Genomic DNA, 57,671 nt, shown 5'->3' with positions numbered 1-57,671 from the left:
TATTGGTTTTTTTGTCAATAGTTTAGTACTACGCATTAATTTATCTGGAAACCCGACTTTCCGAGAACTATTAGGCAGAGTCAGAGAGGTAACACTAGAAGCTTATAGTCAGCAAGATTTACCCTTTGACAAGCTAGTTGAAGAACTACATCCAGAGCGGAATTTGAGCTATCATCCTTTATTTCAAGTAGTATTTAGTTTCCAGAATGCGCCAATGTCAGCATTAGAATTGCCTGGATTAGCGCCTAGCTTTATGAATATTGATTTAAAAAAAACGCGCTTTGATTTAGAATTGCACTTATGGAAGTGTTCTGATGATTTCAGGAGCTTATGGGGTGCAAACTGGGAGTATTCTGAAGGGCTTCGTGGCGTAATAGTTTATAACACAGATGTGTTTGAGAAAGCTACCATTAATCGGATGCTGGATCATTTTAAAACTCTGTTGTCGAGCATTATTGCAAATCCAGAACAACGCATTGCAAATTTACCGATTTTAAGTGAAGCGGAGCTACATCAGCTATTAGTCGAATGGAATAACACTAATGCAAATTATCCTGATGATAAGTGTATCCATCAATTGTTTGAAGAGCAGGTACAACATCATTCTGATTCTATAGCATTAGTATTTGGTGACGAGCAACTGACTTATCAAGAGTTGAATATACGCAGTAATAAAGTAGCACAATACTTACAAAGATTCGGGGTAAGTTCAGAAAAATTAGTAGGTATTTGCATTTCACAGTCTATAGAAATGATAGTTGGCTTATTAGGCATTCTGAAAGCAGGAGGAGCATATCTTCCTTTAGATCCAAGCTATCCTCAAGAACGCCTAAAGTTTATGCTGGAAGATGCACAAGTTTCAGTATTGCTAACACAAGAAAGGCTGCTCAAGTCTTTTGAATGCTTTTTGAATCCAATTGTTTGCATAGATAAAGACTGGGTAATTATTACTCAAGAAAATAAAAATAATCTTGAAACTAGCGTTACATCTAACAATTTAGCTTATGTTATTTATACTTCTGGTTCTACAGGAAAACCCAAGGGAGTGGCTATAACTCACAAAGCTGTAAATCGACTAGTGTGCAATACAAATTATATAAAAGTATCACCATCAGATAAAATAGCACAAGCCTCAAACACTTCTTTTGATGCAGCAACATTTGAGATTTGGGGAGCGCTACTTAACGGCGCTCAACTTATAAGTGTTCCCAAAGATGTAATTATTTCGGCTCACGAATTGGCATTAGAGTTACAGCAAAAAGAAATTAATATCTTGTTTTTGACAACAGCTTTATTTCAACAGATCGCCAGAGATGTTCCGCAAGCTTTTGCTTCATTAAAATATTTACTATTTGGTGGTGAGATTGTTGACTCAAGATGGGTTAAAAAGATTCTACAACATGGTGCGCCACAGCATTTAGTTCATGTCTATGGGCCTACAGAAAATACAACATTTTCATCTTATTATTATATCCAAGAATTATCAGAATCAACTTCATTTATTCCCATTGGTTGCCCGATAAATAATACACAAATTTATATATTAGATACCCATTTCCAACCTTTACCTATTGGTGTTATTGGCGAATTATATATTGGTGGTGAGGGTCTGGCAAGAGAATATCTCAATCACTCTAAATTAACTGCTGAACAATTTATTACAAATCATTTTAGTAATAATTCAGGAACACGTCTTTATAAAACGGGTGATTTAGCCCGCTATTTACCAGATGGCAATATTGAATTTTTAGGACGGATTGACAATCAAGTAAAGATTCGTGGCTTCCGCATTGAATTATCAGAGATTGAAGCGGTGTTGAGTGAACATCCAGCAGTGAGAGAAACAGTGGTTATTGCTGATGAGGATATACCTGATAATAAGTATTTGGTGGCTTATATTGTTCTTAATGTAGTAAAAGTATCAGATTTAGCATCTGTACTACGTAAATACTTGAAAGAAAAGTTACCAGAATACATGATGCCAACAGCTTATGTGATGCTGGAATCAATACCATTAACTCCTAATGGCAAAATAGACCGTCGTGCTTTACCTAGACCCAATATAGTAGCTTTCGATAGATATGATTATGTAGCGCCGCGATCGCAAGTTGAAAAGTTACTTGGAGAAATTTGGGCTAAAGTCTTGGGAAAAGAGCAGATAGGCGTTCATGACAATTTTTTTGAATTGGGCGGTCATTCTCTACTGGCGACTCAGTTAATTTCCCGAATCCGAGATACCTTTCAAATAGATGTAACTGTACGCAATTTGTTTGAAGCACCAACTATTGAACAACTTGCTAAGTGCATTGATACAATGTTTTGGGCAGCAAAAGGTGCTGATAAAACTCAAGCTACGGGACAAAAGCGAGAAGACGTTGAATTTTAACTTATCATTTATGTCATTCGGTATATGTGCGATCGCCGCAGAGCGATTAACTTAAACATTAGGAAAAGGCGTGAACTGGCTGGCTGGGTTTAAGTTAAAGGGAATCAATAAAAGCCCTTTGACTTACTTTTTCATGGTATTTATCTACAGCCTCACTACCTGCGTTTTTTAGTCTTGGCAGTTTTTAACAAGCTCACTAAGCTGTTATGCTGCCGTCTTCAGGCAAAAATCTCTAGTAGAAATCAACCTGTATTAGGAAGTGGGCTATGCATATTGGATTTCTCAACCCTCAAGGCAATTTTGATTCAGGCAATAGTCACATCACGAAACACCCAGATTTTGGGGGTCAGCTGATCTACGTTAAGCAAACCGCCATAGCTATAGCTCAAATGGGTCATAAAGTTGATATTCTCACTCGTCAAATTATTGACCCGGAGTGGCCAGAGTTTGCCGAAGTGATTGACACTTATGCAGGGATCGATAACGTCCGCATTATCCGCTTACCAGCAGGGCCAAAAGAATTTCTCTCTAAAGAGTTGTTATGGCCTCATCTGGTTACTGATTGGGTACCCAACATCTTGAAATTTTATCAACAGGAAGGTAGCTTACCCGATGCAATGACTGCTCACTACGGCGATGGAGGATTGTGTGGCGTTCTCATTGAAAATGAGACAGGCATACCTTTTACCTTTACTGCTCATTCTCTCGGCGCTCAAAAGATGGACAAACTGGAAGTTACCCCAGAAAATCTCACAGAAATAGACGAGCAATTCTATTTCAGATATCGCATCTTAGCCGAACGCCTGAGCATGAATCGTTCGGCTATTAATATCACCAGTACACGACAAGAACGCTTTGAACAGTATTCTCATCGAGTCTATAGTGGTGCAGTGGATGTAGACAATGACAACCGTTTTGCAGTGATTCCACCGGGAGCAGATTTCTCGATTTTTGGTGCAAAGGCGCGTTACGAAAACGAGGAGGCTACCGAAGAGTTCATTCAAGAGCGATTGGCACGAGACATTGCAGAAGCCCGTCGAGATTTGCCTGTCATCCTAGCATCCAGTCGATTAGAGCTTAAAAAAAATATATTAGGGCTAGTGCAAGCCTTCGCAATGAGTCCAACACTTCAGGAACGAGCTAACTTGGTGATACTTACAGGGGGGCTGGACGATCCTTTACGAGAGGAAACTAGTGATGGCACGGCTGAAGAGGTATTAGCTCCGATTCGAGAAGTAATCAAAGAAAACGACTTGTGGGGCAAGGTGAGTGCCTTTGGCTTGTCAGATCAGTCTCAAGAGTCACTGGCAGCAGCTTATCGGTTTATGGTAAAACGCCGCTCGGTGTTCGCGCTGACTGCACTCTATGAACCCTTTGGGCTTGCTCCCTTAGAAGCAGCAGTTGCAGGTTTACCAGTGGTAGCAACCAAGAATGGTGGCCCCAGTGAGAGCTTGCAACAGGGAAATAAGGAATATGGCGTACTCGTTGACCCTGAAGATACTGCTGATATTGCACGGGGCTTGGAGCGGTTGCTATGTGATGCTAACGAATGGGAGTATTTTGCCCAAGCTGGTCAGCAACGAGTACTGAAGAAGTACACTTGGGAATCTACTGCTGAAAACTACCTGACTTTGCTTGAGCAGATTGTGTCTTCATCAGAAACCCGCCCTCGCGCTGAACTCCTTCCCATCCATTCCTACTTCCTTAATCCAGAATCCCAAGCGGATGTTTTTTTGGAAGAATTGGGCGATCTCTACTTCGGATCTAATCAAAAGGTACTAAGTACAGCATTTCCTTAATTCGTAGCGAATTAAATTTGGCAATACCCTGCAATGACAATAGACTTCTTGCATAAGTCGGGAAAAGGGCAAGGGGGAAGGGGAAAAAGTTCTGTATTGTCCCCTTCCCCTTTAACCTTTACCCTTTTCCCCCTCTTGTAAAAAGCACAAATGCCAAGAGGTCTAATGAATGCGTTGGCTTGCATTGTTAATGCGTTGGCTTGCATTGTTAATGCATCGGCTTGCATTGTTAATGCATCGGCTTGTATTGTTAATGCGTCGGCTTGCATTGTTAATGCGTCGACTTGCATTGTTAATGCGTCGACTTGTATTGTTAACGCGTCGGCTTGCATTGTTAATGCATCGACTTGTATTGTTAATGCATCGGCTTGTATTGTTAATGCGTCGGCTTGTATTGGAAACGCTACGCTTTTACGCAAAACTCTACTAAGTACATCTAGCCTTTAAATAAGCTTCAGTAGCGATCGCAGCTATAAGCAGCCAGTACAAAATGCGCTGACTGCTTCGGCAAACTGCTGGTTTTGTTCCATTAATGCCATGTGTCCACCTGGTTTTAGGGTAACTTTTTCAGAGTAAGGTAATTCTGCTTTCATGCGATCGCTCGCTACAGGTTTAGTTGCTATATCTGAAAACCCACACATTACCAATACAGGCACATTAATAGTTGCAAGTGTTTCTGTTTCGTCAAACTTCAACATTCCCAGTGTGCCACGAGCCAGCACACCAGGTGAACCCAATGCTGATAATAAACCTGCAAAACTTAGTTGACCGCGTGTTTCAGTACCGGTAAATCCAGATAGTTCGACGGTGATATACAGTGAACCATTAAAATACGAGAGCCAAGTCATCAACCAAAAAATCGGCCACAACACGATAGTCAGGTACAACACAGGTTCGAGTAGCGGTTTCTGCAATTTACGTACCAAATTGCTAAAAATGCAAGTTTTTACCGGATTTGTGTAAGTAGTATCTACAAGAATTAACCCAGCCACCCGACTCCCTAATTGCTCTGGAAACAGGCGACAAAATGTCAGGTTAATCATCCCACCCATGCTGTGTCCCAACAAAATAACAGGTTTATCCCCTGCTATGGCAATTACAGCTTCCAAGTCACGGGCATATTTTTCTATAGAGTGATCGTTGTTTTTCGGTTTGGGGGATTTTCCTAAACCTGGTAGATCCCAAACAATCACTCGGAAGCGATCGCCTAATTGTCGTTTGGCATAATACCATATAGTACTGTTTGGCCCCCAACCATGTGACAAAATAATTGGTTGACCATCTTCAGGCCCAAAAAACTCTACTTGCAACACGCTCCCATCTGGACGTGGCAAGCGCTGCACGGTTTTGCTACGCATAAACTTGGGTTCCTCGTTTCCAGGACGACGTAGCAATGGCAAACTGATAAAACGGCCGCCAAAAGTCCACAAAACCATTACTAATCCAGCCACCAAGTATGAAGTTCCTAAAAGTTCTCGTTCGTACCACTCATAGAGAATGTAAATCCCCCCGCCAAGTACACCAATTGACAGCAGTTGAACCAGCCATATAAACAGAAAATTATGAGGCATGAATATCATGAGCCTAAACCTTGTGATACGTTGTTAACTGCTTTTAGCTTCATACCATAGTTAGAATCATCCAACTTTCACTCCCAAGAATGATTTATACAATGTTGTAAGTGTGATAAAAATGCTGGGTTAGTTGATAAACAGCTTAAAGTGGTAAAAATAATTATTTACAAATAATGTTGATTCTGCCTTCAACTTTTTATTAAATAACAACTGTTCCTAAGGGGTTTAATTTTGAATACAGTTGAGCTATTATCTTATCTTCGCAGTTTAGATATTCAAATTTTTATTGACAGTGAAAAATTTGGTTGTAACGCGCCTGAAGGAACTCTTACAGTAGAACTGCGTGCAGCAATTCAAGAGCGTAAAGCAGAAATTATTGAATTTTTAAAAGCAAGTAATCGTACCAATAACCACAGTTTTAGACCTCTTGTATCAATTTCACGTTCTCAAAATCTTCCTCTCTCCTTTGCTCAACAAAGGCTGTGGTTTCTTGACCAATTAATCCCTAATAATCCTTTCTATAACATTCCAGTAGCACTACATCTAACAGGTTCGCTAAATAAAGCCGCGCTAGAGCAAACTTTTAACGAAATTGTGCAACGACACGAAGCTTTACGTACCAATTTTGTCATCCAGTCAGGGCAACCAGTTCAGCTAATTAATCCGACGCTAACTATTACTTTACCAATAATAGATTTACGGCAATTGCCACAAGCCGAACGAGAAATACAAACACGACAATTCACTAATCAAACAGCTCAACGTTCTTTCAATTTATCAACTGATTCGTTGCTGCAAGTAAAACTGCTGTGGTTGGATGACACACAATACATCCTGCTGCTGAATATGCACCATATTGTTTCTGATGGTTGGTCTATTGGAGTGTTAATTCAAGAGATAGCAGCACTTTATACAGCTTTTGCTAACAATCAACCTTCTCCTCTGCCGAAACTTACAATTCAATATGCAGACTTTGCATACTGGCAACGCCAATGGTTGCAGGGGGAAGTATTAGAAAATCAACTCGATTACTGGCAAAAGCAATTAGACGGTATTTCTATATTAAATCTACCAACCGACAGACCAAGACTAGGTGTTCAAACTTACCAAGGTGCAAGGCAACCTCTGCAATTATCAAAAAGTTTGAGCGCAGCACTTTTAGCTCTCGGACAGCAAGAAGGGGTAACTTTGTTTATAACCCTACTAGCAGCATTTAAAGTTTTACTTTATCGGTATACACAACAAGAAGATATTGCTATTGGTTCACCCATTGCCAATCGCAACCGGAGTGAAATTGAAGAATTAATTGGTTTTTTTGTCAATAGCTTAGTACTGCGTACCGAGCTATCAGGAAACCTAACTTTTCGAGAATTATTGAGTAAAGTTAAAGAGGTAGCTTTAGAGGCTTATGCTCATCAAGATTTACCTTTTGAAAAACTCGTAGAAGAACTACATCCAGAGCGTAATTTGAATCAAAATCCGCTCTTTCAAGTGGTGTTTGCTCTGCAAAATGCGCCGATATCAGCATTAGATTTAACTGGTTTAACTTTAAGTCCGCTACCATTTGATACGGAAACAACACGCTTTGATTTGGAGTTCCACCTGTGGGAACCAAATACTCAAAATGGTTTATGGGTAGATAGTTCAGAAGGAATTAGTGGGTTTGTAATTTACAGCACTGATTTATTTGATGATGCTACTATCACCAGGATGTTAGAACACTTCCAAATATTACTTGAGGGTATAGTTGCCAATCCAGAACAACAAATTGCACAATTATTGCTTTTAAGTGAAAATGAGCTAAATACTTTATTAGTTCAATGGAATGATACTCAGTTAGAGTATCCACAAGATAAGTGTGTACATCAGTTAATTGAGAGCGTTGCAGAACATAATCCTGATGCAACTGCACTAGTATTTGGTGATGAAAAACTCACCTATAAAGAGTTAAATATACGTAGTAACCAACTTGCACATTATCTAATAAAATTAGGAGTTAAAAGCGAAGTTTTAGTAGGGCTTTGTGTAGAACGCTCTTTTGATATGGTAATTGGGATGTTGGGCATCCTGAAAGCAGGTGGAGCTTATGTGCCTCTAGATCCAAGCTATCCATCTGAACGTTTAAATTTTATGATTGAAGATGCTCAAGTCTCAGTTTTATTAACTAACGAGCAATGGCTTGAAAGTTTGCAAAATAGTAATTCAAATATAATCTGTTTAGATAAAAATTATGAAATTATTGCTCAAGAAATTGAAGATAATCTTCCTAGTGAAGTTGCAGCAGACAATCTTGCTTATGTAATTTATACCTCTGGCTCAACAGGAAAGCCTAAAGGCGTACAAATTGAACATAGAGGATTATTAAATCTGGTTTTTTGGCATCAAAAAGCTTTTGCAGTTTCACCTCTTGACCGAGTAACGCAGATAGCCGGGGTTGCCTTTGACGCTTGCAGTTGGGAAATTTGGCCTTATCTTAGTGCTGGAGCAAGCATCTATATTGTAGATGATGAAATTAGGCGATCGCCAGAATATCTGCGAGATTGGTTAATATCACAACAAATAACAATTTCTTTCTTACCAACGCCGATAGCAGAGAAGTTTTTATTATTAGATTTTCCTGAAGATGCAGCTTTACGAATATTGCTTACAGGTGGAGACAAACTCAATCAATATCCTTTAGTTTCCCACTGTTTCCAAGTACTTAATAATTATGGCCCTACTGAAAACACGGTTGTTACAACTTCTGGTCAGATTTCTGTTAAGAATAAAGATAGTTTAGTACCTGTAATTGGTAGTGCGATCGCTAATACCCAAGTTTATATATTAGATAAACATTTACAACCAGTACCCATAGGCGCTTCAGGAGAGTTATATATAAGTGGTGATGGATTGGCACGAGGTTATTTAAACCGTCCTGATTTAACTGCTGAATCCTTCATTTATCATAGTTTTACTAATAAGTTAAAAGCCCGAATTTATAAAACAGGTGATTTAGTCCGCTATCGAGTAGATGGCAAAATTGAGTTTTTAGGCCGCCTTGACGAGCAGGTAAAAATCCGTGGCTACCGCATCGAGTTGGGCGAAATTGAAACAGTGCTGAGTCAGCATCCAGGAGTACAGCAAACTGTAGTATTAATTTGTGAGAATGAAGAAGAAAAGCGTTTAGTAGCTTATGTCGTAGCGACTGAATATAACAGTGAACAGGAGAATATGCAATTAATGCAATTGCAGAACGAGCAGGTTTTGCAATGGCAGATGCTTTATAACGAAACTTATAATCAACCTGCGGCTGATTCAGATGCAACATCCAATTTTGTCGGTTGGAACAGTAGTTACACAAATCAGCCTATTCCAGTAGAGCAAATGCGTGAGTGGGTGAATAATCAAGTAGCGCAAATTTTGGCTTTGCAACCTAAGCGAGTATTAGAAATTGGTTGCGGAACAGGTTTAATTTTGTTCAGAGTTGCACCTCACTGCACTCAATACTGTGGAACCGACTTTTCGCTAGTTTCACTTAACTACATTCAGCAGCAGTTAGAAAAGCAAAAAATACCGCAAGTCGCACTTTATCAGCAAATGGCTACTGACTTTAAAAAAGTAGAAACAGCAGCTTTTGATGTAGTAATTCTGAACTCAGTTGTACAATACTTTCCGACTATTGATTATTTGATTAGTGTTTTAGAAGGTGCTGTGAGGGCAACTGCTCCGGGTGGCTTTATTTTCATAGGGGATGTGCGTAGTTTGCCACTTTTACAAGCTTTTCATGCATCAGTTCAACTCTATCAAGCTGAACCTTCCCTTACCCGTTCCGAGTTGCAGCAACGGGTTAAAATGCAAATTTTTCAAGAAACAGAGTTGGTGATTGACCCAGCTTTTTTTAGGGCAATAAAGGAATATTTTCCCCAGATTAGCGATGTCAAAATTCAACTTTTACGCGGACGCGATCGCAATGAGCTAATTCAATTTAGATACAATGTGATTATTCATATTGCTCATAAAACTATTAATAATACTGGAAATTATTCGGTAATAAACTGGTATGAAGATAATTTAACAGTGTCATCAGTGCGTCAGTTATTAATTGACAATCAACCAGAAGCATTATGTATTAATAATGTACCTAATGCGCGTGTTATGGCAGCAGTTAAAACAGCCGAATGGCTATCAGATGTAGAAGGTTTTAAAACTGTAGGTCAAATTCGTAAAGCTTTGCAAGAAATCGAAAATATCGGAATAGAACCAGAAGATTTTTATACACTGGATGTACCTTACAAAGTTGATATTACCTGGTCAAATTCAAGTATTGAAGGATGCTATGATGTGATTTTTGTACGGCAAGATGAAATAGTTAATAGAGCTATTTTTCCACATAGTACGGCTCACTCTCGTCCTTGGCAATCTTACGCAAATAATCCCTTACAAGCCAAAGCTGCGCGTAAATTAGTGCCACAGTTGCAGACTTATATAGCAGAAAAACTGCCTGAGTACATGATGCCATCAGCTTTTATAGTATTAGAGTCTTTACCTTTAACAACTAATGGTAAAGTCAATCGCCGCGCTTTAAGAGCATTTTATGATGCAATGAAACCCCAATTGTCTGAAAATTATCTCGCACCTCGAACTGCTGTGGAAGAAGCGTTGACAAAAATTTTTGCCGAGGTTTTGGGACTTAAGCAGATAGGAATTTATGACAATTTCTTTGAATTAGGTGGTCATTCATTACTGGCAACTCAGCTCGTCTCTAGAGTGCGCGATATTTTGCATGTGGAGTTACCTTTGCGTAGCGTATTTGAGGCACCGACAATTGCACAAGTATCTCAGGTAATAGAAAGCTTTAAAGAAAGCAATGCTCAAAGTCAAGCACCAGTTTTACTACCATTATCGCGTGAAAGTCGGCGGATTAAGTTATCTTCCTTAGGGACTTATAGCAAAAAAAATATCTCATCGTAGTGGCGCACAGCGCCTCTACAAATGTAAAAATAATTTGGGATAATTTATTTTTTGTCAGTCCGATAAAAGAAGATTACACATCAGGAATGCTCCTCTAATATTACTGTAGACTCAGCAGTACGCCCAAATTCTTCTGGTGCATATTGCAAATGAACTTCTGCACCAGGCCAAGAAAATGTCCCAGGAGTAACAGAACGGACTAAGTAATGCAGACTATAAACTCCTGGTTCTAAGTGGTCGGCGTAGGCGATAATGCGATCGCGGTAGATATTTCTAAAACCAAGTTCCCAGCTATCGGCTTTTGCTTGTAATGCGGCTGTGGTAGTTTGAAAACTTGCATCCACCGCCTCAAAACCTGATGGTAGGGGATCTTTAATCACTATATGATCCACGGGGCGATCGGCAATGATTTCTAAACCAATATCAAACACCTGTCCCGAGGCTAAAGTCAAGGGTTTATCGAACGCGTAAAGACCTGTTTTTTGTAAAACTTTCTCTTTATTTACTTGACTAATTTCTCGTGTTATGCGTAAACCATTAAATCTTCCTGGTTGATTTCCCTGCAAGCGATAATTATAAGCAACCAGATAGTGCAAAGTGCCATTACCTACTTTTTGTAACGTTAAATCATTACGACCACGAGGTAATTGATTCATCGGCACATTTCGTTGTAAATTAGGATTTTTATAACCTTCAAAGCGATTTTCTCCTAACCTATTACCAGCTAATTGCACTGTTGCAACAAAATTAGGCGGCGTGGGTTGGAGTTGGCTATATTCTACTAAAGCTGTTAAGGCTTGAGCATTATTATAGTTAGTTTGCCACGTGCCATTGCGTCGCAATGCGAGAAGACTTTGGAATAACTTATCTACAACTTCGGGTTTACTTTGTTTGGCAATAAACAAGCGTAAAGCTTCAGCCTGCGTCGCAGTAGATGAACTCATCCAACCCCAATTACCTGGGAAACTGACAACTGCAGTGCGACCAGTTTCATAAATATTCTGTTGCAGCTTGTTTACTAATTGTTGAGATTCATCTTGCCATTCAGGGAATTGGGATAAGTATCGCGCCAATTTAATTTGAGTTACTAAATCAAAGTTATTGCGCTGTTCATAAATATCTGCAAGGAAAGTATTGCGTTTATCACCAAGTTCTGCTAAAGCGATTAAAGCATTAAGTTGCAGTTGCCTTTTACATAGTACTTGTTTACAAAAATCATATTCTCCAGGATTCGCGAGAACTTTTTGCAGATAAGTTTTGAGGCGAGACAGCATTGCAGAATCGACTAAATTAGGAAATACCTGACTGGCTTTAACCAAAGATTCACCTGCATAAGAAGAAATCCAAGGGTCAGATTTTTCTTGTTTGGGGAAAGCAGTAAAACCACCATCGGCTATTTGGAGTTTTTGCAATTGTTCAATGGCTTGTTTTGCCTGTTGGCTAGGATTAAATTCTGAAAATGCCTGACCATATTTTTGGGTAATAGTTTGCAGATTGGCAGCAATTATTAACTGGCTTGCAGCAGGTTCTGTAAACGGCAAATCATTATCTTCTAAAACCTGCTTTGCTGGTGCTTGAATCTCTGGAATTAAGGTACTCGCCAACTGAATATCTAAACCTCCTGCATCAGGGAAGGTATTTTTATCAACATTCAAGGGAATTTTTACCTGTTTTTCAGTAACACCAGTTTCAACGACTTGTTCTGTAATTTCAATTGGCTTAATTTCCAAAGGAACTTCAAAAGCATCTGCGGCTGTACCATTTAGTTGGGTGGTAAAGCGAACTTTACCAACTCCCACACTATCCGCCACCATTGGAAAGCGATAAGCATGAGTTGCAGATTCAGCTTTGGTTTGCAAAGAATTCGCTGTGGGGTTTTTGTCAGCAAACTTCACATTACCGCTAAGTTCGCCATTAATTGAGAGATTTCCGGTATTCCCAGTGTTGTTAGTTACAGATAAACCAGCGAGGATGCGATCGCCTGGACGGGCAAATTGTGGCAAGATGGCATTAGTTAGCAGTGGCTTGGTAGCAATAAACGTCGCGTCTCCATTCCCGAAACGGAGATTTCCATCGGTAGCGACAGCCATCACCCGCCATGTAGTTAAATCATCTGGAAGTTTAAAGGTTATCTGTGCATTACCATTTGCATCGGTGAGAACAGAACCATTGTAGTAAGCTAAGGCTTGAAAGTCTGTGCGGGCGCGAGTATTAGCTGCACCAGTTGAGAAACCACCGCCATAACCCCAACCTTTGGGTTTAGCTACATCTTGTGCTTGTAGTATTACATCCGCGCGATTATCGTTAAAGCGGGTAGGTATTACCTGTTCTGCATAAACTGTATCTACCAAATCTGGCGGACGATAACCAGAAAGTTGTAACACCGCTTCATTTACCACCATGACTGTAAACTGTCCTTTGGTGGGATTGCCTTGATTATCCTTCAGTTCCAGTTGTACCGTTTCCTCTGCACCAGGTTCTAATGATGCTTGTACTGGCTTAACTTGCAGTTTTAAATACTTATCTTCTAAGTTAACTTTAAAAGGTGTAAAACCAATCTTCACCAAGTTATCTAAACTTCCCGCTTCCACTTGGTTTATCGGTTTACCTTGCCTGACTAAGACAGCTTCGATGGCTGCATTGGGCAGCATTTCTGGCGTGACTTGAAACTGAATTTTTGGTGTGCCTCCTTGAACTTTGGTAATTTGCTGATAAATGGGTTTGTCTTTAATCACAGCAAAGTACAATTCTGCATCCGGATAGGGAGATTGAATTAGTACAGTAGCAGTTTCACCAGGTTTAAACTCTTTTTTATCTAATTTAACTTCTAAGACATCTTTTTCTTTAGAACCCCAAAATACAGGATTTTCTCCAGTTGCCCAAATTTGTAAATCTGTAGCACTTGATTCGCCTTTGGCATCACTAAAATTAACTCTAATCCGGTATGAACCAGATTCCGGTGCTGTCAAATTTACCGACTGCGGATTGCTAGCAGATGTAATTTCTGTTTGTCCTACTGTTTTATATTCAACTTGATTTTTTGGAGTTCGGCTACCTTCCACTAATTGCGTAACACTGCTGTATTTAATTTGTTGTAATTCCAGCCGTACCCGTTGACCTGTTATCGGTTTTCCTGTAGGGTCAGTAACAATTACTTCAATAGGGAAAGCCTTCCCAGCATCAGCGATGAAATTACTTTTTAACCCGATAAGGCGATTACTTGGTAAGGCTGTAAAAGTTTTGGAATTCGCTACAGACAGATTAGAAACATCTGCAACTTGTACATCCACCTGGTAAGTCATCGGATATGGTAAATCATTAGCCACATTCACAGTTTGACTACTTTTACCATTAGCATCTAGCTGGGTACTAGTTTGCAATACATCACTAGATATAGTGGGGGTTTCTTCCGGCCATAACCATTGCCTACCAAAACTAAATTCCTCCCAACCTTTAGGAATAAAATCAGCCTGCTGGCGAGTGATAAAATATTTTGCTTCTCCACCTTCTACAGGCGCACCAAATAAATAATTACTTGTAGCATTAATATTAACTTTCTCGTCAATGAGAGCAAATTCTTTATCTAAGTTGAGTTCGACTTTAAAATTGGGTGGCTTAAACTCAGCTACCCGAAATTCTCCAGAAATTTCTTGCCCGTTCTTAGCCTTAGCCTGGATTGTATAATAGCCTAAACGCTGAGTAGTCTTGATTGGCAGTTCCAGAGAAAATGTACCAAATTCATTTGTCGTTTGCGTACCTAAATTAGTTTTTTGCCCATCAGGATTAACCAAAGTTAATTGGTAAACAGCATTTTTATCTTGCTGGATTCCACTATTTTGTAAATAGTCCGCGAAACCAGTTAACCAAGCTTTTTCACCCGGTTGATATAACTGTCTATCCGAGAAAATTACCCCGCGTGATTCTGGTTTGCCATCTTGCCAACCCGCATCGATACCATATCCATAAACGCCGCTATATTCCTCAACTCTGGAAAATGCCCAATCTTGATTTTCACGGGCAATTACTAATAATTGTGGTGATTTACTAGAACTTTCATTTCCCGAATAACATTGCTGTAATCCTTCACGAGTAATTACCAAAGTTCCATTTTCATCAGTTTTACCTGTTGCACAAGGTACAGGTTCAGGGCGAGATTTAGCCTGTAATTTTGATTGATAAATTTCCACAGCAGCCGCTTGAACTGGCGAACCATCTGTAAGATGATTGACGCGAATTAAACCTGACTCAGGAAACCACTGAGTAAATACGCCCAAATTCGTCAACTCAACCATGCCATAAGTTGTAGGTTCACGCCATAGTTCCTTACCATTTTCCTGATATTTATTAGTGCGGGCTTGCACTCCATAAGCTAACATTCCCGTAGCTGCACTGATTTTTTCCCGCAGAGGAACAGCAACGTCAACTGATTGATTTTTCTTACCCGATACCTTAAAGCTTTGCCAATCAGAAGGTTGTGGTAATAAATCACTACTATTATTAAAATAAACTAAATCTGTTGGGTTAACTACTCGATAAGCTGCTTTGTACTTAGATTCTGGTAGATTTCCCGTACTAATATTTAGCTGCAAATCTTTACCTGTGGGGAAAATATTCAAATCTGATGGTACCCAAATATCCCCAGCTAAATCTCCAGTATCATATTTAAATGTGACGGGTTTACCTAAAGTCTGTCCAAACTTATCTTTGAGATTAGCGCCGATAGTAATTGTATAAGTCTTGGCGGGTTCTAGCGCATAAGGATTGATGCCGACAATTTTATCTTCATCATTTACTTGCAAAATTCTGGAAATTTCTTTGGGTGCTGGATTAATGGTAATATTTTCTTTAGCTGATTCTGCTAATAAAACGTTATTAAATTCTAGCTGCGGACTGCCTTTAATAAATCTTCCATAGGTTCCGCCTGAATCCGGCTGTCCGTAATAGTTAATTTTTTGAAATGCCAAAGGCGAATAAGTTGCTAACTTACTGGCAAATTCTTTCTCTGTAGCTAGATTGCCATAAGCAGGACGTATTCCTGGAGAAAATACCAGGCGATAACTAGTTGCTTTTTCGAGATTTTGCTGCGGAATGAGATTATAAATCCAGTTGCGGGCTGAAGGATCAAATTTTTCTAAAGAGTCTTCTTCATTTTTTACTGGTTTTTCTTCTTTGTTTAATTCGACTTTGAAGCCTACACCCTTATTTTTTCCTTCAGGAATTAACTGCAAATGTTCTTGTACAGAAGCTAAATCTAATTCGACATTGGAAGTAAACTGTAATTTCTGTTGTAAATCAATTGGTTCTATATCAGCTTTCTCAATGGGATTAACACCGGGTAAATTAGTCAGATTTATAGATTCGGTATTAAAAGTCCAAGGTAAATCTTTGTCTAAGCGATGGTTTTTTAAATCGGTTAAACCTGTTTTGAGGGTAACTTGAAATCTTGTCGCTATTGGCAATGCTTTCTCGGCTTGAAAACCCACCATACGCGGTGTTAAAAAGCGAAATTGACCGGGTAAAGGCGGCCAAAGGGCAAATTTTTGTAACAACTTTTCCTGTTCTGGACTGTCAAGACTTTCAACTGGGATTAAAGCCTCTTTAAAGCGGATGCAGATTTGGTTAAGAGATTTCGCATCCCCAATGGGACTAATTTGTTCAATCCAGTCTGGTAATTTTGGTGGTGTGAGTGGGGATACGACCGGGAGTTGTTCTTTACTTGAGTTGATACCAAAAAAATTACATCCTGTCATCGCTAGCATAAATGTAAAGAGAAGAAGAAATTGTATTGTTCTCTTGCGATTTGAGGAATGTGCAATTTTTTTTAATGAACCGCTAACAATGCTAAAGACACGATTGATAATTTTATAGTTGAAACTGAGTAAAGCTCTGATAATCATATTTTAATAATTCAAAATTAAAAATTTACAAATTATAGCTAACAAAAGTTCGCACTACCTCATTGATTGAGCAATGCCAAGGCTAAATAAATCGCTAATATGACTAGTTATTTATACCCAAAGTATGGATTTAAATATGTTTATCTACATTGATAACTAACTCCGTGTGATTGTTCCCCAAAATAACTACAATTCTTAACTATAAAGAAGTATTGAAATTTTGCAAACATGAATTTATATCTGCTAAGTTAGTAACAATGAATTCATAGATATAAATAAGTCGGTGGAAAAATTAAGGTAAGTTTTCTTAGACAGGGGATTCCCTGATGAAACTAATTTCACGATCGCTACTCAAACTTAAGCGCACTAGTCAAGTTATCCTAGCTGTGCTGCTAATCTGTCTGGTTGTACGTCTACTACCTTATTTTGCGCCAATTCGTGCCGCAGACATTGCCCAAAATCAGTTGGCAATGCAATTTAGCGATCGCAATGGTTTACCATTAGGAACACTACTCACCCGTGATCAAGAGCATACATCAGTAGTACCACTAAATCAGGTTTCACCTCAGTTTATCCATGCTATTTTAGCCGCCGAAGATGGCAGCTTTTACCATCACGGGGCGTTGGATATGAAAGCTATTATCCGCGCCAGCAAAGAAGCCATCCACGCCAAAAGAATTGTTTCCGGCGCTTCCACAATTACCATGCAATTGGCACGGATGTTAGATCCAGTACCCCGCAGCTTCTCTGGTAAACTGAGTGAGATTTGGCTATCTTGGCGGTTAGCAGCAGGGATGAATAAAGATGAAATTCTCTCTGCATATATTAATCGGTTGCCAATGGGAGGGAATATATATGGTGTGGAAGCAGCCGCGCAGACTTATTTTTCCATCCCAGCTAGTGAATTGAATCTTGCCCAAGCTAGTTTGTTGGCTGCTATTCCTAATAATCCCACATACTTTAACCCTTATGAACATTGGGAACGGCTGAAGCAGCGACAAAAATACGTCCTTAATCGGATGGTACAGGAAAAGTATATTAATGAGGCGATCGCCACCCGAACACACACCGAAAAAGTTGTGTTTCAATCTCGCCAGCGAGGAATTATCGCCGCACCACACTTTTTATTTTGGTTAGCCAATCAGTTTGATAAAACGCAAACAGAACAAAATTCCCCCATCCGCACGACTATAAATCGCCCTTTGCAGCAGTTTGTCGAAGCACAGCTACAACAGGTAATTTCTTCCCTCGCCGCTAATAATGTCCATGATGCAGCCGCGTTGGTGATTGATAACCACACTGGTGAAGTATTGGCTTATGTCGGTTCGCCTGATTACTTTAATGAAGCAAAACTGGGACGCAATGATGGAGTGCAAGCGCTACGTCAACCAGGATCTACCCTTAAGCCTTTTGTCTATGAACTAGCTTTAGAAAAAGGTTTAATTCGTCCAAATACCATTTTGGCAGATGTACCCGCCCGTTACGCAATTCCCGGTGCAAAACTTTATAGCCCTACAGATTACACTGAAAGGTTTCTTGGCCCAGTGCGGGTACGAATCGCTTTAGCAAATTCCCTAAATGTCCCCGCAGTGCGAGTCTTAGAAAAAGTAGGTGTGGAAACTTTCTTAGAACGACTGCATCAATTGGGATTTGAAAACCTCAATCAAACTCCAGAACATTATGGTTTGGGTTTGACTCTAGGTAGTGGCGAAGTTAGCCTCTGGGAATTAGCTCATGCCTACCTGACCATAGCACGACTTGGAGATGCTACCCCAATAGTCAGCACATTTTCTAATTCCCCAATCCCTAAGGACTCCCCACTCCCCAATCGCACAATATGGCAATTAATCACCAACATACTCAGTGACAACCATGCTCGTGCAACAGCATTTGGTGTAGACTCTGTATTACATTTACCCTTTCCCTCTGCTGTTAAAACTGGCACTTCTTCCAATTTTCGTGATACTTGGACTGTTGGCTTCACCACAGATTACACTGTTGCGACTTGGGTAGGCAATTTTAACGGTGAACCGATGCGACAGGTTTCAGGTGTGACTGGGGCTGCACCTTTATGGAATCGAATTATGTTACACCTGCACGAACATCAAGAACCAGCAGATTTTCCATCTCCAGAAGGTTTAGTGCAATTACCTATTTGTGCCATTTCGGGGTTACGACCAACACCAGATTGTACCTCAGTGGTGCGGGAATATTTCTATCCAGAAGATAAAAGTAATTACGAAGGTGAAAATCAATTTAATTTGCCACCAGAATATGATGAATGGTTGGCAAAACAGCAGCAATCAAATTTTACTTCTAGCAATTTGAGAATTTTATCTCCGCATCAGGGCGATTTATTTTTACTCTATCCAGGTGAAGAAACGAAGCAGAAATTAGAATTCAAGTTAGCAGGAAATAAATCTGCGCCAGTGGAGTGGTGGCTAAATGGTGAAAAGTTAGATACCAACTCAGCTAATTCTTTATTTTGGAATTTGCGTCCTGGAAAATGGACTTTGGAAGCCAGAAGTGGAGAAATGAATGATAAGGTAAGCTTTCAGGTGGAGTTAGCTAATATTAAACCCATACGTCGAGGATTTTCTATTAGTAATTTTTAGAAAGATAGGGTAAACGCCCAAATTTGTTGGCATCATTTGGACATGCTATACGAATCCAGTTTGATTACTGAAATACTTGCGTAAGTAAGCAAAAGGCAATAGGATTTCAGAAGATTAAGGTATACCGATTTTTTTTCAAAAATCAAATATGAGTCCTATATTTTGAAAACATTGAATATAGCTCAAAAAAGCTTCTTTGTTGTTGCCTACCGACGCAAATAATTATGGCTACGCTCCCGTGAGGGATACAGAAATTAAATCGGATTGCGATAAATCACAGACTTTCGTAGGTGAGTTCCGCATTTGCCCAGTTGGTTTCTGCCAGAAATTCCCTAAATGTGGTCAGAAGTCCAGGAAACTCCTCTTCTCGTAAACGCCAGACATCGGCTTGATAACCTTGTTTGCGATACCACTGAATCAAATCGAATAGTTCTTTTTGCAGCAATAGTAAGAAAATCCAGGCGGGTGTCTCTTTGTAGACAACTTTCATCCCCTGCGCTTGGGAAAATGCCTCTGTCATCTGAAGAGGAGTCAGCATATCGCCAGCTAGCTCAATTTCTTGACCAATATATTTGGTGGGATGTTTAATGACGTAGGCAGCAACGCGGCCCATGTCCTTGGTTGTAATTAGATGAAGGGGCTTGTTTGGCTGAATGGAAAATGGGAAACTACCTTTGAGGATGGAAGGTCGCGTGTACTTTTTCCAAAACTCTTCCATAAACAAGCAGGCTCGCAACATAGTAGTCGGTAAGCCAGCTTCTTTGAGAATTTTCTCTACTTGGTACTTTTGCTCTATGCGGGGGATTCCTGAATTTCTTTCCGCCCCACCTGCGGAATTGTAGACAAAATGCTTAATGTCAGCTTGCTTGCTAACTTGTGCAACTCGCCTTGCTCTTTCCACTTCTAGCGGATCAATTTTAGTGGAGTCCGCAGAAGTGGCGTGGCAGTAAACAGCCGAAATCCCTGCAAAGGCTGCTATGAGTGAGGTTTCATCGTCGAGGTTGGCTTTTACCAGTTCAACTCCGGCATCGTTGAGCTTCGCAAGAGTTGGACGACTAAGGTCAATTTCTCTAGTGATGACTCGCAGGTTGGTAACTCCCTGTTCGAGAAATCCCTTGACGACATTTCCACCTGTGCCGCCAGTAACTCCGATGAGTAAGACTTTATCGGTGTTTGACTCTGTGCGATCGCGGAAATTTGACATTCTCTCTTCTACCTGGAGTTCTTTTATTTAAATTAAGTTTATACAAAGACAATAGAAGTAAACAAGAAGTCAGAAGTCAGAAGTCAGAATCACGGTGCAAGATGTAAGTTAACCTAAGAAAAACTCTGAGAGAAGCTAGCTGCTTGTGTTTTGTTTTGTTTTGACATTATGCTTTGTTTGTATTCGTTATCTCAAAAGGGTACATACAAACAGTGCTTGAGCAGCAACCTAATGTAGACAGTACAACCTTATCTCAAGAGTTATGGGGTTTGACAAAGGAACTTCGTCAGAAAATCGAGGCTCGTTTTGAATTACATCCAGATCCTTCTGTGGAAAATTTACAGCAATACAGCAGTCTTGATGGCAATATCAAGGGTTCGCTCACCGCTTTTTCCGGGAAAGAAATTGACTGGCTAGTGCATTCGTGGCTAGGAAACCCTGAAAAATCAAACTTTAGCACTATGCGTCTCACAACTTGGTTGAAGTCGCATATTCAAGTTCCTCATTTGGCCTTTGAGTTTGGCACACTTCCAAATGGAAATATTTTATTTTATATAGATTACATTGCCCGAACTGAGCTTTTAACCGATTTGGCATATCTCGATCGCTACTATGAGCCAGTTAATCAAACATTCTTAAAGTTACAAGAAGATTCCCGCCTCAAGGTATTTACTAGCAAAAGTCTGTATCTTCGCTTATTTCAATCGCCTGTTAAATCTTGCTACACAGGTGCACCTACTTTTGATACCCTCGAACTAACTCGCACACTTGCACACGAAACACTCGATCGCTGGCTAACTTGGGTAGATGCGGCCCAAGCTGTACCAGAAGATGCACGCACCGCTTTAGCCGCTCGTGATTTGGCGCTGCGCCGTAACGCTGCTGAACGCGATCCAGGTAATAAATTTGTCGCACAGATACTTGGATCTGAGTTGGCAGATAAAATTATGCGATCGCTCTGGGGTGGCGATCGCATTCTATAAATTAGTCATTAGTCATTAGTCATTTGTCCTTAGTCCCATGCCCTATGTCCAGTAATCTAGAATCATTCCGCGCTTTGGCACTGCAAGTTACCTGTCATGCAGTCAACCAAACCAGCAATCGCCACGAAGCGCGATCGCTCATGCAAAACTCTATCAATCGCCTCGCTCAACAAATTGCTGCCAGCATTGCTTTCATCGGCTTCGATTGTCGTTTAATTGTACTGCCAGAATATTTCCTCACTGGTTTCCCGATGGGAGATACTCTCGCAGGATGGGCAGAAAAAGCTTGTATAGAAATGGCTGGTGCTGAGTATGAGGCGCTGGGTAAAATTGCCCAAAAGCATAAAATCTTTTTAGCTGGTAACGCCTACGAAGTTGATCCCAACTTTCCCGGATTGTACTTTCAAACTTGCTTTATTCTTGACCCCTCTGGCTCAATCGTCTTGCGATATCGGCGGCTAAATTCGTTGTTTGCTCCCACACCCCATGATGTCTGGGATAAATATCTCGACTGCTATGGTTTAGAGGGAGTTTTCCCCGTTGCCAAAACGGAGATTGGTAATTTGGCAGCTTTAGCGTCAGAAGAAATTTTGTATCCAGAAGTGGCGCGGTGTCTGGGGATGCGAGGAGCAGAGATTTTTGTTCATTCCACCTCGGAAGTATACAACAAAAACCTCACACCCAAAGATGCGGCAAAAATCACTCGCTCCGTGGAAAATATGGCTTATGTAGTTTCAGCCAATACCGCAGGCATCGCTAATATTGCCATCCCCATTGCTTCGGCTGATGGTGGTTCTAAAATCATTGACCATCGCGGCATCGTATTAGCAGAGACAGGTGCAGGCGAGAGCATGGCAGCATTTGCAGAGATTGATTTAGCAGCATTACGCCGCGATCGCCGCCGACCAGGGTTAAATAATTTACTTTCCCGCCAACGCTTTGAACTATACGCCGAAAGTTACCGTCAATCACACTTTTACCCCGCTAATACTATGCTGGAAACAGAAGTAGACCGCAAACACTTCTTGCAAACACAGCAAGCCACCATTGAACGCTTAACCCAATTGGGGATAATTTGAATTTGGGAATGGGACATAGGGCATTGTAATACAAAAAAATAATTCCTGCCCCCTGCCCCCTGCCCCCTGCCTCCTGCCTCCTGCCTCCTGCCTCCTAATGACAAAAACAATCGAAGTCCGCAATCCCCGAACTGGCAAATTTGACTACGTAATTATCCCGCCGCCTCCAAGGCTGGTGGTACAACAATGTAAGCGCACGCGTCGGGCACAAGTTCGCTGGCAGCAGTTGGGCTTAGAGGGGAGAATTGAAGCTTTACAGCAGTGGAAACAGGCGATATTATCTGGACGCGATCGCCTCACGGAAGCTTTGGTAAATGATACAGGAAGATTGTCAACCTCGGTATTAGAAATAGATTCTTTCCTCTCCAGCATCGATCGCTGGTGTAGGTTAGCACCGGAATTGCTGCAAGAATCTGCAAAAAATACAGCCATTCCCTTTATTGCCTTGCAACAAACATCCGTTCCTTATCCCCTAGTTGGAGTAATTAGCCCGTGGAATTTTCCGCTTTTACTGTCTACCATTGATACCATTCCGGCATTGCTGGCGGGTTGTGCTGTGATTGTTAAACCCAGTGAAATCGCTCCCCGCTTTGTAGCACCACTCAAAATAGCACTCAACGCTGTTCCCGAATTGCGCGATGTTTTAACTTTTGTGGAAGGAGCAGGCGAAACTGGATCTGTTTTGATTGAAAATGTAGATTTGGTATGCTTTACAGGCAGTGTAGCCACAGGCAGAAAAGTTGCACAGGCGGCTGCAAAACAGTTTATTCCAGCTTTTTTGGAATTAGGGGGAAAAGATCCTGCGATCGTTTTAGAATCAGCCAACTTAGAATTAGCAACCTCAGCAATATTGTGGGGTTCCGTCGTCAACACCGGACAGTCATGCCTCTCAATTGAGCGAATTTACGTTGCAGACTCGATATTTGAAAAGTTTTATCATCAACTAGTAGCGAAAGCACATCGCCTTCAACTAGCTTATCCCACAGTCGAAAGTGGAGAAATTGGCCCGATCATCGCCGAAAGACAAGCAGCCATTATTAGCGATCATCTCCTAGATGCAGTGGAAAAGGGAGCAGTAATTCATTGCGGCGGCATAATTGAGGATTTAGGTGGGGGTTGGTGGTGTCGTCCGACAGTGCTTACCCAGGTTAATCATTCTATGAAAGTGATGACCGAAGAGACTTTCGGCCCGATTATGCCAGTCATGCCTTTTTCCACGGTAGAGGAAGCAGTATCTTTAGCCAATGACTCAATTTATGGATTAAGTGCTGCTGTATTTGCCTCAGAAACAGAAGCCTTAGAAATTGCCCAACAGATTGATGTCGGTGCTATCAGTATCAACGATGCTGGACTCACCGCTATCATGCATGAAGGAGAGAAAAACGCCTTCAAATTCTCCGGTTTGGGAGGCTCACGCATGGGTGCGGCGGCGTTGAAAAGGTTCATGCGAAAAAAAGCTATTTTGATCAAAACTAACGATACTAATGACCCTTGGTGGTTTGGGAATGGGGAGTGACCAATGCCATTATCACTAGACCTCTTGCAAAAAGAACTTTTGCAAGAGGTGGGAAAAGGGAAAAGGTTAAAGGGAAAAGGGAAAATAACAAACCTTTCCCCCTTTCACCTTAACCTTTTCCCGACAAATGCCAAGAAGTCTAGTATAAAAATCCTTAATGTACGAATAAGTACATTTGGCGAAATAGTTAGCCAATGGTGATAGCGTCTGCGCCCAATTAGGATTTCCTTAATATACTTTCAGTATTTTAACTGTGGTCTTAGCTGTTAATACTTACTTAATATGTAACACAATATTTTTCATTATCTTGCCCATTGTGAAAATTCTTCTACAGACTTACTTAGAACAACAAATCTGGATACTAATACGAGATAAATGGTATTTCGCCACAATTATCGGAGTTTGGGATGATTTATTGTGGTTTAAACATACAACTTACAATAAAGATACAGAAGAGGATACTTTCTGGGAAATGGTTGTAAAAATCAGTGAGGTAATTGCTGTTGATAAAATTAAGTCTGTTATTAGCAGAAAACCAGATGTATTGATTTCACGGCTATTAGAAACTGAACAAGGTAAACCCGATCATCAAGATCATGAATATTAGACCTCTTGCATAAATCAAAAATAAAGAACCCCACCCCGCATTAGAGTAAAGCAAGCGCTACCCTCCCCAAAGCATTGGCTATCCATTACCCGGATCTTTCTTAACATTTGCGATAGTCTTGACTCAGGTTATTATAACCCTGATTCGTTCGTTGTTCATTCTCAATAAAAACGCAGTTTTAGCGAGAAGATTAAAAGCGAATTTGTCAAGTATGTCTAAATTTTTAGTGTCTAAGACGGTTATAGAACATGGGTTTTAAAATTGTAAAGAAAGATGTGGATAACGCATAGCCAAAGTATTGGGGAGGGGTTAGGGTGTTAGGGACTTTTGCAAGAGGTCTAATATCTACCCTACAAACTTAATTATCTCTATCTCTGGTATTTTTTTTAATCCGTCGAACTCACGTAGTATTAATCCAGAGATTTTTCAAAGATTAAATGAACTCAAAATATAACTTTAAATATTTTCAAGGAAGTTCTCTTTCCGATCTGTTTGCTGAAGATATCACAGATGCATCTTATGGGTTTATCCTAAATTACCCTGCAACTGCCAGTTGGGCTGCTTATCCCAACCGGAAAAAATATTTTATTCAAGATGGCAGTAGTGAAGCCAGCAAAACCTCCTTCGATAAGATTTGTCAGAAAGAACCTTGGAAAAATCTGGCTGTGTTAGGCGATCGCATTCCCGGAATTGTGATTATTCCGCCACCAAAGTCGTTGCTTAAATACTGGCAAGAGCATTTCGGCTTCAGCTACTCCAATATTGAAATGATGGATTGCTCGACTTATTTGGACGACCTCAGCCAGAGCGATCGCTTTGACAAACTTATCACTCTATTTCCTTTTGATCATCTAAAATCTGAAAAACACGCTGTTGATTCAAACACCCATTACCGCTTACTCAGCAAAGTCACTTTAGCGGAATTGGGGGTGCAATGTCCAAAATACAAGAGCTACAATCTGCACCAAGTCAATCTCGAAGACATTGAGCTACCACAATTCCCCTATTTAATCAAAACATCGCACGGACTCTCAGGAGAAGGCACTTACATCATCAAAAGTCCCAGCGATTTGAACTACTGCCTTGAAGAAATCAGAAAATATCTTGATATTAAGTTGCTCGATACGATTATTGTCTCAGAGTTCGTCAAGAATGAGGTGCAAAATTACTGCGTACAGTTCTATGTCAACAAGGCAGGAGAAATAACCCTCATCGGTACTACTAGCCAACTTGTGACTCCCGAAGGTAACTATTTAGGGGGACTGATTGACTATCGCCACACTGACATGAGCAAGTTCTTTGAGATGATTGCTGCCATTGGTCAGTATGCTCACAAACAGGGTTATTTTGGCGTGATTGGGTTCGATGTGCTGGAAGATCGAGACGGACAATTTTATGCGATCGATGCCAATTTCCGAGTCAATGGCTCAACTTCTCTGTGCTTGCAGCGTCATACCCTACTGGAACAGGGGAAAGAAGTAGCTAAATATTCCAGTGACTACCGGATCGAAGGAACGTTGGACTCGATTTTAGTGACTTTAAAATCAGAAATAGCTCGCAAAGACTTGATTATCTTGTCGGCTTTAGAGAAGGTGAAATACGGAAAAATCTATACCGAAATTTATGCGATCGCTACTGGAGAATCTATCGAACAGATGCAGCATATCGAGCAGCAATTAGAGAATAAGGGATTGCGATCGCACTCTTAAACAGTACTACTGTTAATATCGGAATCTTATTCAATTACGTGAAAAAACTCGTACAAGGAGAAAAGGCTGATTTCCTATTCTCTATCTATCGCGCTTTTCTTGCACTTCACGCACCACGCAAATAAGTTAAAACATTAAATTGAATTATTATTTTAAACCAAAATTTTAATCTACCAAAGGTAATATCTCAACTTAAATCGGGAATTATACCTCCTCATATACCTGACGATAGAAGACTTGAGAGCAAGGCTAAAGCTAGTTTTTATATATAATTAACAAACAGCTTGAAAAGTTAGCTAGAAATGAATATACAACTTCAACAGTTATTAATACAAGCAGTGGCAACATCTCTTGATGAGCCATTGATTGATTGGCAAGCAGAAAATCTTTTAAAGATATTAGTATTTGTTTTCATATTAGGTATAGCAATTGCAATAAATATTATTAGTAGCAAAGTGGAACATGCAATTATTTTTGCTTTAGTATGCACTATCATATCCGTAGCTTTTTTAACAATTAAATAACCATAACTGTCAATCCAACTATAGCAATCCTAAATGATTCGTAAAAATCTCATATTCCTCTCTCTGCGTTCTCTGCGCCTTTGCGGTTAATTTATTTTTACAAATGAATTTATAACTGCTATATAATAAATACTCCATTTTGGAAATGAGAGCCTTTCAGGTTATTGAGGATTATCTACTGGGAGTAAGATTTTCCTGCCAGTGATTCAGGAGAAATTTTTTGTTAGCTATGTTTTTAAATTTAGCTTACGCAAAGTAAAGGCGAAATCCGATAGTCGCTTCATTCGGATTATCAAAGGTGTGGTTATGCGACAGAAGTGGCGCAAGTATCCCTCTTTTGTCAGAGTGGGAGAATCCAATCGCCCAAACGGTTCTATATCCTATGCATATATGTGTTATTCTGACATAAAATTGACACAATAATGACATATATAAAAAGTGCATAATCAACTATAGTTTTAAATATTCTGCATAGTTTCTGTCTAATGCCTGTACTACTTATAAATCTAACTTTCCTTAATTAAGGATTAATCAAAGAAGTGCTATTACATGATTTTATTGTAATAAAGCTTCTCAAATAAGTTAGTACCTGTCTAAATAAAAAATTTAATGTGAGGTGAAAATGAAGCTTTTTAACTTTTATAAAATTAGCTTGGCTTCAGTATTGCTAGCTACACCTTTATGTATTTCCCCTCTGAAAATACTTGCAAAAACTCCAACTTCTCAAGATCCAGGAATCATTATTAATAGCGGTTCTACGAATACTTGCGAGTATAAAATTCAGGTATTCCCTTCAGGAAAGGCAGCTTACACTGTTTGCAACAAAAAAGGTACAGGTGAAATTAAAGTCAACACAGCGATTAAATTCCTCAATGACATTTTAGCTGCTAAACCACTATCAAAATTACCAGATACGGCATGTGTGAAATCTGCTTCGTTCGGTACCTCAACAGAAGTCAAGTATCGAGGGCAAAAATCTCCAGATATTAGCTGTCCAAGTAATGATTCTAGAGTTACAAATCTGTATCTTGACGCCGAAAGTATTCAAAAAGAATTGAACTTTTCAACTTCCAAACATTAATGGTTAAACCCAACCATTAACATTCTTTTTAGTTTAAAATTTACTTTCTACAAACTTGATGACCAGCTAGCAGTCAAATCTCGAAGTTCAGTTGTTAGCTGGTTTTACTTTAGGTAGAATCCTCCATATTGATAGAGAGTAATTTGCGTTTTTAATGAGTTAGAAGCGTCTTATACAATCTTCTTGAGTTGCACCTTCAGACCGTTTTCTGGGCGTAAGGTAATTGAAGGCTGTGGCACGATTGGATATCCTGGCACTAAATCCATTTGGAAGCGTTGAGCAATAGTTGCCAACAACAAAGCCGCTTCCATCTGAGCAAAACCTTTACCAATACAAATCCTTGGCCCATCACCAAATGGTATATATACTCCTTTAGGCAGTTGCTTTTCAAACTCCTGTGTCCACCTTTCTGGTTGAAAAGCTTCAGGATTTTCAAAATACTTTGGATGACGGTGCATTACCCATTGGCTAATCATGATTGCCATACCTTGGGGAATTTTGCAATCACCTATCTCGGTATCTACTGCTGCTTCTCGTCCCATGAGAGGTACTGGAGGATATAACCGCATTGATTCTTTGATAATTTGTTGTGTATAAACTAACTGTCCAAGGTCTTCGAGGGTTGGTAACTTTCCTTGCAGAACTTGATTTAGCTCTAATTCTAATTTTTCACGCACTTCGGGATTTTGTGCTAAAAGCAACCACGTCCAGGATAAAGAATTTGCAGTCGTTTCATGCCCTGCCAACATTAAAGTAGCGACTTCATCCCGCAGCAGTTTATCATCCATCTGCTGAAGAGTTTCTTCGTCTTTCGCTTCCATTAACATTGTTAACAAATCATTGGCTTTTTCCTTATTGTTGCGACGCTCTTGAATCAGTTTGTAGATAGCTTCATCCATTCGGGCAATAGCGTCACGATAACGGATGTTTTCAGGTCTTGGGAACCACTCCCACACAAGAAAATTCTGCCGCCGCTTACTTTCAAACCACTGCATTGCTACATCTAGGGCATTGGCAACAACTTTTGTTTCCCCTGCATCTACATCAGTGCTAAATATGCACTTCATAACTATTTGCAGCGTCAGGCGCATCATATCTGCATGAATGTCATGAGTTTCACCATCATGCCAAGTTTGAACCATTCGGTTGGTGTACTCTACCATTATTTGGCTATATCCATTAATCCGTTTTTGGTGAAATACTGGTTGGGAAAGACGACGTTGCCAAAACCAGGATTCTCCTTCTGCGGTTAATAACCCTTCTCCTAGTAAAGTTTTTAAGGCGCGTAAGCCTCGGCTTTTAATAAAATCGTTGCGATTTTTGAGAACTTCTTCTATATATTCAGGATTAGTTACTAAACAACTAAGTGTTAACCCTAGTTGTAAGGGAACAATATCACCATAGTCACGACAACGGCTGAGAAATCCTAATGGGTCTTGTCCAAGTTCAAAGAGATGGCCAACAATAGAGTTCACTGGTGGTGCTGGTAACTCGAATACATCGGTAGCCATAGGAAAAACCCTCTGCTTTTGTGTGTATTCAAGAACATTAATCCACGTTAATATTTAATTCTTCATCACACAGAGAGATTTTTTGCTTAAATACGCTAGTAAACTGAAAAGTTCTATGATTGCTTATTAGACCTCTTGCATAAATCAAAAATAGAAAAGAACCCCATCTCCCTCCCGAAGAGCCTACGGTGTACACACAAGTTTCTTAACCTGCAATGCCATTGCATCGGCTAACAATGGTATTACATCGATTAACAATGGCATTGCATCGACTAACAATGGCATTGCATCGACTAACAATGGCATTGCATCGACTAACAATTTAATTTCATTCTCTATCAATGGAATTGCATCGAGTATAAATGGCATTTCATTAACCTTCAATGACATTGCATCGGCTAACAATGCTATTTCTCTGTTCCGATACTTTGTATGAGAAAGAGTCAAGCCTGATCAAGCTAGGTTTTTAGGACTTGTGTGTACACCGTAGCCCGAAGAGCGGGGAGGAATTGGAGGTGGGGTGTTAGCGACAAATGCCAAGAGGTCTATTGTTATAGAGTTTATGTAAAGTCAAAGTTTAGAACACTCTAGTTTTGGATTTTTGGGACAAAGGTACGGAAGAACCTTATTTTACTTGGCTGTTCCTCTTGTTCTCGGCTTGGTCTTTCTAGCTAGCACCTGTGTATCCCATCACTTTGGCTATTTCTCGCCCCATGTAGTATTTACCAATACTATCTAAATTATGAAGCGATCGTTGTTCGTAAACAGTATTTAATGGAACTGCGGCTTGTGCTGTGTAAGTTGGATTTAGTACCGAGCAACTTAATATCACAAAAAAAATTATTATAAAGTGTAAAAGATTTGAAATTTAATGATGACTGATATAGATAAATACAAGCAGTTACTAAGAGAATTCTATGGTAGTAGAACTACTTATGATCATGAAGAAGGTACTCGCCATCCTCTAGAAGCCAAGCTTTTACTTGAATTTGTTCCGCTTCAGCAGGGGCAGAAAATTCTTGATGTGGCGACTGGAACAGGTTTCATTGCAATTCCCGCAGCTCAAAAGGTTGGCTCAGAAGGTCATGTGATTGGGGTTGACATGACTCCTGGAATGTTACATCAAGCAAAACTTAAGATTGCAGCCGCCAAATTACAAAATATCGAGTTGATTGAGACAGATGCAGAATATATCAACTTTAGTGATAGTAGTTTTGATGCTGTCTTTTGCTGTGAGGCGCTTGTACTTTTTCCTGATATCCCTGCTATTTTGCAAAAGTGGTATCACTTCTTAAAACCAGGAGGATATATTGCATTTACCTCTCCTCCCGAAACTGCTTTGTTGGCATCTCTTCATCGAAGTATTTGCACTAGGGTTTTAGGTATATCGCTACCGTATGTTCTCGAACCACTTGGCACACCAGAAAGATGTCAGAATTTGCTTCATCAAGCAGGTTTTAGAGATGTTGAAATTCAGACTGTACCTTCAGGGCGTTATCGCCATCTCAAAGATAAGAAATTATCTTGGATAGCAATCAATATAAATTTTAAAGCTCATCCTCTGTTGTCAAAATTATCACAATCACAATTAGAACAGTGGCAAGCTGAGTACAGTGCAGAAATCGAAAAACTCACAACTGATCAAGGTGTTTGGGAAGATACTACAAAGTTCCTTGTTCGCGCTCGAAAATAAGTGATTCTTCAGTACTTGTTATGCTAAATTGTTAGTTATGAACTTTAAGAACTCAAAATAATTACATTAATGCTTGAATACAACCTTTGATTTGATTGACGTATAAAGCATATTTGTTGTTAATTTTAAGTACCAGGACTTACGCAAGTGTCACAAGCGACGGTGTGGCGTAACCGCCCGCCCGCGCCAAACAACTAGACAATAAACATGGCAACATTCGGGCGTTTTAGTTGCTGAACTAAATAATTGAACAATAATCCATGTTTAATTTGATAAATTGTTTGGTAGCTTTGATAAGCTAAATGTTTGAGTCGTGTGCCAGTTGCGTAAGTCCTGTTCAGATATCTGCTCCCCCTCCTCCCCCTTTAGGCTTGCCACTTTCCCGCGCTATCATCTGAGAAAGATAAAACTGTTGTGCTCATGGGGAGGTCTTTCTCACTTTAGGAATTCCAACAACTAAATCATCCCGTAATATTATGGACAGGCAAGAACCCTGCCCAATAAAAATATGGGAAAATTTTTGGGAAATCTCTCAAGACTCAGGACTCGCTACTTATCTGCTCACTCAGGACTCAGGATTTATGTTAGCAGGCACAATTTTGCAGGATGGAAAATATACCCTAATTCAAGAAATAGGGCGGGGTGGCTTTGGCATTACTTTTAAAGCTACACATCACTACTTGGGTCAGGAGGTGGTGATGAAAACCATCAATGAACGGCTGCGACAACATCCTGATTTTGCCAAATTCGAGCGCCAATTCCAAGATGAAGCCAGACGGTTAGCTACGTGTATCCACCCAAATATAGTCCGAGTTAGTGACTTTTTTGTGGAAGGTGGACTGCCTTACATGGTGATGGAATACATTCCTGGCGAAACCTTGGGAGACGCATTTGTATTACCAGGAATAACTTTGCCTGAAGCTACAGCAATTCATTACATCCGGCAAATTGGGGCAGCGTTGCAGGTGGTACATAATAACGGTTTGTTACACCGCGATGTTAAACCAGATAATATTATTCTTCGTCAAGGAACGCAGGAAGTAATACTAATTGATTTTGGCATTGCCAGAGAATTTAATGGCGGTGTCAGGCAGACTCATACAGGTTTGGTTTCTGAGGGTTATTCTCCCATTGAGCAGTACTTGACGCAAGCGCCACGCACACCCGCTACGGATGTTTATGGTTTAGCAGCAACCTTGTATGCATTGTTGACAGGCCAAGTTCCCATACCAGCATTACTGCGCGATCGCGAACAAATGCCTTCCCCCCGCGAATTGCAACCACATTTGAGCGCTGCTGTCAACCAGGCGGTAATGCGCGGTATGGCGGTGGAGTCTCGTTTTCGGCCAGCGACAGTTGCTGAGTGGCTACAATTGCTCCCCGGAAATGGGGTGAATGGAACACCGCAAGTTTTACCCACTTACGCAGTACCAACTGTTAATTTATCTGCCCAGCAGGCAGCAACTGTAATTGGGAAAACTGCCCAAAATTCTATTCATAGACGATCTACGTTGGCGCAGCCCAACCCAGGTATCGCTAAAGAAACTGTACTGGCTAAAAAGCTGGGGTCATCTCAGGTATTTATTGGTATAGGTGTAGCCCTAGTTGCTGCTACAGCAGGTTTTGGAATCACGAGCTTATTACCCAAATCTCAGCAGCAGCCAACCACAAAGCCGCTTTTTGAAAAGTCAACTCCAGAACCAAGCGCGAAAGCACCTAACTTTGATAGTAAATCTTCACCTCCGGGTGAAGAGACTAACACCACCTCAAGAACCGAATCAGCACCAGCCTCTAATTCTAAGCCGCGTCGGCGGAATCGTCGTTCTTCTCCAGAAGAATCTTCCAGCCCCAACCCTACAGGAGAATCACAACGCAACAATTCTGCACCTTCACCTAGCGTTTCACCCACACCCTCGTTAGTGGAGAAACTACGGGCAATCCGCTCATCTCGAAAAGCTTCCCCCGCACCATTGCCATTCCCACAAAATAACTTACCCGCTTCTAGTCAAAATCCTGCCTCCCCTCAACCCGTAAACCCATCAAAACCTTTACTTATACCATCAGCAGCACCAACAGAATCCAAACAATCAGATCCTTCTGCTGTGGTAGTACCAACATTGGAAAAGCAAAATTCACCGACTAATAGTGAATCCCAGAATATTCAGAAGTTCGAGGAAAAACCACAAGATGACAATAATTAATCAATTTTGGATTCTGGTAAAGCAGCGTGGTAAGTCCACAACCACGCTGTAAATAATTACAAATTATTTTAGGAATGATTAAGTTTATTCTGTACAACAACTTCCCCTTTCTTATTAATCTTCACCGGATTCTTGGGAAAAGCTTGATTATTCAAATAACGCATAAGTTTTACAGTTTGAAAACTCTGATCAATATAAGGAATTCCCTGGCGATCCATGCGAACGGGAATAATTTTACTTGATACCAAACCTCCCTCTGAGTTGAGTTTGACTTCTAAAATCATTGAGTCACCTGTTTGGGCATTTGTAGATAAAGTCCGATATCCTAAAAAGTTTCCTAAAGAATAGGCAATAATTTTTCCCTTATAAATTTCCATTGCTCTTGGAACATGAGGCCCATGTCCTAATACTAAATCTGCTCCTGCATCAATCATGTTTCTAGCAAACTTGATTGAATTACCTCGGTTTTCTCCATAAAAAAACTCTGTCTGATTCTTAACGTGTAATGCCCCCGTTCCTTCGGCTCCAGCGTGCATCGATACTACTACAATGTTGGCTTTATTTTTGGCTTCTACTATAAGTCCTTGGGCTGCTTTTAAATGATGGATGGAATTATACATTTCATAAGGAGAAAACCCAACCATTGCCACGGAAATATTGTTAGCTTCTAAATAAAGAATTTGATTTTTATGACCTAATGTTGCAATGCCTACAGCCTCTAGATTTTTCTTTGTATCTTTAAACCCTACCGGGCCAAAGTCCATTGCATGGTTATTCGCCATATTGAACACATTAAAACCAGCTTCAGCAAAAAGCTTGGCATATCCAGGTGGACAGCGAAAGGCAAAGACTTGTCCTCGACTAATATCTTTGGCAGTATAAGGATAATTAGTTAGACTACTTTCAAAATTCCCAAACAAGATATCAGATCCTTGTAATTGAGTTCTCACCGATTTTGGTAATAATTGCTCTCGAAAGCGGGGTAATCTATAGTTAGGGAAGTTAGTGCCGGGAATAATATCTCCAACGGCTTTAATGGTAATAGTATTTGGAAAAGTTTGCTGTTCTGTTGTTGATGGCGTAACAGGAATAGCTAATGGAAATTGCACAAACTCGGTAGATTTAGTAGCAGCGTTTAATCGCTGTGATTGCCCAAGGCGGATAATGACTCCTATACTAATACCCAGATACAAACCGACGCTGATAAAACTAAATGAGAATACTCGCCCCAAGCTGCGATTTACCATCTTTCGCTCCTCACACGATGGCATTAGTTTACCCTAAAAATCTGTCACATCAGTAGAGGTTTTAGTGTTTTTTGAAAAATATTTTACTAAGTAAATACTTAAATACAATCCCGCCTCACTTAGAAATAATCATATATTGTCGCTAGCCTGAGTATTGCTGTGTACTAAAATAGTGAGTCTATTTACCAGAAAATAACTGTGAATTACTCAATATGAATCCCATGAAAACAAAACCCATCTAGAAATTATCTAAATGGGAAAAATCGAGCCAATACTTATTATTAACTGAACGCATTTTTCAGAGGTAATCCGTCCTGAAAAACTAGTAACTCTCCCGGTTTAATTTGTGTCCAAACTTCGTTGTCTGTGAGGGGAGTGGTAGCAATGACAGCGACGCGATCGCGTTCAGTAGTCACCTCCCGAAAATCTACTGTCATATCTTGGTCAATTAAATGGGCCGCGGCAAAGGGCGCTTGGCGAACAATGTAGCTGAGATTAGTTGAGCAATAAGCAAAAAAGTGTTCTCCATCTGATAATAAGTAATTAAATATACCTAAACTTGCAATTACAGCAGTAATTTCTTGCAGCACAGGGTACAGTTTCTTTATGTCAGGCTTACCCTCAGGAAAGCGCGATCGCAATGTTTCTAGCATCATACAGAATGCTTTTTCACTATCGGTATCACCTACAGCTTGATAAAAACCCAAATTTTCTGGATCGAAATTTGGTAAATTACCATTGTGGGCAAATACCCAATACTGACCCCACAATTCTCTGCGGAAAGGATGACAGTTGTGTAGGGCAACTTCACCCTGGGTAGCTTTGCGGATATGGGCTATGACATGGGTTGAGTGGATGGGATAACTCCGCACAAACTCCGCTACCGGAGAAGCAACAGAAGGTTGGGCATCTAAAAACATTCGACATCCCTTTCCTTCAAAGAAAGCAATGCCCCAACCATCCCTATGATCATCCGTTTTTCCTCCCCGTGCAGAAAACCCTTCAAAAGAAAAGCAAATATCTGTTGGAACATTGCAATTCATTCCAAGCAATTGACACATGAATCTTGCAGCTCTCAATTTTTGACTAAGGCCTCAGCATCAAGATACTTCAGAATGCTGCCTTGATTCTGGAGCGATCGCTTCAATCTTAGAATTTAAGGCTGAGATATTCTAAATGCTCCCCAACAATCAAGAGTCTGCTGCAAGTTTGCAACCCGGAATTATACCAAAAGATGGTAACGGCGGATATCTGGTGCAACAGTCACTAAACCTTCGAGTTTGGCTGCTCCCGCTTGGAGGTGGGGTGAATCTAGATGACTATTCAGAGCTTCATGAGAAGTCCACTCCTCTACAAAAGTAAAGTCTGTTGGGTCGTATTGGTTTTGCAAAAGTTCATACTTGATCACACCTGTTTCCTGTCGAGTTGGCTCAATGAGTTCCAACAATACAGTTTTTACTTCTTCTACTTTGTTAGGCAAAGCAATAATACGGGCAACAACACGAATAGTTTGGTTAGTCATTTTTCATGGGGAATGGGGCATGGGGAAAAGACTTTCTCTCTCTTCCTCTGCTGTTTTGGTGTTAATTTTTATTAAAACATCTGCTGTAAATATTGTTCATAGCCTAATTTTTCTAGTTTTGCTTGCTTTGCGATTACTGATTCACATAAAGTTTGGCGATATTGTTGCACTTTTTCTAGCAATTCTGGTTGCTGAGTTGCGAGGATTTGGACTGCTAAAAGTCCGGCATTTTTGGCATTACCGATCGCTACTGTTGCCACAGGAATACCAGCAGGCATCTGTAAAATAGAATACAGAGAATCTACACCTTGTAAGTTACGAGTAGGTACAGGAACACCAATCACCGGAAGTGGAGTTAAAGACGCTACCATTCCAGGTAAATGGGCAGCACCACCTGCACCAGCAATAATTACCTTAATACCGCGTTGATGTGCAAGTTGAGCATATTGCACCATCCGTTCTGGAGTCCGGTGAGCCGAAACGATCGCCACTTCACTCTCAACGTCAAATTCTTCACAAACTGCGATCGCATCTTTCATAATGGGCAAATCAGAATCGCTGCCCATGATAATACCAACTAGGGGAGCCATAATAATTAAAAATTAAAAACTTGTACTGAGCATAGCCGAAGTATTAAAAATTAAAAATTATTTGAGCTAGGTAATGCCAATTATCATCTCATCTATTGGCGTTGTTTGAATTGATTTATTAATATTTATTGGTTCCGTCTAAAATCAGATTTACCTATTTTCTCGCAAGTGTGATGACCCAAGCAACACAAAATCCTGTAGATATTATCAATGCTAGAGTGCCTGGTTACAAAGATTTGCAGATGATCTTGGTTAATTCAGAGGGCATAATTGAGCAAATTTTGCCAATGGGTACGGTAAGGATAGACGGATGTGTATCTCTACTAAATGTAAGAGGTGACTGGATTTCTCTAGGTGGCGTTGATTTGCAAATCAATGGTGCGTTGGGTTTGGCATTTCCTGATTTGACGGCTGAAAATGCTCATCTACTCCAGAAAATAAGGCAATTTTTGTGGGATGTTGGGGTAGATGGATTTTTACCGACACTTGTGACAACTTCAGTAGAAAAGATTCAGCGATCGCTTGCTGTGATTGCTGATTTGATCTCCAGTCAACAAACAGGTTCCAAGATTCTGGGAGTACATCTAGAAGGGCCATTTTTAAATTACCAAAAGCGTGGCGCACACCCAGCAGAGTACTTGTTACCCTTAACAATTGACGAAATCAAGCCGGTTTTGGGTGATTATGGAGCGATCGTAAAAGTCATCACCTTAGCACCGGAGTTAGATCCCACTGGCGAAGTAATTCCATATTTGCGTTCTTTGGGGATTACCGTTAGTTTAGGACATTCTCAGGCAGCATCAGCCCAAGCGCAACTTGCTTTTGAACTCGGTGCAACGATGGTAACTCATGCTTTCAATGCCATGCCACCATTACATCACCGCGAACCAGGATTATTAGGGGCAGCAATTACCCATCCTGATGTTATGTGTGGTTTTATTGCTGATGGTGAACACGTTTCGCCCACAATGCTACAAATTTTACTTCGCGCTAGTTATCAAGAAAAAGGGCTATTCCTGGTTAGCGATGCCCTTTCACCTCTGGGGCTAGCCGATGGCGTGTATCCTTGGGATAGTCGGCAAATTGAAGTTAAAAACGGTACAGCACGACTAGCAGATGGCACTTTATCGGGGACGACTTTACCCTTATTAATGGGAGTGCAGAATTTGGTGAAGTGGGGGATTTGTGACGTAGAGACTGCTATTTTACTAGCTACCCATGCACCTAGACAAGCAATTGGTTTACCTGGAATTGCCAAGAGTCAACCTGCTAATTTATTACGCTGGCATTGGGATGAAACCACAAAGGAACTTACTTGGCAGCGATTATTGGGCTAAATTTCGCATCAAGGTAGACTAAAGTCTATATATAAGTATGTCAAGAAAATAGTTAAACTCTTAATAGGGTGTTGTTGAATCGAGGTATGAATTTGGATGTAGAGACGTTGCATTGCAACGTCTCTACAAGGATTTTGAAATAACGCAAAATTATTTTTCATACCGCAATCAGCAACGCCCTTAATAGAAGATACCGGAATGCAAAGATAAGAGGTTTGCTAAATTAATTTAGAAAATGTAGGAATTGAAAGATGAGCCATGTCCAAAGACAAACCACTTTGCCTCCAGGCATATCGAAGCAACACAACGCAGATAGCTCAAATTTTCCGAATCCATCGCTTGTCTTATCCAATATTCCTACATTGGCTAATCCAACACGCAGTTTTGGCTTACCAACAAATAATATTCCACTCGAAATAACCACTGAGCTAGCTGATGAACAATCATTAGAACCAGAAACTATCCAAGAAAAGCCTCTTGTTCACGACATGAGTCGTATATCTTTGCGTCGTCCACAGCCGCAACTTACCAGCCAGCCAGGAAACCAATATGAACAGTCAACTGGTGGAATAGATTCACAAAATATAGTGCAGCGAAAATGTGCAGCTTGTGAGCAAGAAGAGGAAGTACAAACCAAGTTGTCGCTACAACGCACTAGCGGTCAAAACGTTCAAACCCAAGACAAGATTGAAAGTCATTTAAATAGTAGTAAGGGTGGGGGAAGTCCATTATCTGCCGAAGTGCGAGATTTTATGGAACCACGCTTTGGTAGTAGCTTTGACTCTGTGCGAGTACATACTGACTCCAATGCTACGCAGATGAGTCGGTCGTTGGGAGCGCAGGCTTTTACTCATGGTAGTGATATTTACTTTGGGGCAGGGAAATCACCTGGTAATAATGAGTTAACAGCCCATGAGTTAACCCATGTGGTACAGCAGACAGGCAAAGTCCAGAAACAAAGCGATGCATCCACAGCACCAGCACCTATTGAACAGGCAGGTAGTGGTATGCCGCCCAAAAAAGGTACAACCAAAATTGATAAAAAAAATACCACAATTACCGCTTCTGGGAAAAATATCACCGAAGCAATTACAAATTTAACATCACAAGGAAAAGGCGAAGCGGGTAGTGTTACTTGTGCCCCCGAAAAAAATGTTAAAACTTACCAAGCAGAAGATCAATCCGATGAAATTGTTTACGAGGCAGATGTCCTAGTAACAGAAACTAAGGCAATGCCTGTTTGGACTGAACTCGATCAACAATGCGAACCCGTTAAAAAAGAATGGGCAAGGTTTTATAGCGCTCTCGATACGCACGAGAATGGGCACATTAGTATTGATGAGAAGGCTTTTAAAGATTTACACAAAAAGCTTCTTGGCACAACAACCTCAGCATCTGACAAAATTTTTAACGATACTTACGCCCAAGCAAATACTGATAATACTGCTTACGACACCACAACTAAACACGGGCTGACTCAAGGTACAGGAGTAACCGCAGTACAGTGTGGCCCAGAAAAAGTATCTCAAAGTGGAGATGCATCAAATGCAAACCCGTCATCGGTTGGGGCTGAGAGCGGTGTTGATGGATCTGCTGGCTAGGATTAAAGTTATAGAAAAATCGCGCCAAATCGCATTCCGGCTTCCGACAGATATCTTGGCGGATTTACTGTAATTATGCCTTTCAATATAGGCATATATGAATATGTTTTACCGGTCTCATCTCAGCAATTAGATGCTTGTTCGAGATTTGTCTGAATGTTTTAATGTTATTAAATAATTGGCAATTTTATCTTAGTTTGTTCTCAATACACTACCCGATAATTTTTGTCAGTTAAGAATTTGTAGCGAAGTGGCAATTTCAAATTATGGAAAATACATTAGTTGATAAAACCTTCCGTGACAGCAATGGCAATATTGTTTTAGCTCAAAAGCCAAATCTACCACTTATTGTTGGGGTAGTAGCTAGTTTACTATCTCTAATTATTACAAGTGGGAAAATCAATACAGTATTAGACGTAGTGGCAACTGGCTCCTTCTTTACTTGGGCATGGCTGGAATTATTTCAAGGGGTTAATTATTTTCGCAGAGCTCTAGGTCTTGCCGTATTGATTGGTATTATCGCATTAAAAATTCAGTAATTAGAATGAACTAAGTAACAAAAAAGACTAGCCAAAAGAAGTGTTTACGAACACCTCTTTTTTTCAATGTTCAAAATATGACTAAAGTCATGCTTAAATAATGACTTTATTACACTGTGTCTTCTTATTTATTATTTTAAACTGAGAACAATACAGCCAATCAATTAAATGGTGTAACAAATAAAACTTCCTATTCAATTAAATATTAGGAAAAAATATTTGTTTACAAAACATTGAGGAATGCTGTAGAAAACTCAAGCAAATTAATGAATGGAGATTTGAATATGAAACGTATTCTATTAGGTGCATTACTTGCTTTACCATTTGCAATTTCCTCCTTACCGTCACAGGCATCGGCAGCAGAAATAATTGTTAGACCAAACGTCCATAGAGCTTCTGTTGTACGTCGACCTGTTGTTGCCCGATTTCAACGGAGACTAATTCCTGCACATTGGGAAACAGTACGACGCGGTAACAGGTGGGTTAAGGTTCGAGTTCCTGCTCGTTATGTAAATGTAAGAGTTTAATATCTTTAATAGAGACTAACAACTCAAGTAGAGTTGTTAGTCTCTATATAAGTAAAAATCCTGAAAATAAGACTTTTGAAGTGAATTAAATTATTTTAATTAACATGAATATATATTATAATTCTCAATTTATTAAAAATTTTATTATATCTATACTTGCAATTACTTTAATGACAGCCTGCGATTCTATCCAGGCTGAAGACAAAAATCTAACTAAAGAAAAAATCGTGAGTGGTGATAATTATGGAGAGCTACATGACCAAGGGAAGTTACGTACCTACTATTTTTATACTCCAAAATCTTATCATCCAGACCGTCCGATGCCGTTAGTTTTAGTGTTTCATGGAGATGATAGTAATGGTCGGTCTATAAGTAATGTGACTCGCTTTAATGAATTAGCAGAGCAAAAAGGATTTATTGTTGTTTATCCAGATGGAATTGACCAAAGATGGAGCCTTAGAGGCAATGCTCAAGGAAGAGTAGATGATGTTTTATTTGTTAATACTTTGATTGAGCATCTTCAGAAGCAAATCAATATTGATAGTCATAAGATTTATGCCACCGGTTTTTCTAGAGGTGGAATACTTACTCAAGCACTAGCTTGTAAGTTATCTGATAAAATTGCTGGTTTTGCATCAGTAGCTGGTTCACTCCCAGTTAGACTCAAACCTAATTGCCAGCCTCAAACTCCGATATCGATGTTAATGATTAATGGTACAAACGATCGCGATGTACTTTATGAAGGTGATGACCACACTCAACGAGGAGCGCTGGTTTCGATTTCAGACATGGTAGAATTTTGGCGATCGCACGATAAATGTACCTCATCAAAGAAATCTCCCCAGTTTTCTGAAGATAAAGTGAAAACCTCTCTCTACACAGGTTGTAATAGCAACTCAGAAGTCTGGCAGCTAGCAGTAATAAATGGTGGACATTTCTGGCCTGGTGGTTCTTCAACTGACGAGAGCCTAAATAAATTCAATTCTAAACTGGGGCTGAACGCCAGTGAAACAATTTGGAACTTTTTTCAACGTCATAGTCTATCTTGAAAAATGTAGTTCTTCCCTAATAAAAAGGATTTACTCTCATGCCTAACCCTCTTTGAACTAATAGGGTGAGGTAATATTTGGGGAGAAAAAATGGCTATATATAAATTAAAAGTTTTACAGAAATAGCAAATATTGCTGATTTTTTAATAGTAGATTCGCTCCCAATGCTCCTCAGTAAAATCCCATAGAAGATATCTGGTTGCAAGCTAAAAAATTGATTCGAGAGTTTTATTTTTTTGTCATTCTTTTTCAATCGTCAAGTATTTATTTGTTTTGTCAGTACAATGTCAAATATTTGACTCAGATATTTGACATTAGAAAGCTTCACGAATATGGTGTTTTTTGATGAATGATTGAGAATTACTATAGCAGAATCACAAATTAAATGAGAGAAATGCTAAATGTGATATCAACTGGTTGTAACAATGCCTGGTAATCGCATTTTATATGTTATAAAGCTCACAGAAATTAATGTTAGGCGGAAACTACTTTATGGAAGCAGATAAACTGGGCCGTTTTAAGGAGTACGGCGAATTCATCCTCCGAAAGATAGATTCTGTGCCCCAGTACCCTTCTAAACAAGAAGATTGGGTTCCAGCTAGTCTTGATGACTGTCTTCTTCGTTTGCGATCGGCTGCCCAAAAAACTGTAGACTTGGCAACTTCGCCTGTCAAAATTGGGGTGATGGGGGAATTTAGTAGTGGAAAAACCTTACTTTTAGGCAGTCTAATTGGATATGCAGATGCTTTACCAGTCAGTGAAAACCCCACTACAGGTAATGTTACCGCCATACATATTATTCCGCAAGACGATTTTGCTACGACGCAATTAAGCAATTTTACGGTAGAGTATCTTTCGCATGAAGGTGTACACGAGTGTCTACGCTTCATGCTAGGGGAAGCCAATAAACGAACAACAGCAGCAGGGCTTCCTCCGATACCAGTATCAAAACTTAACTCTGGGACAGATATTATTAGCTGGTGTGAAGAAGCGTGGAATAGCAGTAACAATTTAGAGCTACGTTATTTACTTCGGGAGTTGGTATTATTCCTGCGGGCTTATCAGGCTTATGGGGAAGTTATGTGTGGTGGGCACTACCAAATTGATGCGGTGACTGCCCGCGAGGGGCTACAGCTAGTCGAGCAGCCAATGGCAATCCAAACTCTGAAATTTGAGGATTTACCCCCAGCGCACATCAGATTACCGAGTCCACCCCAGAGGCTACCAACAAAGTTATTGCAAAACAGTTTCCCACTGATCCGCCGTGTCGATATCGATGTGAAAATATCACGGGAAATTTGGGATTTTGCAGACGCAGCTAAATTTATTCTCATCGATTTTCCAGGATTGGGGGCTGCTAATTCTGGGGCTAGAGATACCTTTTTGTCATTGCGGGAATTGGCAGAAGTACAGACAATTTTGGTATTGCTAAATGGTAAATCTCCCGGAAGCGATCGCGCCAATAAAATCTTCACCATGATGCAGCAGCAGCGACCGGGACAAGACCTGAAAGATTTAATTCTCGTCGGTGTGGGTCGCTTCGATCAACTACCTTTAGACAGTGAGGGTGGCGAAAGAGAACTTGACCATCTGATTGAAGATAGCCATTTAGAAGAGGAAACGGTTCTCCAAAAACTCAAAGTTCTGCAAACTACCATTGACGGTGCAGCAGCATTTACAACCCAAAAAGACCGCATCGTTTTACTGTCGCCACTGTTGGGATTAGCTGAATTGGCAAAACGTTCTAGTAAAGTCAAAGCTGGTTCGCCAGAGTTTTTAGCTAACTTGGACTATCCTGATTATTTAGATCGGTCTAAACGGCTACAAGAGAAATGGGAGCTATTAAGTAAAAATCTGATAGAATCTAACACCCGTAGCTATTTGGGCAGACAGTTAGGTTACTTTAGTCAAGATGGCGGACTTAGTAAGCTGCGGGAATTGATTCAAACTCATGTAGCTACTCATGGTCTGAAGCAACTGTATGAAGATACTAAAAGAGCTGCTGATGTAGTGAGTCAGCAACAAGATCACTTGAAAGACATCATAGATGAAATTCACGAGCAAGGTATCCCCACAGGCGATAGTCCGGCTTTTATCGAATTGCGTTTTCTGGTCGAAAGCTTAGATAAAACCTACAGAAATTTTCAAAAAGATATCGGGAAAGAACCACTCAAAGATCGGCGCGGTGTTGTTGTCAGCGATGTAGTAAAAGACGAACTCACTTTTAGAATCCTCAATTGGAACCAGTGGACTTTACTCTTCAACAAAGCCAATAATGGAGCGATCGCTCTGGCAGAATCTAAAGGTGCAGCCGGGAAATTATTCGATCGGGGAAACCGCGTAAATACTTCCCTTCCAACTAAGAGCGATGATTTTTATCCAGTATTTGAGAAAACCGTTAAAGAAGTAGAAGATTTTGCCCGCGATCGCATCCAGCAAGCCGTGGTAGATTTGTTGAACCAATTATCAAATCATATAGCCCCAGAACGCGAACAATTGCAGGCATTTTTCCATCCAGAAATGGAACAAGAAATCGAAGAAAAATTTGGTTTTGAAGATGCCGATCTCTTTTACAAATTATTACTAGGATGCGACCCTAACGAATGGAAAGAAGCAATTATCTCGGAAATTACTAGTAAACATAAAACTGTTGCACCTGAAATTATTTTTCCTTTAGCACGTCAAGACGATAAACACAACGTCGGTCAAATCTTTGATTGGGCACCAGAGAAAAGCCAAGGCTTACCCAGATCGAGCAATCACCAACTTTTAGTACTGCGACTGCGAGATGAAATTACAGCTAGCGCCAGCCTCCATCTTGTGCAGTATGTTAGCGAAGTTAATCAGCAAATTAATTCCGAACTAGAAGGTATTTTGGATCAGATTATTCCGAGTCTGCAAAACCTTTCCAAAAAAGAAAGTTTGCTAAGATATTTGGCGGCTGGGGAATTGCCATCTGAGATCCAAATTCCTACTTGGTTGCAGATTATTTCCGAAATTGCGGCTGTTTCTCACTCAGATGATTTAGATTTGAGATGACGCGATCGCGTGAAGATATGAGGATATATTTGTGAGACGTGATGCAATTTTTTATACAATTTTCAAGCGTGTCCCAGAATTGTTTTTCGAGTTAGTAGAACAGCCACCGCCTGAAGCTGCTAGCTATCGCTTTGAATCAGTTGAAGTTAAAGAACCAACATTTCGGATTGATGGGGTATTTTTACCTCCACCGGATGCAGCATCTCAGACGATCTTTTTTGCTGAAGTACAATTCCAAAAGGATGAGTTACTGTACCATCGCTTTTTCTCAGAATCCATGCTGTATATGTATCGCAATCCGTCGCTTTACGATGACTGGTACGGGGTAATTATTTTACAGTCTCGCAGCTTGGAACCGGAAAACACCACTATTCACAGATCGTTACTGAACAGTTCTCAAGTACAACGAATTTATTTAGATGAGTTAGGTAGTCCTGATGAGTACAAAGTAGGTATCAGTTTGATGCTGTTGACTATTGCCTCAGAGACTCAAATGGTTCGGGAAGCGAAACGTTTAATTGAGCGGGTGCAACAAGAGCAGATAACTGTCTTGGCTAAGAAGGAGATAATAGATGTAATCACAACAATTGCAGTTTATAAATTCGCAAACTTAAGTCGTGAAGAGGTAGAGGCTATGTTAGGAGTTAAGTTAGAAGAAACTAGGGTTTATCAAGAAGCTAAACAAGAGGGACGAGAAGAAGGACGAGAAGAAGGACGAGAAGAACTAAAACTTGAACTTGTACCTCAGTTATTAGCTCTTGGTATGTCGATGGAAGACGTTGCCAAATTACTTAATTTAACTATAGAACAAGTAAGACTTGCATCTGAATAATCACAACAATTACTGGTTATAAATTTGCAAACGTAAATAGTGAAGAGGTAGAGACGATGTTTGAAATTAAGTTACAAGAAACCAGAGTTTATCGAGAAGCTAAAGAAGAAGGACGACAAGAAGGACTAAAACAAGCACTAGAAGAAATACGAGAACAAGGACTACAACAAGGACGAGAAGAAGTAAAACGTGAACTTATACCTCGGTGTTTAGCTTATGGTATTTCTATAGAAGAGGTTGCCCAGTTATTTAATTTAACTATCGAACAAGTCGAACAAGTAAAAGTTACAGCTGAGCAAGAATCTTCAACATCAACTTAATAACTGCTGCAATTTTCATAGCGATGTCTAGTTTGGGCTACGCCTACGTCCTTTCTATATAAAAGCGTAGCCCAACGTAGATATTGCGCCAAATAAAAAAGCCAGTGCTAAAGAGAATCAATGGTACAAGACCAAAGATTCTCTAAATTTGTAATTTTATGATAGAACATTACAGTTTTTAGCCAGCTATAAAATAAACAACAGAAAGTGAATACTATAATGAACCCTTTTCAATTGAATAACTATAGCGATCGCGAACCAAGCGAGAAACAACAAAAAAGATTTCCGGGATGGTTTGCTTTAGATTTTGGTACGTCGAATTCGACAGTCACACTCTTCGATCCAATTGAAGTACCGATCGCAGAAATTTTACCCAAAGAGCAAGAAATGCGGTTGCGCGATCGCTTATCGCAATGGCTCAGTTCTCCCGCCTCCGTAGCTTTACCGGATGTCAGCACTGATGATTGGGCGAAGTTTATCACAGAAATTAGTAAAAATTTGGAGATAGAACCCAGCCGATTGAGTGAAGTATTTGAAACTGAGAATAAAGAGCGATTTTTGGAAGCAATTCGCCAAATTGAACTTTCTTTAGGAAACAGCGAGAGGTTCCGCCGTGCTGTCAGCAAAAAACTTTACCAAATTTATCATGAGGTGTTCCGCGTCCCCACCCTAGAGTCGCAAAATCTGATCCCAGTTGTGCTGGATATCGATCGCCGCGATACGGAAATTCCCAGCGAGGCGGAAATTTCGCACTTAGAAGACTTAAAACTGCGGATGGGAAGGGAAGCTAGAGATAACCGAAAAAAAGCGATCGCTCAAGGTACAAGCGGTTCTTTGAAGGAAATTATCAGCAGGTTTCACCATTCACCCAAACGCTATTTTGGTCAGGAGCGATCGTTTTCAGTTATTTTAGATGGCGAAGAAGAAACAATTACCGCAAATCAACTAATACAATCTGCTTGGGCGCATTTAATCGAGTTAACTGAAGACTACCGCCAACACGCACGACGCAGATTTTCGGAAGGAGATTTTTTAACAGTAGTTGTCACCTACCCAACAGTCGCCCCACCTGTTGTTCGTAAGGAAGTTAGGGAATTGGTTGAGCAGTTGGGGATCGATGATGTGCAAACTGCTTATGATGAAGCTGTTTCTGTAGCAATATTCTTTTTATGGCGAGAATTTGGCGGTAATCTCAACATTGGGATCGAGTCATTCAAAACCCGTTGTCGCCAAGTAGGAAACAAATGGTCACAAAATGTTCTAGTCTTGGATATCGGCGGGGGAACCACAGACTTAGCTTTAATTGAACTGACTTTAGAAGATAAAACTCCTAGTTTTGCCGATTATGAAGACCGGGGTTTAGGAGGACGTTACTATAAACTTACCCCCAAATTATTAGGATCATCCGGTCATTTACAGCTAGGCGGTGAGTTAATTACACTGCGAATTTTCAGATTATTAAAAGTTGCGATCGCTGACTTTTTATTGACAGCAGTCACAATAGGCGATATTGAAAACGAAAAGCTAGAAGATTTAATTAACTCGGAGTTAAACGAGCGTTTTTTAGAACAAGGCAAATTCAAAACTGGCAGTCTTTTAAAATGTCTAGATAAAGAGAATCCAGAAGGCGATATTGCTTACAAAGATGCTCTAGATACAGCCGAGAAAGTATTGCCGACTCGTTGGCAACAAGCACCTCAACGTCTGCAATCTTTTTATATTCTTTGGGATTATGCAGAAGCAGCTAAACTTAAACTTGGGCAAAAGCCACCAACAGAGAATTCTCTATTAACCTTTACACTTTCTGAGCAGCAAATTTCTGAATTGCTTACCCAAAGCGCCATTAAATTGCAAGTCAAAGATCCAAATAACATCTGCGTCACCTTAGATAATCAACAATTTGAACGAGCCGCCGCTTCGGGAATTAAAGAAGCGATCGGAATTGCCAAAGGATTAATGGAAAGTCGTTTGCGTCCCGACGATCTCACCAAAGATTCTTGGAATTCCCAAAAAGTTGATTGGTTAATTTTGTCTGGTAAAACTTGTAATTTAGACATAGTGCAGCGCCAAATCTACCAAGAATTTAGTAAATCTCCATATTTTGTCTGGAATCCAGAACGCATTACCTTTGTGTTGGAATTTACTAAGCTAGCCACCTCCGCTGGTGCTTGCTATGCCGAAAAGCTACGAAGATTGAGATTCGATCCAGAAGAGTCGAAAAGCTTGCTGCGTAAGGGAGCCAACCAGCTAGAAATTGATGTTAAAAACCTATTTTATTATTTACCCTGCAACTTCAAACGCAAAACCCAAAGCAACGATTTACTAACTATATTCAAAGCTGGACAAGAACTCTATCAACTCGCACCTTGGGAAACTGTCGCCAAAGTTCGTACTCATTGGCAAGGCATACAATTAACTAATATTATCTACCGTCAAGATTACGAAGAGGGAGATTTACGACTATGGGGAAGCTTTGACGGCAAAAACCTGATGAATCAACTGGAAATGCCAGAAGTAGAATTTCTGAAAAAAATAAAAGTCCAGTTTGAGATTGACCAAACCCTCGAATTTAACGTATTGCTTTGTCAAGGAAATCCCCATTATTTGATTGATATTTCTGGTATTGATTTAGAATCGGTAGTTTCAGAAACTTCAGCGCTATTTGCTGATGGTAAATTGAACTGGAATATCGCTGTGGAAGGCTTCAATAAAAATTTAAATGATGGTGATATTGCCGTTAACGTGATTGAGTCAGCAACTGTCGATCAACCAGATGCCTATCATCTTGTATTTGAAGTCGGAAATGATGGTAGTAAAACGTTTCACAAATTTCATTATTTGCGCGATGGGGTGACGCAACCAGGAATTGGGTTAATTAGTAATCCCTTACCTCCATTCCCACAAACTGGACAGCACACCTTCTATGTTTATCAAACAGATGCCGAAACCAACAGCAAAAAATGGATACGAATTGGCGCACTTAGCAAACCAGATATAACTACAGATTACCCTTGCCAATATCGTGTAACTCTCGACGATCGAGGTATTCTAAGGATGCACGCTGGTGAAGTACCTTACTGGACATCACAAAATCAAGAATGCTTGAAAGAAGAAGGATGTGTTTATCGTGCTGAATTAGAATTGCAACCTAATGAAGTTGATAAAGAACGCGATCCCTTTTGCGGCATACATTAAACCTCTGCGTTCCTCTGCGTTAAAAAAAATTAAGATTTTTAAACGCAAAGGGGCGCGGAGTAAACGCAAAGGGGCGCAGAGGTTTGCCAAGTTTTATTCGCTTTGGAGGTGAGATTCATGCAGCACTTGCGTCAATTATTAGAGATAGAAAACTCGGAGTTAGCCCAATTACTGCGGTTTAGTTTGTATGGATTAGAGGCTAGTTTAAATCAGGCTCGCGTCGAATTTCCACTAGATCCAGGATCTAAAATATGTGATGAGGTGCTGCAAGAACTTCATAGTCTGTTACAACCTGCACCGCCACAGCAAAATACTGGTTGGGAAGATACGCCAGATGAGTTAAAACTAAGCCACCTTCGAGAAGCTTTCGATTCCGACTCAGAACTCAGTTATTATCTGGGTAATTCCCAACTGCAAAGCCAAACAGACTCTGATTTGTGGAATGAGATTCAACGCAAACTGCTGCGAGTCCCAGAGGATTTAGCTGTAACTTGGCGATCGCGCACCTTAGATTTAGCCCAAGAAGTTGGTGCGATCGCAGATAATTCTAACCTTTTTCAGCTTCCCTTTATCCGCGACGAAATTATCTACCCCGGCCTTAGTGGTACTATTGAAACTCAGGGATTGTGCTTATATCAACAAGCACTTTCAAATCATAAAAATACCCAAGGTAATGTATCTGATTTACCAGCAGCATTCCTATTTTTATATATGAATTTTATCGAAATAGATCCAGATTTACATCATGCTTTAAAAAGCGTTTTTAGCTTCGATGTCGTTTCCTTACACTCCAAACCAGAACAGCGCGATCAATATATTAATGCTTTAAGCGATCGCTTCCAACGCACTCAAAAAGCAGAGAAAAATACCGATCCCCTATCAATTCTCCGTGCTTGGATTGATATGGACGAAGCGATACATTCCCTAGTATTCGTACCACCGGCTGAACGCTATTCTTGGTGGGGAAAACTACAACATGAATCACGGCGCATCCTCAAGAAAGTCGCTGATGAAGCTATTAATGCAGGTAATGAAGTCCGAATTCGCCAATTATCGGGACTTTATGCAGATATCTGTGCTTTATCCAAGGATGACTTACAACTAGACTGTGGTGGTGTTCCTGGCGAAGTCTTAACTTCTCTTCGAGTGTATGCGCGAATTAATCAAGAAGAATCTCCAGGGCGTGTAATATTTCGCTCATCACGGTAGTTGCTGGCGAGTTTTCTAATTCTTGAGATTACGAGGCAAGGTAGACAATTTTACTAATCCCCGCCTTGCCTCATAATCTAATGAAGCTAAAAACCTTTAAATCTAAAGGATGCCCCAGAAGTGTAAAATCCCTTGACCAGAAAACACTTCAAGCGCAACAGCAGATATAAAACCGATCATTGCAAAACGACCGTTCCAATTTTCGCTCTGAGGAGTGAAGCCCCAGCGCAAAGCATTAGGATCTTCTGAAACCGAAGGCGTAGTCTTCTTAACGTCTGCCATAAATAATACTCCGAGCTTTTATGTTTTAACAGTTATCACTGCCTGTAAAGTAATGTAACAGGTTTTTACAAAATTGCAACATAAACTCAGGACAAAATTTATAGGCAAATATTACGGGTGTGTAGTTTTGTGTTATAGGTTTGCGATCGCTTAACTTATTTTTCACCAATTTTCTGAAAATGATGTTAAAAATGGCTATAGTCTCATTCTTGTAAACTTTTAGATAGATAAAAATGGCAATACCTAATTATCAAAATATAATGCTTCCCTTGCTTAAATATGCACTTGATGGTCAAGAACACTCTATGAGAGAAGCTATTGAAGTTTTAGCCGACCAGTTTAATTTAAGTGAAGACGAACGAAAAGAACTATTACCTAGCGGTCAACAACCATTATTTGATAATCGGGTAGGATGGGCAAGAACATACTTAAAAAAAGCAGGTTTATTAGTCGATCCAAAAAGAGGATATTTTGAGATTACAGAACAAGGTATAAAGGTAGCTAGACAACCCCTACAAGAGATAGATGTTCAATTTCTTAATCAATTCCCTAATTTTATTAATTTCAAGAATTCCAAAAAGCCAGATGATAATATTGGCAAGGAATTGGATGAAATATCGCAAAAAACTCCCCAAGAGTCTATAGAGTTAGGATATCAAAAAATTCGCCAAGAATTAGAAATAGATTTAATTAACCGTGTTAAAAATATTTCCCCAGAGTTTTTTGAAAGACTGGTCATTGATTTACTTATCAAAATGGGGTATGGAGGTTCAAGACGTGATGCTGGTAAAGCAATTGGTAAAAGTGGTGATGGTGGTATTGATGGTATAATTAAAGAGGATAAATTAGGATTAGATGTTGTTTATATTCAAGCTAAAAGATGGAATACTAATGTTATAGGCAGACCAGAAATACAAAAATTTGTTGGTGCTTTATATGGGCAAAGGGCAAAAAAAGGAGTATTTATTACAACTTCTAATTTTACTCAAGACGCAAAAAACTATGTGTCTGATCTAGATATAAAGCTTGTGTTAATAGATGGACAAGAATTAGCGCAATTAATGATTGATAATAATGTAGGTGTATCAACAGTATCATTTTATGAAATAAAAGATATAGATTCTGACTATTTCATAGATGGTTAAATCTTCTTTTTTTGATTATTTAAGAATACAATTAATATACTTAAGAACAAAAAATATTTTTCTTTGAGAATACTAAAAATCTCTGAACTACCGATCGCCATTTTGAGCAGGAGGGCTTTCAACGTTTGTTATTACCTCAAGTGTGACGATTCCTAATTATGCTCAAAAGTCCTCTCCGATATCCTGGTGGGAAGTCAAAAGCAATAAATCAAATAGTTGAATATTTGCCAGAGAGCTTTTCGGAATTTCGAGAACCTTTTGTGGGTGGTGGTTCTGTATTTATTTATTTAAGACAAAAGTTTCCTCATATTAAGATTTGGATTAACGATTTAAACCGCGAACTCTTCTTATTCTGGAAATTTGCCCAGTCTGATCTAACTCAGTTAGTGAAAGAAATTCGGCATATTAAAGTCAAATATACAGATGGTAAATCACTATTTACAGAATTAACTAGTGTAGATGTCAATAATTTATCTGATTTAGAAAGAGCAGTTCGCTTTTTCGTACTCAATAGAATTACTTTTTCAGGAACAGTAGAATCAGGCGGTTTTTCTGAACAAGCTTTTTATAAAAGATTTACTGATTCTTCAATAGAACGGCTAGAAAAGTTAGAAAATATTTTATCCGAAAATGTCAAAATTACTAATTTGGATTACAGCCATTTATTAAAATCAGATGGAGAAGATGTATTTTTATTTTTAGATCCGCCATATTTTAGTGCTACTAAATCAAAACTATATGGTAAAGACGGTGACTTACACACCTCTTTTGAACATCAGAGATTTTCTGAACTTTTGCAACAATGTCATCATCGCTGGCTAATTACCTACGACAATTCAACGCAAATTATAGAAAATTTTCAATGGGCTAATATTTCAGAGTGGGAATTACAGTATGGGATGAATAACTATAAGCAGAGTGGTGCAGCTAAAGGAAAAGAGTTATTCATTACTAACTACAAAGTTAAACTTGATTTGGAGAAAAAATCACAAGTTCAGAATCTTGCTAATCCAGCTTTGCAATTAAGCCTTGAGATTTAAACCTAACTTTGATCGCTTCCAATTTTCCGGTAGTATAACTCCCATAGCTCTCAATATAGCTACAACATACAAATCTTAGCTATGGCAACTTCTCCAATCCCTGCTCAAGAATCTTCTGCTAGCTGGTATATCCTGCTGCAACAATTAATAGATGGACAATCATTGTCTCGCACTCAATCTGCTGAATTGATGAAGGGTTGGCTCAGTGAAGCGGTTCCCCCAGAATTATCGGGAGCAATTTTAACAGCACTGAACTTTAGAGGCATTTCTGCCGACGAGTTGACCGGCATGGCTGAAGTATTACAATCTCAATGTTCCCCACTCAGCACTCAGCACTTAGAACTCAGCACTGTAATAGATACCTGTGGCACTGGTGGAGATGGGTCATCAACCTTTAATATTTCTACAGCCGTTGCTTTTGTTGCTGCTGCATCTGGCGTACCTGTCGCCAAACACGGCAATCGTTCAGCTTCAAGTCTCACAGGAAGTGCAGATGTATTGGAAGCCTTGGGTGTAAACTTAAGTGCCTCTAGTGAAAAAGTACAAGCCGCACTACAAGAAGTCGGGATCACCTTCTTGTTTGCCCCTGGTTGGCATCCAGCACTGAAGGCGGTTGCGTCATTACGGCGGACTTTGAAAGTGCGAACAATTTTTAATTTGCTCGGGCCATTAGTAAATCCATTGCGTCCAACTGGGCAAGTGGTAGGCTTATTTACTCCCAAACTTTTGGCAACAGTTGCCGAAGCTTTACAGAATTTGGGTAAGGAAAAGGCGATTGTGCTACACGGGCGAGAAAAACTTGATGAGGCTGGGTTAGGAGATGAAACTGACTTAGCGGTGTTATCAAACGGCGAAGTGCAGTTAACTACTATTAATCCCCTAGATTTGGATTTAACGCCTGCTCCCATAGGTATGCTTCGGGGTGGAGATGTCCAAGAGAATGCGGAGATTCTTAAGGCGGTACTCCAAGGTAAGGGAACTCAGGCGCAACAAGATGCAGTAGCGTTGAATGCGTCGTTGGCGCTACAAGTAGCGGGTACGATCGCACTTCTCGATTACGCCGAGGGTATTAAAATCGCTAAGGATATCCTACAAAGTGGGGCTGCTTGGACGAAGTTGGAGCAGTTAGTTGAGTTTCTGGCGGATTGATTTGCGATCGCAATTGCGGACGAAACTCTACCACATTACGCTTAATGGTGACATCGTAGTTACCAAAAAAGTCATGTCCTAAAAGTCCAGTTTCTAGTTCCGCACCTGCGATCGCTACTGCTACTCTATTCACTACTACCCCGCCAAGGGCCATCGAATTAACATAGCCTACAGGAAATTCTACCGCTCTGGAACTGGCGGTATTTGCCTTGGCTTTTCCCACTGTGACGATTCCCAAAGCATTAGCCATCTCTTGGGTGATGACAGTGCCACTTGCTCCCGTATCCACAATCATCTCAAATTGTTGCTGGCCATTAAAGGTAACTTCCACAATTGGCGTACCACCAATTCGTCTTTTTATCGGCGCTGTAAATACTGCTTCATCGGGAATCACCACTGCTGATGAAGGCAAAGCTGGCTCTGGTGATAACGGTTTTGTTTCTCGTGGAGGTAAAGTGAACTTTGGTGTAGTTTCTCTTTGGGGAACAACAACGACTATTTTTTGAGGTTCTCTAACTGTAACAGGACGAGGATTAGCTTGCTGTTGGGCATATTTAACCTGGCGGCGATATTCCGTAATTTTGGTTTGAGCAATCGCAAATTCTGGGCTTTGTCGCCGCACTTTTCGCATTAGCGCGATCGCATCCTGATACTGACTCGCCACCAATTTCCAATCATCTGGAGATTGAGCCGATTGGCTGATACTCCAAGCGCCAACAGCTTTGTCTCGTCCCATCTCAAAAAGACTTGGTTCACTTTCAAACGGATCTAGCGGCTGCGCTTCTGGGGTAGCTGCTGGTCTTACTGGTTTAACGCTAGGCTGGACTGGTGCTAGATCCCCAATTGGCGTAGGTTGCTCATCGCCACCAGTAGCGGTGTTCAGTTTGTCTTCACTACAGGCAACGCACAAAACCGCTAGAGCGCTTGAGACAAAAATTAGGATTGCACGGGATAAAAAAGACTGAAGCATAATTAATTTTAACTGCCCAAGCTTTGTCAAATCCACTCCCGCTACTTTAATTCCCTTTTAATTTTAATTAACTATCTTTAAAACTCCCAATTGCCCAACTCATGGGATAATTAACAATCGCAGTATTGGGGACTAGGGACTGGGGGCTAGGGACTGGGGACTAGGGAATAAGATTAAAAATACTATTTTCCAATCTCCAGTACCCAATCCCCAATTCCCAATCCCCATTACCCCTTATCCCCAGAGGGGGCCCCACCTTCCCCAATCCCTAATCTATCGCCTATGCCCCTGACTGACTCAATACCAGCTTTACTTGTCCTAGCAGATGGAACCACTTATCGCGGTTGGTCTTTCGGTGCGACGGGAACCGCGATCGGAGAAGTGGTGTTCAACACTGGTATGACAGGCTATCAAGAAGTTCTGACTGACCCTAGTTACCGCGGTCAAATTGTGATTTTTACCTATCCTGAATTGGGGAATACTGGCGTCAATCTGGAAGATGAAGAATCAGATGGGCCCCAAGTGCGGGGTGCGATCGCCCGGAATATTTGTCACCGTCCGAGTAACTGGCGATCGACACAAACTTTACCTGACTACCTCAAACAAAACCAAATACCAGGGATATACGGCATTGATACCCGCGCCCTCACCCGCAAAATTCGGATGTTCGGAGCGATGAACGGTGGTATTTCTACAACCATTCTCGATGAAGCGGAATTGCTAGAGCAGGTACTAGCAGCTCCCAACATGGCAGGATTGAATCTGGTTGGTGAAGTCACCACCTCAACGGCTTATGAATGGTCCGATCCCACAATTCCAGCTTGGGAATTTAACTCTGAAACTGGGGAAAATCTTGGGGAAGCCTTTACTGTTGTTGCCCTTGACTTTGGTGTAAAACGCAATATCCTACGTCGCTTAGTCAGTTATGGTTGTCGGGTAATTGTTGTACCTGCTGATACACCACCAGAGGAAATTCTCAAATACAATCCAGATGGTGTGTTTCTTTCTAATGGGCCTGGCGACCCTGCTGCTGTCACTGAAGGGATTGCGACTGCCAAAGCTCTCCTATTAAGTGAAAAACCCATCTTTGGTATTTGTATGGGACACCAAATTTTAGGTCATGCACTAGGGGCAGAAACCTATAAACTCAAATTTGGTCATCGTGGTTTGAATCAGCCTGCCGGTTTACAACAACGAGTAGAAATTACTAGTCAAAACCATAGTTTTGCTATTGACCCAGATTCTTTACCTACGGCAGTTGTAGAAATCAGCCATCTAAACTTAAACGATCGCACTATTGCCGGGGTACGTCACAAATTTCTACCAGTGTTCTCCGTACAGTATCATCCAGAAGCCAGTCCTGGCCCCCACGATGCTGATTACTTGTTTGAGCAATTTGTTCAAGCCATGCGAACAGCACGTCAAACCCTCCGGGGAATTCAAAATTAAAAATTAAAAATTCAAAATGAAAGATTTCTTTTTGAACTATGCATTTTTAATTTTGAATTGGCGCAAAAAGCAAGAGTCAAGTTGTCGCATCTAGGATTAAATAAAAATAGCAATGCAAATGCAAGATTGGGGACTAATGACTGAGGAAAAGTTTTCCAATCCCCAGTACCCAATCCGCTATTTCAACAGATTGTAGACAACTTGCTCAAAAACCATCTATACTTGAGCGTTCACTTTAACTCATGAGGAGGGAATTATTGCTGAGCCACTAAATCTAACCGTTAGCCTGAGGGGCACTCGTGAAGTCCGGGATAACTGTCAGCTATTCCGCCTCACAGGTTTGTTAGATGCTTTTTCCGAGCCGACATTTCGCAAGACACTTGGCAGCAAGATAGACGAGGGCCCTAAGCACATTATTTTGGATCTCTCACAAATTGACTTTGTTGATAGCTCTGGCTTGGGCGCTCTGGTGCAGCTAGCCAAGCAAGCTCAAACTGCTGATGGCACTTTGCAAATTGTCACGAATGCCCGCGTAACTCAAACGGTCAAGCTTGTTCGCCTAGAGAAGTTTCTCTCCCTGCAAAAATCAGTTGAAGACGCTCTAGAAAACGTCAAATAGTCTTGATTGCTCGATCTCAGAGGTAAATTTAGCTATCCAGATTCAAAATCGGGTAGCTTAATTTTTAAAACTTCTGGCAGAAAACCTCTCTCCTTGTGGGAGAGGCATAAAGCCAGTTGAGCTATTATGTTTAAAGTTGAGTAATAACTAAAGATATAGAGACCCAATTTATTGGGTATGTAATCGTTGGCTAGAATATTGGATAAATAATCAAGTCTGAAATATTTGTTGTAAGAAATACAAAGCTAGCAGATTTGTTTATAGATAGATTTGACTTGATGCTGTATAGTTAAAAGTTGTCGTCTACTCAGTAAGTATGGCGGTGCTACCAAGTACAAGGGTGAATTTGATGTTAAAATTTTACCCGATCTGAGGTGCAGACCACAATAAGTAGGCGAAATTTGATTCATAGATGTTGACATCAGGGTGATTTTAAATGCCAACTCTCAATCAAAAAGATGAAATTAAGAAGTAATTTTGATAGTATTGATTATGCTAAGTATACTATCACGGCATACTTCAGAAAAATCAGTCTTTGCGAAGAATGCCTGCCAAATGTAGCCCGTCAAGGAATGATTTATTTGTGAAGTCACAGGAGGAAGAGCTATTAGATGGACAAGATGAAACTCCCAAACAGAGCTTGTCTTGGACTGAAGCACTCTTGGCAACCACAGGGCCATT

General features: G+C 40.3%; 41 protein-coding genes and 2 pseudogenes (2 of these 43 cut by a window edge). 30 read left to right on the top strand and 13 right to left on the bottom strand.

Annotated features, from left to right (window positions below; genetic code table 11):
- Both RMX98_RS12405 and RMX98_RS12400 read left to right on the top strand, forming a co-directional pair.
- Window positions 1-2,386, top strand: partial view of an amino acid adenylation domain-containing protein gene (locus RMX98_RS12405; RefSeq protein WP_322677588.1) — the 3' portion only. It extends 875 nt beyond the left edge of the window; the window shows 2,386 of its 3,261 coding nt (coding positions 876-3,261); its start codon lies beyond the left edge, outside the window; the stop codon is at window positions 2,384-2,386.
- 266 nt (window positions 2,387-2,652) lie between these two features.
- Window positions 2,653-4,185, top strand: a complete 1,533-nt coding sequence (locus RMX98_RS12400) for a glycosyltransferase (protein WP_322677589.1) — start codon at window positions 2,653-2,655, stop codon at window positions 4,183-4,185.
- A gap of 11 nt (window positions 4,186-4,196) precedes the next feature.
- Here RMX98_RS12400 and RMX98_RS12395 read toward each other — a convergent pair whose 3' ends face one another.
- Complete coding sequence (locus RMX98_RS12395) at window positions 4,197-4,604, bottom strand: hypothetical protein (RefSeq protein ID WP_322677590.1); 408 nt, start codon at window positions 4,602-4,604, stop codon at window positions 4,197-4,199.
- 51 nt (window positions 4,605-4,655) lie between these two features.
- Window positions 4,656-5,756 carry an alpha/beta hydrolase gene (locus tag RMX98_RS12390; protein WP_322677591.1) on the bottom strand — a complete coding sequence of 367 codons (1,101 nt, stop codon included), beginning with the start codon at window positions 5,754-5,756 and terminating at the stop codon, window positions 4,656-4,658.
- Window positions 5,757-5,990: 234 nt separating this feature from the next.
- On the opposite strand from RMX98_RS12390, the gene RMX98_RS12385 reads away from it, so the two are divergent.
- Window positions 5,991-10,709, top strand: coding sequence for a non-ribosomal peptide synthetase (locus RMX98_RS12385; protein ID WP_322677592.1), 4,719 nt, complete (start codon window positions 5,991-5,993; stop codon window positions 10,707-10,709).
- 80 nt (window positions 10,710-10,789) lie between these two features.
- On the opposite strand, the gene RMX98_RS12380 is transcribed toward RMX98_RS12385, so the two are convergent.
- Window positions 10,790-16,459, bottom strand: coding sequence for an alpha-2-macroglobulin (locus RMX98_RS12380; protein WP_322677593.1), 5,670 nt, complete (start codon window positions 16,457-16,459; stop codon window positions 10,790-10,792).
- Window positions 16,460-16,932: 473 nt separating this feature from the next.
- Between RMX98_RS12380 and pbpC the strand changes: the two genes are divergently transcribed.
- Window positions 16,933-19,221 carry a penicillin-binding protein 1C gene (gene pbpC / locus RMX98_RS12375; RefSeq protein WP_322677594.1) on the top strand — a complete coding sequence of 763 codons (2,289 nt, stop codon included), beginning with the start codon at window positions 16,933-16,935 and terminating at the stop codon, window positions 19,219-19,221.
- Window positions 19,222-19,495: 274 nt separating this feature from the next.
- Here the strand turns inward: pbpC and RMX98_RS12370 are convergent, their stop codons facing one another.
- Window positions 19,496-20,425 carry an NmrA family NAD(P)-binding protein gene (locus tag RMX98_RS12370; protein WP_322677595.1) on the bottom strand — a complete coding sequence of 310 codons (930 nt, stop codon included), beginning with the start codon at window positions 20,423-20,425 and terminating at the stop codon, window positions 19,496-19,498.
- Window positions 20,426-20,637: 212 nt separating this feature from the next.
- Here RMX98_RS12370 and RMX98_RS12365 point away from each other — a divergent pair, with 212 nt between their 5' ends.
- The 7 genes from RMX98_RS12365 (at window position 20,638) to RMX98_RS12335 (ending at window position 27,924) form a co-directional block, all read left to right on the top strand.
- Window positions 20,638-21,408, top strand: a complete 771-nt coding sequence (locus tag RMX98_RS12365) for a red chlorophyll catabolite reductase (RefSeq protein WP_322677596.1) — start codon at window positions 20,638-20,640, stop codon at window positions 21,406-21,408.
- A gap of 44 nt (window positions 21,409-21,452) precedes the next feature.
- Window positions 21,453-22,487: a nitrilase-related carbon-nitrogen hydrolase gene (locus RMX98_RS12360; RefSeq protein ID WP_322677597.1), complete on the top strand. Its 1,035-nt coding sequence runs from the start codon at window positions 21,453-21,455 to the stop codon at window positions 22,485-22,487.
- A gap of 97 nt (window positions 22,488-22,584) precedes the next feature.
- Window positions 22,585-24,003 (top strand): aldehyde dehydrogenase family protein, encoded by a 1,419-nt coding sequence (locus RMX98_RS12355; RefSeq protein WP_322677598.1) that lies wholly within the window; start codon window positions 22,585-22,587, stop codon window positions 24,001-24,003.
- 316 nt (window positions 24,004-24,319) lie between these two features.
- Complete coding sequence (locus RMX98_RS12350) at window positions 24,320-24,610, top strand: hypothetical protein (protein WP_322677599.1); 291 nt, start codon at window positions 24,320-24,322, stop codon at window positions 24,608-24,610.
- 437 nt (window positions 24,611-25,047) lie between these two features.
- Window positions 25,048-26,319: an ATP-grasp domain-containing protein gene (locus RMX98_RS12345; RefSeq protein ID WP_322677600.1), complete on the top strand. Its 1,272-nt coding sequence runs from the start codon at window positions 25,048-25,050 to the stop codon at window positions 26,317-26,319.
- 302 nt (window positions 26,320-26,621) lie between these two features.
- Entirely contained in the window at window positions 26,622-26,843 is a 222-nt protein-coding gene (locus tag RMX98_RS12340) for a hypothetical protein (RefSeq protein ID WP_322677601.1), read from the top strand.
- Window positions 26,844-27,465: 622 nt separating this feature from the next.
- A complete protein-coding gene (locus RMX98_RS12335; protein WP_322677602.1) occupies window positions 27,466-27,924 on the top strand; it encodes a hypothetical protein in 459 nt (152 codons plus the stop codon).
- Between the two features lie 170 nt (window positions 27,925-28,094).
- On the opposite strand, the gene RMX98_RS12330 is transcribed toward RMX98_RS12335, so the two are convergent.
- The 3 genes and pseudogenes from RMX98_RS12330 to RMX98_RS12320 all read right to left on the bottom strand — a co-directional run.
- On the bottom strand, window positions 28,095-29,435 hold the full coding sequence (locus RMX98_RS12330; protein ID WP_322677603.1) for a cytochrome P450: 1,341 nt from the start codon (window positions 29,433-29,435) through the stop codon (window positions 28,095-28,097).
- A gap of 183 nt (window positions 29,436-29,618) precedes the next feature.
- Window positions 29,619-29,840 (bottom strand): hypothetical protein, encoded by a 222-nt coding sequence (locus RMX98_RS12325; RefSeq protein ID WP_409881425.1) that lies wholly within the window; start codon window positions 29,838-29,840, stop codon window positions 29,619-29,621.
- Window positions 29,841-30,061: 221 nt separating this feature from the next.
- Window positions 30,062-30,264 (bottom strand): annotated as a pseudogene (locus tag RMX98_RS12320) (SAM-dependent methyltransferase); the annotation flags it as partial.
- A 42-nt stretch (window positions 30,265-30,306) separates the two neighbouring features.
- Between RMX98_RS12320 and RMX98_RS12315 the strand changes: the two are divergent.
- A complete protein-coding gene (locus RMX98_RS12315; protein ID WP_322677606.1) occupies window positions 30,307-31,128 on the top strand; it encodes a class I SAM-dependent methyltransferase in 822 nt (273 codons plus the stop codon).
- Between the two features lie 581 nt (window positions 31,129-31,709).
- On the top strand, window positions 31,710-33,329 hold the full coding sequence (locus RMX98_RS12310) for a serine/threonine protein kinase (protein WP_322677607.1): 1,620 nt from the start codon (window positions 31,710-31,712) through the stop codon (window positions 33,327-33,329).
- A 68-nt stretch (window positions 33,330-33,397) separates the two neighbouring features.
- Here RMX98_RS12310 and RMX98_RS12305 read toward each other — a convergent pair whose 3' ends face one another.
- The 4 genes from RMX98_RS12305 to purE form a co-directional block, all read right to left on the bottom strand.
- On the bottom strand, window positions 33,398-34,576 hold the full coding sequence (locus tag RMX98_RS12305; protein WP_322677608.1) for a CapA family protein: 1,179 nt from the start codon (window positions 34,574-34,576) through the stop codon (window positions 33,398-33,400).
- A 281-nt stretch (window positions 34,577-34,857) separates the two neighbouring features.
- Window positions 34,858-35,637 carry a class II glutamine amidotransferase gene (locus RMX98_RS12300; protein WP_322677609.1) on the bottom strand — a complete coding sequence of 260 codons (780 nt, stop codon included), beginning with the start codon at window positions 35,635-35,637 and terminating at the stop codon, window positions 34,858-34,860.
- A 161-nt stretch (window positions 35,638-35,798) separates the two neighbouring features.
- Window positions 35,799-36,098 (bottom strand): putative quinol monooxygenase, encoded by a 300-nt coding sequence (locus RMX98_RS12295; RefSeq protein ID WP_322677610.1) that lies wholly within the window; start codon window positions 36,096-36,098, stop codon window positions 35,799-35,801.
- A gap of 71 nt (window positions 36,099-36,169) precedes the next feature.
- Window positions 36,170-36,688: a 5-(carboxyamino)imidazole ribonucleotide mutase gene (gene purE, locus RMX98_RS12290; protein ID WP_322677611.1), complete on the bottom strand. Its 519-nt coding sequence runs from the start codon at window positions 36,686-36,688 to the stop codon at window positions 36,170-36,172.
- Between the two features lie 173 nt (window positions 36,689-36,861).
- Between purE and nagA the strand changes: the two genes are divergently transcribed.
- From nagA to RMX98_RS12235, 11 genes and pseudogenes are all read left to right on the top strand, one after another.
- Entirely contained in the window at window positions 36,862-38,025 is a 1,164-nt protein-coding gene (nagA, locus tag RMX98_RS12285) for an N-acetylglucosamine-6-phosphate deacetylase (RefSeq protein ID WP_322677612.1), read from the top strand.
- 251 nt (window positions 38,026-38,276) lie between these two features.
- Window positions 38,277-39,626, top strand: a complete 1,350-nt coding sequence (locus tag RMX98_RS12280) for a DUF4157 domain-containing protein (protein ID WP_322677613.1) — start codon at window positions 38,277-38,279, stop codon at window positions 39,624-39,626.
- A 266-nt stretch (window positions 39,627-39,892) separates the two neighbouring features.
- The gene (locus tag RMX98_RS12275) at window positions 39,893-40,165 is read left to right on the top strand and encodes a hypothetical protein (RefSeq protein ID WP_322677614.1); all 273 of its coding nucleotides are present in this window, start codon (window positions 39,893-39,895) and stop codon (window positions 40,163-40,165) included.
- 284 nt (window positions 40,166-40,449) lie between these two features.
- Window positions 40,450-40,692, top strand: coding sequence for a hypothetical protein (locus tag RMX98_RS12270; protein WP_322677615.1), 243 nt, complete (start codon window positions 40,450-40,452; stop codon window positions 40,690-40,692).
- Window positions 40,693-40,862: 170 nt separating this feature from the next.
- The gene (locus RMX98_RS12265) at window positions 40,863-41,741 is read left to right on the top strand and encodes an alpha/beta hydrolase family esterase (RefSeq protein WP_322677616.1); all 879 of its coding nucleotides are present in this window, start codon (window positions 40,863-40,865) and stop codon (window positions 41,739-41,741) included.
- Window positions 41,742-41,892: 151 nt separating this feature from the next.
- A pseudogene (locus RMX98_RS12260) lies at window positions 41,893-42,053 on the top strand (IS630 family transposase); the annotation flags it as partial.
- A 180-nt stretch (window positions 42,054-42,233) separates the two neighbouring features.
- Window positions 42,234-44,780 (top strand): proteasome protein, encoded by a 2,547-nt coding sequence (locus RMX98_RS12255; protein WP_322677617.1) that lies wholly within the window; start codon window positions 42,234-42,236, stop codon window positions 44,778-44,780.
- 31 nt (window positions 44,781-44,811) lie between these two features.
- Window positions 44,812-45,612 (top strand): Rpn family recombination-promoting nuclease/putative transposase, encoded by an 801-nt coding sequence (locus tag RMX98_RS12250; RefSeq protein WP_322677618.1) that lies wholly within the window; start codon window positions 44,812-44,814, stop codon window positions 45,610-45,612.
- Between the two features lie 56 nt (window positions 45,613-45,668).
- Complete coding sequence (locus RMX98_RS12245; protein ID WP_322677619.1) at window positions 45,669-45,932, top strand: hypothetical protein; 264 nt, start codon at window positions 45,669-45,671, stop codon at window positions 45,930-45,932.
- Between the two features lie 219 nt (window positions 45,933-46,151).
- Window positions 46,152-49,127, top strand: coding sequence for a molecular chaperone (locus RMX98_RS12240; RefSeq protein WP_322677620.1), 2,976 nt, complete (start codon window positions 46,152-46,154; stop codon window positions 49,125-49,127).
- Between the two features lie 117 nt (window positions 49,128-49,244).
- Window positions 49,245-50,336 (top strand): hypothetical protein, encoded by a 1,092-nt coding sequence (locus tag RMX98_RS12235; RefSeq protein WP_322677621.1) that lies wholly within the window; start codon window positions 49,245-49,247, stop codon window positions 50,334-50,336.
- Between the two features lie 102 nt (window positions 50,337-50,438).
- Here the strand turns inward: RMX98_RS12235 and RMX98_RS12230 are convergent, their stop codons facing one another.
- Window positions 50,439-50,618 (bottom strand): high light inducible protein, encoded by a 180-nt coding sequence (locus RMX98_RS12230; RefSeq protein ID WP_190893926.1) that lies wholly within the window; start codon window positions 50,616-50,618, stop codon window positions 50,439-50,441.
- A 233-nt stretch (window positions 50,619-50,851) separates the two neighbouring features.
- Here RMX98_RS12230 and RMX98_RS12225 point away from each other — a divergent pair, with 233 nt between their 5' ends.
- From RMX98_RS12225 to trpD, 3 genes are all read left to right on the top strand, one after another.
- Window positions 50,852-51,763 carry a restriction endonuclease gene (locus RMX98_RS12225; RefSeq protein ID WP_322677622.1) on the top strand — a complete coding sequence of 304 codons (912 nt, stop codon included), beginning with the start codon at window positions 50,852-50,854 and terminating at the stop codon, window positions 51,761-51,763.
- 158 nt (window positions 51,764-51,921) lie between these two features.
- Window positions 51,922-52,803, top strand: coding sequence for a DNA adenine methylase (locus RMX98_RS12220; protein WP_322677623.1), 882 nt, complete (start codon window positions 51,922-51,924; stop codon window positions 52,801-52,803).
- An 81-nt stretch (window positions 52,804-52,884) separates the two neighbouring features.
- Entirely contained in the window at window positions 52,885-53,952 is a 1,068-nt protein-coding gene (gene trpD / locus RMX98_RS12215; RefSeq protein WP_322677624.1) for an anthranilate phosphoribosyltransferase, read from the top strand.
- Here trpD and RMX98_RS12210 read toward each other — a convergent pair.
- Complete coding sequence (locus RMX98_RS12210; protein WP_322677625.1) at window positions 53,882-54,922, bottom strand: retropepsin-like aspartic protease; 1,041 nt, start codon at window positions 54,920-54,922, stop codon at window positions 53,882-53,884. The two genes, trpD and RMX98_RS12210, sit on opposite strands and share 71 nt — an antisense overlap.
- A gap of 282 nt (window positions 54,923-55,204) precedes the next feature.
- Between RMX98_RS12210 and carA the strand changes: the two genes are divergently transcribed.
- The 3 genes from carA to RMX98_RS12195 all read left to right on the top strand — a co-directional run.
- Complete coding sequence (carA, locus tag RMX98_RS12205) at window positions 55,205-56,371, top strand: glutamine-hydrolyzing carbamoyl-phosphate synthase small subunit (RefSeq protein ID WP_322677626.1); 1,167 nt, start codon at window positions 55,205-55,207, stop codon at window positions 56,369-56,371.
- A gap of 253 nt (window positions 56,372-56,624) precedes the next feature.
- Entirely contained in the window at window positions 56,625-56,990 is a 366-nt protein-coding gene (locus RMX98_RS12200) for an STAS domain-containing protein (RefSeq protein WP_084227153.1), read from the top strand.
- 583 nt (window positions 56,991-57,573) lie between these two features.
- Window positions 57,574-57,671, top strand: partial view of a Mini-ribonuclease 3 gene (locus RMX98_RS12195; RefSeq protein WP_194044898.1) — the beginning only. 382 nt of this gene lie beyond the right edge of the window; only the first 98 of its 480 coding nucleotides appear in the window; its start codon is at window positions 57,574-57,576; its stop codon lies off the right edge, out of view.

Source organism: Nostoc sp. DedQUE02 (assembly GCF_034531035.1).
Taxonomy (GTDB): domain Bacteria; phylum Cyanobacteriota; class Cyanobacteriia; order Cyanobacteriales; family Nostocaceae; genus Nostoc.
The sequence above is the reverse complement of the archived record's forward strand: the minus strand, read 5'-3'. Positions and strand labels throughout refer to the sequence as shown.

Coding starts and splice junctions, on each gene's coding strand:
- RMX98_RS12400 (WP_322677589.1), top strand. CDS start 2,653: ATGCATATTGGATTTCTCAACCCTCAAGGCAATTTTGATTCAGGCAAT.
- RMX98_RS12390 (WP_322677591.1), bottom strand. CDS start 5,756: ATGCCTCATAATTTTCTGTTTATATGGCTGGTTCAACTGCTGTCAATT.
- RMX98_RS12380 (WP_322677593.1), bottom strand. CDS start 16,459: ATGACAGGATGTAATTTTTTTGGTATCAACTCAAGTAAAGAACAACTC.
- pbpC (WP_322677594.1), top strand. CDS start 16,933: ATGAAACTAATTTCACGATCGCTACTCAAACTTAAGCGCACTAGTCAA.
- RMX98_RS12370 (WP_322677595.1), bottom strand. CDS start 20,425: ATGTCAAATTTCCGCGATCGCACAGAGTCAAACACCGATAAAGTCTTA.
- RMX98_RS12360 (WP_322677597.1), top strand. CDS start 21,453: ATGTCCAGTAATCTAGAATCATTCCGCGCTTTGGCACTGCAAGTTACC.
- RMX98_RS12355 (WP_322677598.1), top strand. CDS start 22,585: ATGACAAAAACAATCGAAGTCCGCAATCCCCGAACTGGCAAATTTGAC.
- RMX98_RS12345 (WP_322677600.1), top strand. CDS start 25,048: ATGAACTCAAAATATAACTTTAAATATTTTCAAGGAAGTTCTCTTTCC.
- RMX98_RS12340 (WP_322677601.1), top strand. CDS start 26,622: ATGAATATACAACTTCAACAGTTATTAATACAAGCAGTGGCAACATCT.
- RMX98_RS12335 (WP_322677602.1), top strand. CDS start 27,466: ATGAAGCTTTTTAACTTTTATAAAATTAGCTTGGCTTCAGTATTGCTA.
- RMX98_RS12330 (WP_322677603.1), bottom strand. CDS start 29,435: ATGGCTACCGATGTATTCGAGTTACCAGCACCACCAGTGAACTCTATT.
- RMX98_RS12315 (WP_322677606.1), top strand. CDS start 30,307: ATGATGACTGATATAGATAAATACAAGCAGTTACTAAGAGAATTCTAT.
- RMX98_RS12310 (WP_322677607.1), top strand. CDS start 31,710: ATGTTAGCAGGCACAATTTTGCAGGATGGAAAATATACCCTAATTCAA.
- RMX98_RS12305 (WP_322677608.1), bottom strand. CDS start 34,576: ATGGTAAATCGCAGCTTGGGGCGAGTATTCTCATTTAGTTTTATCAGC.
- RMX98_RS12300 (WP_322677609.1), bottom strand. CDS start 35,637: ATGTGTCAATTGCTTGGAATGAATTGCAATGTTCCAACAGATATTTGC.
- RMX98_RS12295 (WP_322677610.1), bottom strand. CDS start 36,098: ATGACTAACCAAACTATTCGTGTTGTTGCCCGTATTATTGCTTTGCCT.
- purE (WP_322677611.1), bottom strand. CDS start 36,688: ATGGCTCCCCTAGTTGGTATTATCATGGGCAGCGATTCTGATTTGCCC.
- nagA (WP_322677612.1), top strand. CDS start 36,862: ATGACCCAAGCAACACAAAATCCTGTAGATATTATCAATGCTAGAGTG.
- RMX98_RS12280 (WP_322677613.1), top strand. CDS start 38,277: ATGAGCCATGTCCAAAGACAAACCACTTTGCCTCCAGGCATATCGAAG.
- RMX98_RS12275 (WP_322677614.1), top strand. CDS start 39,893: ATGGAAAATACATTAGTTGATAAAACCTTCCGTGACAGCAATGGCAAT.
- RMX98_RS12270 (WP_322677615.1), top strand. CDS start 40,450: ATGAAACGTATTCTATTAGGTGCATTACTTGCTTTACCATTTGCAATT.
- RMX98_RS12265 (WP_322677616.1), top strand. CDS start 40,863: ATGACAGCCTGCGATTCTATCCAGGCTGAAGACAAAAATCTAACTAAA.
- RMX98_RS12255 (WP_322677617.1), top strand. CDS start 42,234: ATGGAAGCAGATAAACTGGGCCGTTTTAAGGAGTACGGCGAATTCATC.
- RMX98_RS12245 (WP_322677619.1), top strand. CDS start 45,669: ATGTTTGAAATTAAGTTACAAGAAACCAGAGTTTATCGAGAAGCTAAA.
- RMX98_RS12240 (WP_322677620.1), top strand. CDS start 46,152: ATGAACCCTTTTCAATTGAATAACTATAGCGATCGCGAACCAAGCGAG.
- RMX98_RS12235 (WP_322677621.1), top strand. CDS start 49,245: ATGCAGCACTTGCGTCAATTATTAGAGATAGAAAACTCGGAGTTAGCC.
- RMX98_RS12230 (WP_190893926.1), bottom strand. CDS start 50,618: ATGGCAGACGTTAAGAAGACTACGCCTTCGGTTTCAGAAGATCCTAAT.
- RMX98_RS12225 (WP_322677622.1), top strand. CDS start 50,852: ATGGCAATACCTAATTATCAAAATATAATGCTTCCCTTGCTTAAATAT.
- RMX98_RS12220 (WP_322677623.1), top strand. CDS start 51,922: ATGCTCAAAAGTCCTCTCCGATATCCTGGTGGGAAGTCAAAAGCAATA.
- trpD (WP_322677624.1), top strand. CDS start 52,885: ATGGCAACTTCTCCAATCCCTGCTCAAGAATCTTCTGCTAGCTGGTAT.
- RMX98_RS12210 (WP_322677625.1), bottom strand. CDS start 54,922: ATGCTTCAGTCTTTTTTATCCCGTGCAATCCTAATTTTTGTCTCAAGC.
- carA (WP_322677626.1), top strand. CDS start 55,205: ATGCCCCTGACTGACTCAATACCAGCTTTACTTGTCCTAGCAGATGGA.